Origin of the sequence: Buchnera aphidicola (Microlophium carnosum) (assembly GCA_011752475.1) — a bacterium.
In the GTDB taxonomy this organism is placed as follows: Bacteria; Pseudomonadota; Gammaproteobacteria; order Enterobacterales; family Enterobacteriaceae; genus Buchnera; species Buchnera aphidicola_BG.
The window spans coordinates 230,686-288,356 of sequence record CP048747.1 but is presented as its reverse complement, the minus strand read 5'-3'; the positions used below and the strand labels follow the sequence as shown (position 1 = coordinate 288,356).

Genomic DNA, 57,671 nt, shown 5'->3' with positions numbered 1-57,671 from the left:
GGTGTAACTGCAATCACAGGTGAATCAAATAATATTTTTATATATCTATTGTTTAGAGATTCTATTTTACATGCAACATCTTTTTGACGATATCTTGTTTTTGCCATACAAGAAAGAGGGAAAGATAGTTTATTATTAATCCAATTAATATTTTTAGCAATTAAACCTATAGACATAAGATGTTGATTATAAGAACCTTGAGCAACAATTAATGTATTTTTTTCGATATTTTTTTCCACAACATACCATGGTATATTATATCGCCCCTTTATTCCACCAATACCTAAACCTTTTCTTTGACCCAGGGTATAATGAAAAATTCCATTGTGTTTTCCAATAACTTGTCCAAAAATTGTAACTATATCACCTTTTTTTTCAGGAAGATAAAGACTTAAAAAATTTTTTATTTTTTTAGGACCAATAAAGCAAATTCCGGTAGAATCTTTTTTTTCAGCAATTTTTAAATCTATTTTTTTAGCAATATTCCTGACTTGATTTTTTTCTAAATATCCAATAGGAAATAAAATTTTTTTCAGTTGAATACTATTTAAAGTATATAAAAAATAACTTTGATCTTTATTTCGATCAATTCCTTTTAAAAGCAGATATTTTCCATTTATTTTTTTTATACGAGCATAATGACCTGTTGCAATATAGTCTGCTTTGAGTTCTTGAATAGAATACTTTAAAAACATATTAAATTTAATTTCTTTATTACATAATATATCAGGATTTGGTGTTTTTCCTTTTTGATATTCATTTAAAAAATTTTTAAATACATATTCCCAATATTCTAAAGAAAAGTTTATTTTATGAAGACATATATCTAATTTTTGACATACCTGTTCAGCATCAAATAAATCTTGAGCAGAATTACAGTATCCCTCTAGATCGTCTTCTTCCCAATTTTTCATAAATAAACCTTCTACTTGATATTGTCTTTTTTTTAAAATCCATGCTGAAACAGATGAATCGACACCTCCAGACATAGCAATAATTACTTTTTTATTTTTTTTTATATTCATATTAAACAATATTAATTTTTATGTTTTGTTGTGGATATTTTATAATATATTTAATATTACATTATATATTATAAACAATAATAATAAATAAATTATATTATAATATTTTTTAAAAAATATCATCTTATTAAAAAAATTATAAAAATAATAAAAAATATTTTTTACTGCATGTTAAAATATATAAAAAATAAATATGGTATAAAAAATATGAAAAATATAAGAAATTTTTCTATTATAGCTCATATTGATCATGGAAAATCAACTCTATCTGATCGATTGATACAAATATGTGGTGGTTTATCTGAAAGAGAAATGTCAAATCAAGTATTAGATTCAATGGATTTAGAAAAAGAACGGGGTATTACTATCAAAGCTCAAAGTGTTATGATTGATTATAAAAATAAATTAGGTAATATTTTTAATTTAAATTTTATTGATACTCCAGGTCATGTAGATTTTTCCTATGAAGTATCTCGATCATTAGCTGCATGTGAAGGTGCATTATTAGTTGTAGATTCTACTCAAGGAGTTGAAGCGCAGACTTTAGCTAATTGCTATATTGCATTAGAGATGAATTTAGAAATCGTTCCAGTATTAAATAAAATAGATCTTCCGAATTCAAATGTAGAAAAAGTAGCTAAGGAAATAGAAGACATAATAGGAATACCTGCATTAGATGCCATCAGGTGTTCAGCTAAAACAGGAGAAGGTATTGAAGAGCTTATAGAACGTATCATTGATGATATTCCTTATCCTAAAGGTTCAATAGATTCCCCCCTCCAAGCTCTAATTATCGATTCCTGGTTTGATAATTATTTAGGTATAGTATCTTTAATAAGAATTAAAAATGGAATTTTATTTGAAAAAGATAAAATTCAAATAATGAGTACAGGAAAAAGTTATTTCGTTGAACAATTAGGAATTTTTACACCAAAAAAATTAAATAGAAATCACTTAAAATGTGGTGAAGTAGGATGGATTATTTGTGGTATAAAAAATATTATTGCTGCTCCTGTCGGAGATACCTTAACAACCGTAAAAAATCCAGCAAAAAAAATGGTAGTAGGATTTAAAAAAATTAAACCTCAAATATACGCTGGTCTATTTCCTGTTTCATCAGAACAATATGAAACATTTAGGGATGCATTAGGAAAGCTTAGTTTAAATGATTCTTCTTTGTTTTATGAATCAGAAAATTCTACAGCGCTTGGTTTTGGATTCAGATGTGGATTTTTAGGTTTATTACATATGGAAATTATTCAGGAACGTTTAGAAAGAGAATATTCAATTAATTTAATTTCAACAGCACCTACGGTAATTTATGAAATAGAACTAATTAACGGAAAAACAATTTATTTAGATGCTCCTGCTAATTTTCCTAATACACATGATATTAAAAAAATTAAAGAACCTATCGTAGAATGTAGTATTCTATTACCTCCTCAATTTCTTGGTTCAGTAATAAAATTATGCATTGAAAAAAGAGGTATTCAAATAAATATGATTTATCATACACATCAGGTATTATTAAAATATAATATACCTATGAACGAAGTGGTGTTAAATTTTGTTGATGAACTAAAATCTGTTTCTAGTGGATATGCTTCATTAGAATATGATTTTAAATGTTTTCAAACTGCACAAATAGTACGAATAGATATCTTAATTAATTCAGAAAAAGTAGATGCATTAACCATGCTATCTTATTATAAAAATGCACAACATCGTTCTCGTGAAATCGTTGACAAAATGAAAACATTAATACCCCGACATCAATTTGATATTTCTATTCAAGCCATGATTAACAATTCTATTGTAGCACGATCAACTATTAAACAATTAAGAAAAAATGTATTAGCAAAATGCTATGGTGGTGATATTAGTAGAAAGAAAAAATTATTAAAAAAACAAAAAGATGGAAAAAAAAGAATGAAAAAAATAGGTAATATTAATATGCCCAAAACAGTTTTTCTTTCAATTTTAAATGCTAGAAAAGTTTAATATAAGGAAAATAAAATGGCTAATACATTAACTATTTTTTTATTAATTAGTACATTAATAACTGGAATATTTTGGATTTTTTACCGCATTAAGAATATTAAAAATTATTTAGTTAATAAAAAAACCATTAAAAATAATCATTCATACCAAAAAAATACAGTAAAATTAAAAAGAATAAAATATTTTTTTGAATCCATAGCATCATTTTTTCCAATTTTTTTAATTATATTTATTATACGTTCATTTATTTATGAACCTTTTCAAATTCCTTCAGGTTCTATGATGCCTACTCTTTTAATAGGTGATTTCATTTTAGTAGAAAAGTTTTCATATGGTATTAAAGAACCAATTACACATAAAACATTAATATATACAAAACATCCTAAACGTGGTGATATTGTAGTTTTTAGACATCCTAAAGATTATAATATAAATTATATTAAACGTGTAATAGGATTACCTGGAGATAAAATTAAATATAATCTCAATAATAAACATATATATATATGTACAGATTATTTTAATAAAAAACAATGTGAAAAAAAAATATCAATTAATTATTCACAATCTAAACCAAGTAATTTTACTCAAAAAATATACTTTTTAGATGATAAAAATAAAACAAAAGAAGAAAAAACATACAACTCATTATACTTTGATATCGTTGAAGAAAATATTAATAATATTAAACATAATATATTGTTATTGAATGATATTAAAAATCCAAAAAAAGATTATTTTCAACAAGAGAATATGCCTGAATTAACTTGGATTGTACCTAAAGGTGAATATTTTATGATGGGAGATAATCGTGACAATAGTTTAGATAGTCGTTATTGGGGTTTTGTACCTGAGAAAAACTTAGTGGGAAAAGCCATTAAAATATGGATGAGTTTTGATAAAAATGAAAATGAATGGCCTACTGGTATACGTATAAACAGAATTGGAAATATATATTAGAAATTAATAATTAATATAGTAGTAAAAATATAATGAAAATTATATATTTGTATTGACGTACATTTTCAATTTTATCAAATTTTCTATTTTTCCTGTTATATATATAATCAATTAAAATATCATTGAAATCGGTATAACATGAATCATATCGTTACAAAAAAAATACAGAAAGTACTGGGATATACTTTTACTCATAAAGATCTTCTAAAACAAGCATTAACACATCGCAGTGCAAGTAGTAAACATAATGAACGACTAGAGTTTTTAGGTGATTCTATTTTAAGTTTTGTAATTGCTAATGCTTTATACCAACATTTTCCATACATTGATGAAGGTGATATGAGTCGCATGAGAGCCACTTTAGTTCGTGGGAATACCTTGGCAGAAATTGCATATGAATTTGATTTAGGAGAATATTTAAAATTAGGACAGGGAGAATTAAAAAGTGGAGGATTTCGTCGTGAATCCATTTTAGCTAATACTGTTGAAGCTTTAATTGGTAGTATTTATTTAGATAGTAATATTAAAACAGTAGAAGAATTAATATTAAAATGGTATGAAAAACGTTTAGAAAATATTAGTCCTGGAGATACACAAAAAGATCCTAAAACACGACTACAAGAATATTTGCAGTCAAAACATTTATCTTTACCTGTATATTTTATAGTTGAAGTATATGGTGAAGCCCATAATCAATTATTTACTATTCATTGCAAAATCAGTATTATTTCAGAGTATTTAATTGGCACTGGTTCTAGTAGAAGAAAAGCTGAACAAGATGCAGCACAGAAAGCATTAATTCAATTAGGTGTAGAGTGAAAATACAACAAAAACATTGTGGGTATATAACTATTGTTGGAAAAACAAATGTTGGAAAATCAACATTACTAAATAAAATCATTGGAAAAAAAATTTCAATCGTATCAAGAAAAAAAAATACAACACAAAATAACATTACTGGTATTAAAACTCAGGATAATTATCAATCTATTTACATAGATACACCTGGAATCATTTTTAATGAAAAAAATAATACAATTAGATATCAAAAAAATAATTTTTATAAAATAAAAAATGTTTTAACACTAGTTATTTTTATTATTGATCGAGTTTTTTGGACAGAACATGATGATGTAATTTTAAATAGACTAAAAAAAAATAAGATACCAATCATTATTCTAATTAATAAAATCGATAAAATAACTAATAGAATTATATTATTACCTTTTATTGCTTTTCTCAAAAAAAAATTTGATTTTATAGAAATCATTCCTATTTCTGCTAAAAAATTAGAAAATATAGCATTATTAAATAATATAATTAAATCTTATTTACCCAAGAAACCTCATGTATATCCCGAGTTTTATATTACAACAAACTCTCAATTTTTTACAATATCTGAAATTATTCGAGAACAATTAATATTTTTTTTAGGAGATGAATTACCTTCTATCATAAAAGTAGAAATCGAATCTTTTCGCAAACAAGAAAATATTTCATTTCATATAAAAGCCATAATTTGGGTTGAAAATATTAGACATAAAGGAATTGTAATTGGTCAAAAAGGAAAAACAATAAAGAAAATTAGTATGATTTCAAGAAATAATATAGAAAAAGAATTACACATTAAAACTCATCTTCTCCTGTGGGTTAAATATAAAACTTAAAAGTAAAAACACAAGAATATCAATAATCTTTTAAAATTAGTTAAAAGTAAAAATATTTTAACTAATTTTAAAAAAACATATCTGTTAATAAAATAAAAAAGGACATACTTTAACAATGTCAATTATAGGTGTAGGAATAGACTTCATAGAAATATTACGGATTAGAAATATAGTTTTTAACTACGGAAACAGTTTTGCTAAAAGAATTTTATCTAGAGAAGAATGGGAAAAATATATTATCAGCAAAAATAACATTCATTTTCTTGCAAAAAAATTTGTTGCTAAAGAAGCAGCTTCTAAAGCATTAGGTACAGGTATAAATTATGGAATAGAATTTAATCAGTTAGAATTTTATAATAATAAATTAGGAAAACCAAAATTACGTTTTTTAGAAAACGCCTTAAAAAAATCTCAAGAAATACAATGTAAATCCGTATATGTAAGTATATCTGATCAAAAACTATATGCTCACGCTTTGGTTATTTTAGAAAATTGATTTAAATTATTTAAAAATATCAATTTTATTTTTTCTTTTTTTTTGGAAAAAATTTATTAAAAGATTAGAGCATTCACGTTCCATAACATTTTTTTTAATATCTAATTTATAATCTTTTTGTGAATGTAAAAAAATATTTTTTAAAGAACATTTTTTATCTGATTTTTTACAATTTGCACCGAATACTAAACGTGTAATACGACTATGTATAATTGCTCCACAGCACATAATACAGGGTTGTAACGTAACATATAATGTAGTATTTAATAATCGATAATTTTTTATTTTTTTTCCTGCATGTCGTAACGCTATAATTTCAGCATGTGCGGTTGGATCATTTTTGATAATAGAACTATTCCATCCTATTCCAATGATACGTTCTTTAAATACTAATATTGCACCTATAGGAATTTCACCTTTTTTTTTAGCATAATATGCATATTTTAAGGCAATTTTCATCCAATTTTCATCTTTTTTATATTTCATAACACGTTTTAATATATTGATTTTGTTTTTTTAAGTATTTTCAATCTTTCTTTGTTCCATTCTCTTGTTTTTAAATTTGTTCGTTTATCGTGTACAGTTTTACCTTTTGCTAATCCGAATTCTAGTTTACACCACGATTTTTTCCAAAATAGAGACAATGAAACCATAGTACATCCTATATTTTTTTTTTGAAAAGATAAAAAATTGATTTCATCTTTATGTAATAATAATTTTCTTCTCCTTATTGGATTGCAAATAATATGATTTGAAGACATAGGTAAAGGTTGAATTAAAGAATTACAAAGATACATTTCATTAAGATGACTTATTATATAACTATCTGAAATATTTACTTTACCTGATCTAATAGATTTAATTTCCCAACCTTCCAAGACTAACCCGGAATGAAAAACTTTTTCTATAAAATAATTATGATATGCTTTTTTATTAACTACAATTTTAGATGATTTTTTATCATATTTTTTTTTATGTAACATAATTAAATTTATTCCAAAAGTAAAATAAGTTAAAATAAATGTAATCTTTATATAAAATTAATAAAATTAATAATAAAAAATGAATATTATTCAAGTAACAGTTGTTTATGCTTTACCAAAAATTCAATATATTTATAAAGTTAATGCTCCATTAGGATCTACTGTAAAAGATATTATCTTGATATCAAATTTATTAAATTTAATAAAAAATTTTTCATTATATAATAATCGTATAGGAATATATAATAAAGTAGTACATTTAAAATCAAAAGTCAAAGATGGAGATAGAATTGAAATTTATAGAAATTTAATAATAGATCCAAAAGAATGGAGAAGAAAAAACATTTTTTTATCAAAAAAAATATACTAATTTTTTAAAAAAAATTTAGATTTAATAACAGTAAAAAATTCAACAATATTATTAAATCTAAAAGATACAATATTTTTATGTTTTTTTCTTTGAAACTATAACCATAGCAGGACGTAATAAACGAGATTCATGAAGAATGTAACCAGGTTGCATAACTGTAACTATTTGATTAGATTCGATTTCATTGGTATACTGCACTGACATAGCTTGATGGACATCTGGATTAAATGATACATTTATATCATCTATCTTTTTAATATTAAATAATATAAAAGCTTTCTTTAATAAATTACAAATAAATTTTAACTTATTTAAAACTTCCATATAATTCTCTTTTGATTTGCTTGTTTCGGTTAAGTTTAATGCACGTTCAATATTATCTACAACAGGAAGAAAATCTATAATTAATTTTTCTAAAGAAAATTTTATAGTTTTTTCAACTTCTTTATTTAATCTATTATAGACTGATATAATTTCTTTTTCAGTCATAGTTTCTATTTCGATTATTTTTTCTTTAGATTCTTTTAATTGCATTTCTAAAAATTTGATTAAATTTTTTTTTATTAGAGTATCACTTTCATATTTTTCATCATTGATTTTTAGATCATCATTGTTTTCTATTTTTTTTTCTTCTTTGTTTAGCATAAAAACATCCTTTTTAGTATGTATTTATTTTGAAAAATTTTTAATTTTATTTATTTCAAATTTTTATATAAAAAATTTCGTAGGAAAAACAATATGATTGTTTGAGATGTTTTATTTGATTTTATATTTTTGAATAAGAGGAGGAATATAAGAAATTGACATATCCCATGGTTGCTCGATCCATACATTCTGGGGAACGTCTATAATATAATCATCAACTAATAGACGACCCATTGGTTTCGCAAAAATAGTTACAAAATATGCTTTTGGATATAAATTTCGAATAATTTTTGCAGTGCCACCAGTATCTACTAGATCATCTATTACAATAATTTGTTCTCCATCACCTTCTGCTTTTTTAATGATTTTTCTATTTTTATTTAAGCAATCATAATTATAACTTTCAATACATATAGTATCGACGCATCGAACGCCCAATTCTCTTGCTAGTAAAGCTGATGGAACAAGACCACCCCGGCTTACAGCAATGATTCCATTCCAGGAATATATTTTTTTAAGTAATCGATTAGCTAGTTTTCTAGTGTGAATTTGAAGCATATCCCAGGTAACAATGTATTTCTCACTCATAAAAAAAAATTCCAAAACTATAAAATAGTATTTATTAGAAAGTGGAAATAACTTGAATTATTATAGGATTTTAATGTGATGAAAAAAAAATTATTTCTTTTGCATTTCTTTTTCAATAATTAATATTAATATATGAATAATTTTAATATGTATTTCTTGTATTCGATCTGAATATCCATGATAAGGAATACAAATTTCTATATCAGATAATTTTTTAATTTTACCTCCATTGTTTCCTGTTAAAACAATTACCTTCATTTGTTTTTTCTTTGCTTCTTCTATGGCTTTTATTATATTTATAGAATTTCCGGAAGTGGAAATAGCTAATAGTACATCTCCTAAACATCCAACGCTTTCAATAAAACGTGAAAATACTTGATCATATCCAAAATCATTACCTACTGCAGAAATATAACTGCTATCAGAAATAGATATTGCAGGATATCCAGATCTTTTTTTTCTATATACACTAGTTAATTCTTCTGAAAAATGTAATGCATCGCAATGTGATCCTCCATTTCCACATGATATTACTTTTTTACCATTTTTAAATGATTGAGAAATTAAGATAGCTGAATTTTGAATATTTTGTATTTGATTATCGTCTTCTAGAAATTTTTTTAATATTTTTAATGCAGAATCAAGTTCAGAAACAATTATTTTTTTATACATGATTTTAAATTAGTAATATTTTAAAGGAAAAAAATTAAATATTTTATCTCAAATAATCAATTTATATATATTTATATTTTTTCGGTGCGGACGGGACTCGAACCCGCGACCCCCGGCGTGACAGGCCGGTATTCTAACCGACTGAACTACCGCACCTTGTTAGTATTTTTATATTGTACATATTTTAAAAAAATCAGTCAATGATCTTTTTTATATTTATTTAAGCATTAACACCATAAACATGTACTATTATCTTTCATATATTGTAAATATTTCTTATGTAAATCTATTTCTTTTAATGTAGGATATAGTATTCTTAAAGAAGAATTTGTTCTCTTAATTTTTTTTCTTAATTGTTTATGATTTTTTTTATAGTTAATTGCATTATCAGTAAACATAGACTCTTGACCACCAGTCATTAAAAGATATAATTTACCTAAAAGACAAGCGTCTATCATTGCACTATGTAGATTTCTATGAGATTTATTTATTTTATAACGTGCACATAAAGCATCTAATGTATTTTTTTTTCCAGGAAATAATGTCCGCGCTATTTTTAATGTATCAACAATAGCACAAATCGTATTAATATTTTTTATTTCTTCATCTAATATTTCTAATTCTTGATTTATAAAACCTAAATCAAATGAAGCGTTATGAATGACGACGATAGAATTTTTAATATAATTTAAAAACTGATTAGCAATATCTTTAAAAACAGGTTTACCTAATAAAAAATCATTAGTAATACCATGAACTTTTAATGCTCCAGATTCTATCAACCTGTTAGGTTGAATATAAACATGAAAATTATTGCCTGTAAAATGACGTCCAATAATTTCTACAGCTCCAATTTCTATAATTCTATGATTTATATGGGGGAGACTAGTTTGATTTATACCTGTTGTTTCAGTATCTAATATAATTACTCTTTGTTTATTCATAATGTTTTTAAATCATATAAATATAATTAAAATGATTCTGGATAACTATCACTATGTTAAAAATGGTTAAAATGTTTACGGATGGATCTTGTTTGGGAAATCCTGGTGCAGGAGGATACAGTGTAATACTACGTTATAAAACACATGAAAAAATATTAACTTCTGGATTTCATTTGACTACTAATAACAGAATGGAATTAATGGCTGTCATATCAGGATTAGAGTTTCTTAATCAATCATGCTTTGTTGAAATTACAACAGATAGTTTATATGTAAAAAAAGGAATTGTTGATTGGATGCCTATATGGAAAAAAAAAAAATGGAAAACCAATAAAAAAAAACTTGTAAAAAATATAGATTTATGGCTACGTATTAATACAGTTCTAAAAAAACATTATGTAAATTGGTTTTGGATTAAAGCTCATATTGGTCACTTAGAAAATGACAGATGTGATATAATAGCACGTCAATCTGCTAAAAATCCTTCATTCAAAGATATTTACTATGAAAATAATAAATAATGAATAATGAAAATAATTCTTTCATAAAAAATGTAATAATAACAAACTATGATTTTAAAAAAAATACCTATATTGCTTGATAACTATGTTTGGATTCTATATGATATTCGCGGTTTTTGCATCATTATAGATCCTGGTTTATCTAAACCTATAATACAAGAAATAAAGAAAAAAAAATGGTTTCCCGTAGCTATTTTATTAACTCATGATCATATTGATCATACAGGAGGAGTGAAGAAAATTATTGAATATTTTCCCAAAATAACTGTTTTTGGACCTAATGAAACAAGACGACATGGTGTTGATAAAATTGTAACTGAAGGAGATAAACTTTTAATTTTAGATAAAACCTTTTATGTTTTTTTTACTCCTGGACATACCCAAGGTCATGTTGCTTATTATAGTAATCCATATATTTTTTGTGGAGATACTCTTTTTTCAGGAGGTTGTGGACGTGTTTATAATAATAAATATTTAGAGATGTACAATTCTATAAAAATTATTTCTTCTCTTCCAGACAATACTCTTTTATGTTGTTCTCATGAATATACTTTATCAAATTTAAAATTTTCTATGTTTTTTTTACCTAATGACAACTTCATTAAGTTATATTTTGAACAAATTAAAATACACTTAAAACTTGGAAGATCTAGTTTACCTTCTTCTATTTTTTTTGAAAAAAGAATTAATTTATTTTTGAGAACGAATGAAGATCGCATCAAAAAAGCTATGAGATTAAAGAGCAGTTGTACTGCTTTTGAAGTATTTGTTAGATTGAGGTTAAAGAAAGATTGTTGGAGCTAAGCGGGATTGAACCGCTGACCTCCTGCGTGCAAGGCAGGCGCTCTCCCAGCTGAGCTATAGCCCCAGATGATTTTTTATGGTAGGCCTGAGTGGAATTGAACCACCGACCTCACCCTTATCAGGGGTGCGCTCTAACCATCTGAGCTACAAGCCTTCTAATTTTTTATTAGATAATTTGTGTGGGCACTTTCAAAAAAGTATATATTTTTAAGGAGGTGATCCAACCGCAGGTTCCCCTACGGTTACCTTGTTACGACTTCACCCCAGTCATGAATCACAAAGTGGTAAGCGCCTTCCTTTTAAGGGGTTAGGATACCTGCTTCTTTTGCAACCCACTCCCATGGTGTGACGGGCGGTGTGTACAAGGCCCGGGAACGTATTCACCGTGGCATTCTGATCCACGATTACTAGCGATTCCGACTTCGTGGAGTCGAGTTGCAGACTCCAGTCCGGACTACGATTTACTTTATGAGGTTTGCTTGTCTTTACAGATTTGCTTCTCTTTGTATAAACCATTGTAGCACGTGTGTAGCCCTGGTCGTAAGGGCCATGATGACTTGACGTCGTCCCCACCTTCCTCCGGTTTATAACCGGCAGTCTCCTCTGAGTTCCCGGCCGAACCGCTGGCAACAGAGAATAAGGGTTGCGCTCGTTGCGGGACTTAACCCAACATTTCACAACACGAGCTGACGACAGCCATGCAGCACCTGTCTCATAGTTCCCGAAGGCACTTTTTTATTTCTAAAAAATTCTATGGATGTCAAGACCAGGTAAGGTTTTTCGCGTTGCATCGAATTAAACCACATGCTCCACCGCTTGTGCGGGCCCCCGTCAATTCATTTGAGTTTTAGCCTTGCGGCCGTACTCCCCAGGCGGTCGACTTAATGCGTTAGCTTCGGAAGTCACTTCTCTTGGAAACAACCTCCAAGTCGACATCGTTTACGGCATGGACTACCAGGGTATCTAATCCTGTTTGCTCCCCACGCTTTCGCGCCTCAGTGTCAGTATTCGTTTAGGAGGCCGCTTTCGCCACGGGTATTCCTCCAGATATCTACGCATTTCACCGCTACACCTAGAATTCTACCTCCCTCTACGATACTCTAGTTTTTCAGTTTCAAATGCAGTTCCTAGGTTGAGCCTAGGGATTTCACACCTGACTTAAAAAACCACCTACGCGCTCTTTACGCCCAGTAATTCTGATTAACGCTTGCACCCTCCGTATTACCGCGGCTGCTGGCACGGAGTTAGCCGGTGCTTCTTCTGCGGGTAACGTCACAAAATAAAATTATTAGTTTTATTTTTTTCCTCCCCGCTGAAAGTACTTTACAACCCTAAGGCCTTCTTCATACACGCGGCATAGCTGCATCAGGCTTTCGCCCATTGTGCAATATTCCCCACTGCTGCCTCCCGTAGGAGTCTGGACCGTGTCTCAGTTCCAGTGTGGCTGGTTATCCTCTCAGACCAGCTAGAGATCGTTGCCTTGGTAGGCTATTACTCTACCAACAAGCTAATCTCGTCTGGGTTCATCCAAAAGCATGAGGCCAAAAAGGTCCCCCACTTTGGTTTTTCAACATTATGCGGTATTAGCTACCATTTCTAGTAGTTATCCCCCTCTTTTGGGCAGATCCCCAGATATTACTCACCCGTTTGCCGCTTGCCGACAAGAGAGCAAGCTCTCTTTCGCTGCCGCTCGACTTGCATGTGTTAGGCTTGCCGCCAGCGTTCAATCTGAGCCATGATCAAACTCTTCAATTGAAAAATCTTTTTCTAAAGAAATAAATCTTTAGAATATTTTTAAATAACAAAAAATAAAATTTTGTACTTAATTGTCTGTGCCCACACAGATTATCTAATATATTTTTAAAGAGCGTTGTTTATGTTTGAAACTTTAGATTAAGAGATTACATTTTTTTTAATCTGTTGTCAACCTTTTTATAAAAAATTTTTAGTTTTTATTCTTGTTTTTACAAAAAAATAATTTTTCTATTTCTTGATATAAAAAATAGTGAAAAATGATATTGAATAAAAAATTATAATTTACTTTTATATAAAGTATCATAAAATATATATTTTTGTTAGTCTTTTAAAGATAATTAAACTTTTAATATTACGTAGTATAACGAAGGATTTTATAATGAATTTAAAAAATATCATAAAACAAGATATTAAAAATGTTTTAATTAACATTAGCAAGATGAATTATGATCCTATTATAATATTAAACAAAAAAACAAAATTAGGTCATTATCAACTCAATAATTTAATAAAAATCGCTAATATATTAAATTTAAAGCCATATGAACTATCTAAAATAATAATATTTAATATTAAAAAAAAATATATGTATAAAGAAGTAACATTTTCTGAACCAGGTTTTATTAATATTTTTATTAATCAACACTGGCTCTCTGAACAATTAGAAAAAATTTTTATTTCATCTCGTCTTGGTATTAATCGTTCTGAATCGAAAAATATTGTAATAGATTATTCTTCTCCAAATATTGCCAAGGAAATGCATATTGGACATTTACGTTCAACAATTATTGGAGATGTTATAGCAAGAATCTTAGATTTCTTAGGACATAACGTAATTAGAGCAAATCATATCGGTGATTGTGGAACACAATTTGGCATGTTAATTGCATATTTAGAAGATAAAAAAATAAAATATTACAATTTATCTCTTATGCAATTAGAAGAATTTTATTGTAAAGCAAAAAAAAAATATGACATTGATCAATTATTCGCAGAAAAATCTAGAGAATACGTAGTAAAGTTACAAAATAGAGACAAATATTGTCACTCTATTTGGAAAAAATTAGTATCTATTACAATGTCAGAAAATTATAGAATATATAAAAGACTAAATGTCACTTTAAAAGAAAGTCATACTATGGGAGAAAGTGTATACAATAAAATGCTTCCTGATATTATTCACGATCTTATAAATAAAAAAATAGCAATTAAAAAAAACGGCTCTATAATTGTTTTTTTAAAAGAATTCAAGAATAGATTAGGAGAATCTATGGGTGTTGTCATTCAAAAAAAAGACAAAGCATTTTTATATTCTAGTACTGATATTGCTTGTTTTAAATATAGATATCAAGTATTACATGCTAATCGTATTATTTATTATACTGATGCTCGTCAACATCAGCATTTAATGCAAGCATGGACTATTGCTAAAAAAGCTAAATATATATCTCAAGATCTACTGTTAGAACATCATACATTTGGAATGATGTTATCAAAAAATAAGCGTCCATTTAAAACTCGTGATGGTAATACCATAAAACTTTCTGCACTTCTTAATGAAGCTACAGAAAGAGCGATATCTTTGATTAAAAACAAAAAACCTAATTTATCTAAAAAAAAACTAACCCAATTAGCTAATATAATAGGTATTAGCGCAGTAAAATATTCAGATTTATCTAAAAATAGAAATACAAATTATATATTTGATTGGGACGAAATGCTAAATTTTGAAGGCAATACAGCGCCCTATATTCAATATGCTTATACAAGAATCATTTCCATTTTAAATAAATCTATTATCCCTATAAAGAAATTAAAAGAAAAAATAATTCTAACAAAAGAAAGCGAAATTAATTTAGCCATTAAAATATTAGAATTTGAAGAAATTATCCTACTCATTTCTCAAAAGGGAACACCTCATATCTTATGTAAATATCTTTATCAGCTTGCAACAAGTTTTTCTAATTTTTATGAAAATTGTTCTATACTTTTTTCTAAAAAAATAAAAATTTGTAAAAGTAGGATTAAATTATCTATTTTAACAGCTAAAACGTTGAAAAAAGGACTTAATATGCTTGGTATCAAAACAGTTAAGAAAATGTAAAATATAATTTATTATTATTATTATTAATTTTAAAAAATTAGCAAGGTGAGGAAATAATATAGTACGAAAAAATACTACTTACTACCACACCAGCCTATATTAAAATACGGATAAAATAATTTTATTTATATTAAGAACCAATGATATTAGTCATTTTTATTTTTTTTATATCTATAATCTCAAATTGAGATAAAACAGTTAATTCTGGAAAACTTTGACGTAAAAATCGAGATAAAAAATATCTAATAGGATGACTGACTAATAACACAAGAGGAGAACCTATTGATAATTGTTTTTTAATAGCTTCTTTTGTTTTTATTAATAAACTTTCAGACAAAGTAGGCTCTAGAGTATTAGTTCCTGATTGTAAACTATTTAATAACAATTGTTCTAAATTTGATTCTAATCCTATTATTTCGATAATGCTATTATGACCAAATAATTTTTGCATTAAAACTTTTTTTAAGGAAATACGCACAATACTAGTTAATTCATTTGGATCTTTTTGAGTATCTGCACATTCTGACAACGTTTCTAAAATAGTTCTCATATCACGTATTGGAACATGTTCTAACAATAAATTTTTCAGAACTTTATGAAGAACTGTTAAATTAATTACATTTGGAATTAAATCCTCAGTTAATTTAGGCATTTCTATGCTAACACGTTCTAATAATTGTTGGGTTTCTTGACGACCAAATAATTCATCAATATGATTAGTAATCAAAAAATTTAAATGCGTGGAAATTACGACACTAGATTCTATAACAGAATAACCTTTTTTTTGAGCAGTATTTTTAAATTCTTCATCAATCCAATAACCAGATAAACCAAAAGTAGGTTCATAGATTTTTTCAAAAGGCAAGGGTTCGATTGCTCTTCCTGAATGAATAGCCATAAAACGTTCATAAAAGCATTTTCCTTGACCTACTTCTACTCCTTTAATAAAAATACGATAAATATTTCCTGATAAATTCATATTATTTTTTACACGTATTAATGGAGGCAAAAATCCAATTTCTTGAGCTATTTTTTTACGAACTACACGAATTCTATCTAATAAATCACCTTTTTGATTGACATCAGTCATAGGTGTTAATTTATAACCTATTTCTATTCTAATCGGATCTTCTAATTCAACATCGTTCCAAGATGCTTCTGAAATAGAATCATGTATTACTTTATATTTTTTATCAGAACTTAAAAAATTATTATCCAAGTCATATTTTTTTTCATATAACCACCAAGAAAGAATAAACAATAAAATTGTAAATACTAAAAATATAATATTTGGCATACCTGGAACTAAACCAAAAACACCTAATACTATTGCACTTAATAAAATAACTTGAGGATTATAAAATAATTGACTAACCATTTGTTCTCCAACATTTTGATTGCTACTAACACGCGTTACAATAACACCTGCCGCAGTAGAAATAACTAAAGCTGGAATTTGTGCTACTAAACCATCTCCAATAGTTAATAATGTATAGACTTCTACAGCTTTATTTAACAACATATGATGTTGTATCAGACCAATAATTAAACCTCCAACAATATTAATTATCATGATTAAAATTCCAGCAATTGCATCTCCTCGTACAAACTTGCTAGCACCATCCATAGAACCGTAAAAATCAGCTTCTTGTGTTATATTTATACGACGTTTTTTAGCTTTTTCTTCACCAATTAAACCTGCATTTAAATCTGCATCAATTGCCATTTGTTTTCCTGGCATAGCATCTAATATAAATCGTGCACCAACTTCTGCAATTCTACTAGCACCTTTTGTAATCACAATAAAATTAATAATAACTAAAATTACAAATACAACTATCCCGATAGCAAAATTTCCACCAACTAAAAAATGACCAAATGATTCAATAACTCTTCCTGCTGAATCAGTTCCAGTATGACCTCTTAAAAAAATAATACGTGTAGAAGCTACGTTTAATGCCAAACGTAATAGTGTAGAGAAGAGCAAAATTGTTGGAAAAGCAGTAAACTCTAAAGTATGACGAGTAAACATAGAAACAAGTAAAATAATTATTGATAAAGCAATATTAAAAGTAAAAAAAATATCCAAGACGAAGGGTGCTAATGGCAAAACCATCATTGATAAAATCATTAAAATAAGTACTGGACCAGCAAGTATTTGCCATTGCGTTGTTTTCAAACTTTTTACGATACGAAAAAAAGAAGATAAATTAATCATTAGGTTTCTGTTCTCCTGTAAAAGTTAATTCTGATGGAACTAATATATTTCTAGGTTTTTCAGGGAAAATTCCCCCTTCTTTTTTCCATTTTCGCACCTTCCAAACCCATGCTAAAACCTCTGCAACAGCTTTGTAAAGAGGACCAGGAATATATTGTCCTATTTCAGAATAACGGTATAATGAACGAGCTAATGATGGTGCAGAAATAATAGAGATATTATTTTTGATAGCTAAATTTTGTATTTTAATAGCTATTTCACCTATACCTTTAGCTATTACCTTAGGTGCATTCATTTTATTTACATCATATTTCAGTGCAACTGAATAATGTATAGGATTAGTTATCACTACATCGGCTTTAGGAATATCAGAAATCATTCTTCTACGCATAGCAGCTTTCATTTCTTGACGAATCCGTATTTTAATATTTGGATTTCCTTCTTTTTCTCTTAATTCATCTTTAATTTCTTGACGAGTCATTTTTAATTTTTTATAGTAGTTAAATTGTTGCCAAATAACATCAAAAAACACGATAGGAACTAGTCCTAGTATGACTAAAAAACAACAAACAGCAATTATATTACATCCACCTAATAATGAAGATATGTAATTCTTATTATTCAAAAATAATATTTTAGAAAAAGAAACCCATAAATACCAAAAAGATATACCGCTAACTATAAATAATTTTAATATAATTTTTAACAACTCTATTATTATTTGAAAAGAAAATATTCTTTTGAAACCCTCAAGAGGATTTAATTTTATAAAATTGAATTTTAATGATTTAAAATTCAATTTAATACCACTAAACAATATAGGAGGTATCGTGCTTACAATTAACAAAGATATTAAAAATGGAAAAAAAACAAATAATATATTTTTTAAATATAAAAATATATTTAATAAAATATTATTTTGATTTAGAAGATCAATTTTATCAAAACAAAAACTATTCGACATCACTGTAGTCAAATTAAAAATAATTAAATCTCTATACCACCATAAATTTATAAATCCAACTAATAAAATTAATAAAGAATTAAGTTCTCTAGAATATTTTGTTTGTCCTTTTTTTCGAAATTTTCTAATACGATGCTCGGTGGGATTTTCTGTCTTTTCTTCATTCATATTCTGATTCATTATAAATATTTTTAACCACTATTTTTATACGTAAAAAGTTCATTAAACCTCTGTATTTAAAAAAAAACAAGCTAATTTTATTTATGATATAAATAGATCATATCTATTTTTTTCAAAATCAATATAATATATATTTATATTTAATCTTCAAATGTATATAATGTTTTAAATTCATATTACAATTATCTATGTTTTTAATTTTAAAATATATAAATTTAAAATAAACTATTTAAAATATAATGTTATTATATAATAAAATTACATCCACTGTTAAAAATAAATTTTTCCCAACAAAACCACTCTATTTTTCATAAAAAATTTTATTTTTGAGACCTTAATAAATGCTTATAAGTCAATATTTATTATCAACTTTAAAAAATATACCCTCTGACGCAAAAATTATTAGCCATCAACTAATGTTGCGAAGTGGTATGATTAGAAAAACATCTTCAGGTTTATATATCTGGCTTCCAACTGGGATTAGAGTACTAAAAAAAATAAAAAAAATTATTAAAAAAGAGATGGAAAAAATCAATGCATTAGAAATATCAATGCCTATTATCCAACCTGAATATTTATGGAAAGAAAGCGAACGATTAAGTGTATATGGAGAAGAATTATTAAAATTCTCCGATCGTCGTAAAAATCAGTTTATTTTAGGACCTACTAATGAAGAAGTTGTTACTAATTTTATCAGTTCTGAGATACATTCATATAAAGAACTACCATTAATAGTATATCAAATACAAACAAAATTTAGAGATGAAATACGACCTCGTTTTGGAATAATTAGAACGCGCGAATTTACTATGAAAGATGCTTACTCTTTTCATATAAATCAAGATTGTCTGGAAAATACTTATAATAAATTCCATAATAGTTATATAAATATATTTAAAAAAATGAAGTTAGATTTTTGTGTAGTAAAAGCTGATTCAGGTTCGATGGGAGGAAATATTTCTCATGAATTTCAAGCGTTTTCTGAAAATGGAGAAGATGAAATAGTTTTTTCTAACGATAGATCATATTCTTCAAATATAAATATGGCTAAATCTATCGAAACAATTAATTTTTTTAAAAAAAAAGATTCATACAAGATTCTTCAAAAAAAAACAAAAACAAAAAAGTCTATAGTAATTTCTGAAAAATTAAATACACCATTAGAAAATCAAATTAAAACTTTTTTAGTTCAGATAAAAACAGATAATATTACTTCAATAGCTGCATTATTAATACGAGGCGATCATGAATTAAATTTATTTAAAATAGAAAAAATTGAAATTTTAAAAAAACCTTTAGTATTTCTTAGTGAAAAAGAAATTATTTTATTGATAGGAGTGAAAAAAAAATTCTTAGGTCCTTTAGGATTAAAAATTCCTGTTATTGCTGATATTTCTACTTACAAAATGAAAGATTTTACTATTGGTTCAAACATTAATAAACATTTTTTTATTAATGTAAACTGGAATATTGATTTACCTATTCCAATAATTAAAGATATTAGAAAAGTAACAAAAAATGATTTAAGTCCTAATGGAACAGGCCATTTAAATATTAAAAAAAGTATTGAAATTGGTCATATATTTCAACTTGAACAAAAATATTCTAGAATAATGAATAAGTCTATCAAAACAAAAAATGGTCATCAAGAAAATTTATATATGGGATGTTATGGAATAGGAATAACACGTATTGCAGCAGCTATTATTGAACAAAATCATGACAGTAATGGTATTATTTGGCCAAATTCTATTGCACCTTTTGAAGTAGTTATTTTGCCTGTAAATATGAATAAAGATAATGAAATTAAAAAAATAGCACACGTTTTATATCAAAATTTTAAAAAAATAGGAGTGGATGTGATCTTATATGATCGAAATGAACGACCAGGAGTCATGTTTAACGAAATGGATTTAATTGGTATTCCTCATCAAATTATTATTAGTACACGCTCTATTAATAATAATAATGTTGAATATTGCGCAAGAAAAAACAAGAAAAATATTCTAGTCAATATACAAGATATAACAAAATTTATTGTGAAAAAACTTATAAACTAAAATTATTAATTACAATGTTATTTATAAAGATCAATATCTTTCTAAATATAGTCTAATTTTATTTTTTCTGATCCTACTAATAATTTTAATTCATTTAATAAATCATCACTAATTGTAACAAACCATTTTTTATTTAATGACAAATTTAAATATGAGCTTTTTTTATAGTAAGAAATACAAACAGGAATATTTCCTTTAGATTGTTTATCTAAACATTCATACAATTTATTTAAAAAAAACATCTCAGTTTTTTCTTCATTTAATATAATTATTAATCTGTATATATGTTTTTTTCTCATGATGCTTAAATCTATAAGATCATAAGCTGTCATTTTAATATTTTTACTAACAAAACTAAGGTTTAAAACTCCTCTTACAAATAATAGTGTATTGATTTTTAAAATAGATTCATGTAAATCTAATAAAACTGTAAAAATTATAACTTCTAAACGACTAGTATTATCATCTAATATTAAAATAGCTATACGGTTTTTACTTTTAGTTATTTTAATTTTAATGGAAACTATAATTCCTGCGACTAAAACTTTTCTATTTTTTTCAAAAAATTTTAATTGTGATAATTTTATTCCATTAACATAGTGTTTTAATTCTTGTTTATATTGATCAATAGGATGTCCTGTAAGATAAAATCCTAGTACTTGATATTCGTTTTCTAATTTATTTTTTTCAGAATAAATTAATTTATTAAAATTATTTTTTTTTACTTGTTTTAACTCATTTTTAAAAACACCGAAAAGACTTTCCTGTTGAAAAAATTTTGTTCTAAGAGATTCTTTTGATGCATTTATAGCATCATCAATCGATTTAAGTAAGTAATTTCTACTTTGATTAAAACAATCGCAACTTCCAGACATTATCAATTTTTCTAGTACTCTACGAGTTATCTTATTAGAATCAATTCTCATACAAAGATCAAACAAATCGTAAAAAAATCCATTTTTTTCACGTTCTTCAATAAGATTTCGTACTGAATTTTCTCCTATACCCTTAATAGCACCAATACCATAAACTATATTATTTAAATCATTTACATAAAATTCATATTTACTTAAATTAATATTTGGAGGTATAATTTTTAATCCTATATTTAACGATTCATTAACTAAAACAATAATTTTTTCTGTATTGTCTATATCAGATGTCATAGCTGCAGCCATAAATTCAGCAGGATAGTGTGATTTTAACCATAAAGTTTGATAAGAGACTAAAGCATAAGCTACAGAATGAGATTTATTAAATCCATATCCTGCAAATTTTTCTAATAAATCAAAAATTTTTACTGATAATTTTTTATTAATGCCATTTTTTAAAGCTCCTGCTTCAAATATAGCACGTTGTTTTGACATATCTTTTAAATTTTTTTTACTCATTGCTCGTCTTAAAATATCTGCACTTCCTAGTGTATAACCTGCTAAAACTTGTGCTATCTGCATTACTTGTTCTTGATATAATATGATTCCATATGTTGATTCCAATATAGGTTTTAATAGTATATGTTGCCATTTATGATCAGGGTATGAAATTTTCTCACGTCCATGTTTTCGATTAATAAAGTTATCGACCATACCAGATTGTAAGGGACCAGGTCTAAATAGTGCTACTAAAGCAATTATATCTTCAAAACAATCAGGTTGTAATCTTTTAATTAAATCTTTCATACCATAAGATTCTAATTGGAATACACCAGTAGTTTCAGATTTTTTTAATACATTAAAACATTTTATATCATCAAGAGGGATCGAATTAATATTTATTAATTTCTTTTTATGAAACTTAAGTTTCATATTAATCATTTCTACTGTATAATTAATAATAGTTAATGTACGTAAACCAAGAAAATCAAACTTTACTAATCCGATATATTCTATATCATTTTTATCAAATTGCGTTACTGGATTATTCCCTTTTTCATCACAATATAATGGACAAAAATCAGTAATTTTAGTAGGTGAAATAACTACTCCTCCTGCATGTTTTCCAACATTTCTATTGATTCCTTCTAATTTTTTAGCAATATCAATTATTTTTTTTACGTCTTCATTGTTTTTATAAAGATTAGATAGTTCAGATTCTTTAGAAAAAGCTTCGTTCAAAGTTATTCCGGGGTCTAAAGGTACTAACTTAGATAATTTATTAATAAATCCATATGGATATCCTAAAACACGACCTACGTCTCTAATAACAGCTTTTGCTGTTAATGTTCCAAAAGTAATAATTTGTGCTACTGCGTTTCTACCATATATATTTGAAACATGATCAATTACTTTATCACGTTTTTCCATGCAAAAATCAATATCAAAATCAGGCATTGAAACACGTTCTGGATTTAAAAATCTTTCAAATAAAAGATCAAAAGATAATGGATTCACTTCCGTAATATTTAAAGCATATGCTACAAGAGAACCGGCGCCAGAACCTCGTCCTGGACCTACTGGTATATTATTATCTTTTGACCATTGTATAAATTCCATAACGATTAAAAAATATCCAGGAAAACCCATTTTATTAATGACATTTAGTTCCATATCTAAACGATTTTTATATTGATTATAAATATGTTTATATTTTTTATTATTGACATCCAAAAGACTTAAACGGTTTTTTATACCTTTATATGCTTGTGTAATTAAGTAATTTTCAACACTGATTTTTCCAGTTGAAAACTGAGGTAAAAAATATCTTCCAGAATGTATAAAAACATTACAACGTTTTGCAATTTCTACACTATTTATAAGCGCTTCTGGAATATCTGAAAAAAGATCAGACATTTCTTTTTCAGTTTTTAAAAACTGTTGATCACTATAATTATTTTGAATTTTTGAATTCTGTAATATTTCACCTTCATTAATAGCAATTCTAATTTTATGAATTTTAAAATCTTCTTCATTTAAAAAACACACATCATTAGTAGCAACAACAGGAACACCTGTAGATAAAGATAAATCTATAGCCAAGTGTAAATATGTTTCTTCATTATCTCGATTTGTACGAAATAATTCTAAATAGTAAGAATCAGGAAAATATTTCTGATAAAATGATAAACAAGTAGATATCAATGATGTTTGACCATTAAGTAAAATTTTTCCTAGTTCACCTTGAGAACCACCAGAAAGTAGTATTAATCCCTTATTAATTTCTAATAACCATTTTTTTTCAATAGTGACATCACTATTATTAGTGTATCCTTTTTGATAAGAGCGAGAAATTAATAAGATTAAATTTTTATATCCTTCTTGAGTAGAAGCTAATAAAGTTAATTTTGTTAGTTTATTATTTATTAAATTAGAAAAAAATTGTACTGTCACACCAATAATAGGTTTCAAACCTAACTTATGAGCCATATTATAAAATTTAATTACACCGTGTAAATTGTTGTAATCAGTTATAGCAATAGCTGGCATATTTAACAATGCCGCTTTTTTAACTAATTCCTCAGGTTTTGATAATCCATCAATAATTGAGTAATCGCTATGTACATGAAGATGAATAAATTTTGGTTCATTCATATATTTTCCGAAATTTATTAGATAAATACATATTTTTAAGATAAATATTTTTTAGCAAAAATAATATTAGATTTACAAATGATATTATTGTTTACTACAGCTATATTTTTAAAAACTAAAATATTTTTATTGGATTTTAAAATAGTTACTTCTATAAACATTTGATCCCCAGGAATAACTGTTTTTTTAAAACGAGTATTATCTATTCCTACAAAATGATATAATTTATTGATGTTTAATTCACCTGTACTAATATATATTAAAATACTTGCTGCTTGAGCCATAGCTTCAACAATTAATACACCAGGAAAAATTGGTTCATTTAAAAAATGTCCTTGAAAATACGGTTCATTTATAGTGCAGTTTTTGATTGCTTGTAAAGATTTAAATATTTCAAAATTTAAAACTCGATCAATTAGTAAAAAAGGATAGCGATGAGGTAAAATTTGTAAAATTTTTTTGATATGTAATATATTATTTATCAAATTCAAAATATTTACCTTATTTTAAATGTTTTATTAAAATCAATATCATATTTTAAAATATAGATTAAAGAAAGATTGTATTGCTTATGTAATTTTAACAAATGAAATATTTTTATATTTTCATAATTATATACATCAAATAATTTTTTCTTAATTTATATTATAGTTACCAATTTTTGCCAATGTTAAATTGAAATGGTTCCAATTGATAATTTTTATTTTTTGTAATAGGAATTGCATAAGAAAAAACTAATGGACCAATTGGGGAAAACCATTGTAACGAACAACCAACTGATGAATAAACATCATCTAATATATTATCTTTTACAAATGAAAAAAAATTAACATTTCTAGGATTCTTGTATTGTATATCCCAAATATTACCAACATCTAAAAATAAAGACGCACGAAGAAATTTAGAGTATTTTTGATCTATCAAGGGAAAAGGTACAATAAGCTCTAAATTAGAAGAAAAGGTTAAATTTCCACCGATAGAATCAATGGATTCACAGAAATTATTATTTTCATATCCAATACAGTCTTCTGAATTAGTATTTTCATACGTTGATTTAGGACCGATAGTGTTTATACGAAAACCACGAATATTATTCACACTACTAGTATAGAAATTCTCATAAAAAGGCAATTTTTCTTTATTAAAAATGTTTCCTACTCCCATATAGATGTGACTTAAAAATATAAAACTCTTCTCTTTATCTAATGGAATAAAGTTCTCACTATCCAACATTATTTTATAAAAACTATTATCGGAACCAGGAAGAGTATTTTTTCCACTAATATGTATTTGATTTCCAGAGACAGGAAAATAAAGATATTCTAAATTAGAATATATCCACGAATAATTTATAGTAAAATCATCTACAAAATCATTTTTTAGAAATATGGTATTTAACGATTTTTTAATTAATAGAGAAGAATCAATCTTTTTTTCTTGATTATTAATACCATTATGGGTAAATCCAAATCCAAAGTTTAGTTTATTAGTATCATTAATTGAAAAACCTAAATTACTTTCAAAACCATAAGTTTTTTTTAGAAGATTTGAGATATTATTAAAATGATATTTCAAATCATTATAAAAAACTCTGGTGTTTAAATCTATACTGTTAGAAAAAAAATATGGATAACTCATTGATATATCAGCATATTTTTGATTTTCATTTTTAATAATATTAGCTTTTAAAGAATTTCCAGAACCAAATATATTTTCTTGAGAAAAAGACATATTAAAGCTTATGCCACTATCTACTCCATATCCCAGACCAAAATTTATAGAACCAGTAGGTTGTTCTTTTACTTTATACGTAATATCAACTTGATTAGATTTATGAGGATTTATTTTTGTAATTATTTCAACGTCACTAAAATAATGAGTTTTTTCTAACAATGTTTTACCTAATTCTAGTAATTTTATATTAAAATATTTACCTTCTACTTGTTTGATTTCACGACGTAAAACTTTATCTTGAGTTACTTCATTCCCTGAAAAATGAATTCTGTTGACAAAAAAACGTTGTTTAATATCAATATCAAAGTCTAGTACTATTGTTTTTTTTTCATGATTAACTTTTGGAATAACTATAACCTGAGCATTAATATATCCGTTTTCATGTAAAAATCTTCTTATCTTATTTACTATAATGTCAATTTTTTCCTGATTGTAAAGTTCATAATGATTAATGTTGATAAAATTTGAAATTACATCTTGATATGGAAATACATTTCCATTAATAAAAAAATTTGAAATATTATATTTTTTACCTTCAGAAATATTTATTGTGATATTTATCTTATTTTGATCTTGAATAAAATCTATTTTTTTAGAATTTACATGAAAATAAAAATATCCATGACTCAAATAGAAATATTTTAAACGTTCTAAATCATTGTTTAATTCTTTTGAAGAATAAATACATTTACTTAAAATATTCCACCAAGAATGATGATCTTTTGATTTTAACAATGAAAAAATTTCTTCTTTAGAAAAATTTTGAATGCCAAGTATATTAATACTATTAATTTTTATAGGTATACCTTCATTAATTAATATTTTTAAATTAACAGTATTACTTTCAGAAAAAATTTTTAATATTTTTACATTTGATTTATATCTTCCGAAATCATGATAAGCATCTCCTATTTCTTTAACAAATATATCAGTGAAAAAATCATTAAATGGCTTGCTTTTTTCAATATTTAATTGTGCTAAATATTTATCTAAAATAGAATTATTAATAATATGATTACCAGAAATAGCAACATTAGAAATAATGGGTCTTTCTCTCACATTAAAGATCACAGTTTTGTCTGAAAGAACTACTTTAATATCTTCAAATTTTCCTGTTTTAAATAAAGATTTAATGCTATTTTGTACATCATATTGAGATATTTGATTTCCGATGCTAAAAACAATACTTTTTAAGGCTTCATTTTGTGAAAAATTTTTCAATCCTTTAAACTGAATATCTTTAACAAGGAATGTATTTTTTGCACAAACTATTAGGCTAAAAAACATTAAAAAAGCTATAAAAAAATTTTTAATGAACATTATTATTATAATTTTTCCTACAATAGATTTCTTCTTTCGTAAAATTTATTAAAAAAATTTAAATTTATTAGAAATTATGAAGTAAAAAAAAATTTAAAAGACACTTTTTTTATATTTTCATGTCATTACTCATCAAAAAATATTTTTTTAAAAAAAATTAAAAGCGTCATTATTTAATATGAATACAAATTTGATTTTCCTAAGAACTTTAATGATATAAAAATATACTATTTCTCATATATTTTAAATCCTCCAAAACGACGTTCACGAGATATAAAAGAATCTATAGCATGCTGAAAAACACATTGATTAAAATCAGGCCACAAAACATCAGTAAAATATAACTCAGAATAAGCTATTTGCCATAATAAAAAATTACTAATTCTTTTTTCTCCTCCTGTCCTAATAACGAGATCTACTGGAAGCAGTTGACTAGTAGATAAATATTGAGAAAAAGTGTTTTCTTTAATGTCATTTATATTTAAAACGCCTTGTTGAACTTTATTAATAATTTTCTTGATACCTTGAATGATATCCCATCTTCCACCATAATTTGCAGCTATATTTAATATTAAACCACTATTCTGTAAACTTATTTTTTCTGCATTATAAATACTACTTTGTAATTTTTTATTAAAATATGTTATGTCGCCGATAACCTTTAATCTAATATTATATTTTTTTAAATTTTTGATTTCACTATCTAATGCATAAGAAAATAATTCCATTAATGATTTAATTTCAGATAACGGACGATTCCAATTCTCACTACTAAAAGCGTATAATGTTAATATTTTTAAATTATTTATAATAGAAAATCTTATTGCTCTCTTAACTGCTTTAAAACCTTCTTTATGCCCTAAAATACGCATTTTACCTTGTTTATTAGCCCAACGTCCATTTCCATCCATAATAATTGCGACATGACGAGGATTGTGTTTATGATGTTTTTCGTTATGTTCTAATAAATATTTATACTGCATAGAATATATATATTTCTCTTGAAAAATAGAATTTTATTAAAATATTCTAAATTAAATGATTAATACATTAAAAAAATGTATTGTTAAAAAATCAAAGACAACACTTTATTTTTAGCCAATATTCTAGCTTGTCTATCAATCTCTAAAACATCTTCAATACAATCAGGTTCTGAAAAACAGGAAAACGTTAGTGTTTCACTATTTATTTCATAAATTTTAGTAAAAGAAATTTTAGAATCAAGAAAAGCTGACACGGCAATTTCATTGGCAGCATTTAAAACAATCATAGCGGATTGACCTTGAGAGAAAGAATCAATTGCTAATTTTAAGCATGGAAATTGAATGAAGTTCGGTTCAAAAAACGATAGGTTATTTATTTTAGAAAAATTTACACAATTAACTCCTGAATAAATACGATCGGGCCAAGACATAGCATATGAAATAGAAATTCTAATATCAGGAACTGATAATTGTGCTAATAAAGCACCATCAGAATATTGGACCATAGAATGAATGATTGATTCAGGATGAATCAAAATTTGAATTTCCGATTCTAATGCATTAAATAACCATCTTGCTTCAGCATATTCTAAACCTTTATTCATCATAGTAGCTGAATCTACAGAAATTTTTCGTCCCATTAACCAATTTGGATGAGAACATGCTTGATTCGGAGTTACACTAGATAAATCAGATGAAGAAAATTTATAAAACGGTCCTCCTGAACCAGTTAAAACAAGATGCTTAATATTATTTCTTTTTAAATTAGACATACCTAAATTTTTTTGAACTTCTAAAGGTAGAACTTGAAAAATAGCGTTGTGTTCACTATCAATAGGAAGAATTTTGGCACCACTTGAAGCAAGTGCTTTCATGAATAAAGAACCACATGTAATTAAAGATTCTTTATTAGCTAATAACACTGTTTTTCCAGCATATATTGCGGATAATGTTGGTAATAAACCTGCTATTCCAACAATTGCAGATATTACTTGATCTATTTCTTGTAATGAAGCTAATCTACAAATATCTTTTTCTTTAAAAAGAACTTCAGTTCTTATTTTTTTACGTTTTAATTTTTTTCTTAATATATTTGCAGATTTTTCATCTCTCATTGCTGCCCAATCAGGAGAAAATAACTCACATTGCTGTAACATAGTAGTAATATTTGTATTAGCTACTAAAGCAATTACTTTAAATAAATTCGGATTTTTTTTAATAATCGATAATGCGCTAATGCCAACAGAACCAGTTGATCCTAAAATAGTGATTTTTTTCATAAATGTTCTTACATTATAAAAAATTAATAATTTTTTTACATAAATTTTTTTAATTTATACTTTATTATATGATATATGTTTTAACAATAAAAACCTTAAAACTTCATTAGTTCTATTTCTTTTTCAGATAAAATAGAATCTATTTTTTTAATACATTCATCTGTCATAATTTGTATCTTAATTTGAGAAGCACGTTCGGCATCTTCACTAATAATTTTATTTTTAAGAAGTCTCTTAACTTTATCATTTGAATCTCTACGAATATTACGAATAATAACACGACTACTTTCGGCTTCACTACGAATGAATTTAATTAATCTCTTTCTTCTTTCTTCTGTTAATGGAGGGATTGGTATTAATATATCTTTCCCTTGTAAAATTGGATTTAAATCAAGATTGGAATTTAAAATAGCTTTTCTAATTAAAGATGTAATAGAATTATCAAAAACATTAATTTTAAGAGTATGGGCATCTTCAAGAATTATACTAGATACTTGACGTAGAGAAGTTTTAGAGCCAAAATATTCAATATAAATACTATGAAGTAATGTTGGTGAGGCGCGACCAGTTTTAATGTTATTAATATTTTTATGAAACATTTGAATACATGTCTCCATGCGCTCACGAGTTTTTATATTAATCTGATTAATCACATGATTACCTATACAATATATTCTTAATGGAATAAAATACTTTTTTTATGTAATAAATATTATTAAATTTGTTAAACGTCTATTCAGTAATAAGAGTACCTTCGTTGTTTCCTATCATAATACGATATAAAGACCCAGGATTGTTTATGTTAAAAACTCGGATAGGTAAATGATAATCTCGAGCAAGTGTAAAAGCAGCTAAATCCATTACTTTTAATTCTTTTTTAAGAACGTCTTTATATGTTAATGTTCTATACAGAACAGCACGATGATCTTTTTTTGGATCTTTTGAATATACTCCATCAACTTTAGTACCTTTTAAAATGATATCAGATTCTGTCTCAATACCACGTAAACAAGCAGCTGAATCAGTTGTAAAAAAAGGATTACCTGTTCCAGCAGCAAAAATAATAATAAAATGATTAGACAATAAATTTATTGCTCGTTCGCAACTATATATTTCACAAATACCATTTAATGGTATTGCAGACATTAAACACGTTTTCGCAGAAGAAATTGAATTAATTGTATCTCTCATAGCCAAACTATTAATAACTGTTGATAATATGCCAATATGATCAGCAGCTACTCGATTAAGACCTAACTTTGATAATTTTGCACCACGAAATAAATTACCACTTCCAATAACTAACCCTACTTGAATACCAATTTTTACTATAGAATCAATTTCTTTTGCTATTCTTTTTAAAGAATTTATATCAATACCAAATTTGTTAGCTCCTTGTAATACTTCTCCACTTATTTTCAATAAAATACGTCGATATATAAATTGCTTATTTGTAGACATATTTCTCAACCTAAATATATTTTATATTAACATGTTTTTAAATTTATAATTTATTCAAATATAGTCTCACCTAGTTCAAATCTAATAAATGATTTAATATATGAATCATTTTCATATAAAATATCTCCTACTGTTTTTGTCGGGTCTATAACAAAACTCTGACCTATTAAAGAGATACTATTAATAAATTTATTCATTTTTCCATCTATGATTTTTTTTAATAAATTCGCTGGTTTTTTAAGATGACTTGTTAAGTCTAATTGTATTGCATATTCCCTTTCAAAAACTTTACTAGATACATTTCTTGGATGTAAATATGTTGGTTTACTTGCAGCTATATGCATTGCAATATTTTTTAATATTGTTTTATCTAAGGAACCTGCACTAACTAAAACCCCAATTCGAATTCCATGAAGATAGGAGCAAATATTTTCACCTTCGAGAAAATGAAAACGACGTATATTAATATTTTCACCTACTTTTAACACTAAATCTGTTCTCTTTGATTCAAAAATTTCTTTTAATTGATTGATATCTTTTATTTTTTTTTCCAATGCTTCTAGTAAAATATCTTCTCCTAAAGAAATAAATGAATTATCTTTAGATACAAAATCAGTTTCACAGTTTAATTCAAGCATCACACCAATATTATTTTTAATTTTTGAAAAAATCATACCTTGATTAGTAATATTATTTATTTTTCTTTCGGCAATTAGCTCTCCTGACTTTCGTAAATTATCAATTGCTGACTCAATATCTCCATTTTCTTCTAATAATGCTCGTTTACATTCTAAAAAACCTACGCCTGTACGCGATCTTAATTCTTTAATAAGACAAGTATTAATAATGTTAGTATTTATCACATTAGTTTCCTTTTTATAAATTATTTCAATGAAGTTTCTACAAAATTTTTAGTGAATATTTTCTATTCAATATTTAAATTCTTTTTAGAATCGCTTAAAATCTTATCTAGCAAATTTTTTTTATTTGTTTTAGAAATAATAAGAACTACAGATTTTAAGTATAAGTTTACTGATCGAATAGCATCATCGTTACCAGGTATAATGTAATCTACACCATCAGGATTGGAATTAGTATCAACGATAGCAAATACTGGGATGCCTAAATTATTAGCTTCTTTTATTGCAATATTTTCATGTGCAGCATCAATGACAAATAAACAATCAGGCAATCCTCCCATATTTTTAATACCGCCTAAACTATTTTCTAACTTACATAATTCCCGTGTTCTTATTAAAGCTTCTTTTTTAGTTAACTTAGAAAATGTGCCATCTTTAGATTCTATCTCTAAATCTTTTAAGCGTTTTATAGATTGTCTAACCGTTTTCCAATTTGTTAGCATCCCACCTAACCAACGATGATTGACATAAAATTGTTCGCAATTAATAGCCGCTTCTTTGATTCCTTTACTTGCAGCTTTTTTCGTACCTACAAATAATATCTTACCTTTTCGTAATGAGATTTTTTTTAATTCAGAAAGAGCAAAATTAAACATTGGAAGCGTCTTTTCTAAATTAATAATATGCACTCTATTACGGGTTCCAAAAATAAAAGATTTCATTTTTGGATTCCAATAACGTGTTTGGTGACCAAAATGAACTCCTGCTTTTAACATATCACGCATTGATACTATTTCCATGATTACCTCTGACTTTAAAAGATTAAATACGTTATAAGTATTATATTAAACAAAAATAAAGATTAATATATTAATTTTTATTTTTTATTTTATATACTAAATATAAAACATATATCATATTTTTATTATTAATAAACGAATAATTATTCATATTTTTATATAATTTTAAAAAAAAATATATATTTTACAGTATAATTTAAATATATCTTAAATTACGAAAATTGATATAAAAAATGGCTAAATATTATGAGTTGTATAATTAAAACAGAATCAGAAATTAAAAAAATGCGAATGTCTGGAAAATTAGCGGCTGAAGTACTAGAAATGATAGAAAAATACCTTCATCCAAAAATAAGTACAGAAGATATTAACCAAATTTGTCATGAGTATATTGTTTACGAAAAAAAAGCGATTGCCGCATGTTTGGGATATCATGGATTTCCAAAATCGATCTGTATTTCTATCAATGATGTAGTATGTCACGGAATTCCAAATAAAAATCAATTACTTAAAGAAGGAGATATAGTCAATATAGATGTTGCAATCATGAAAGATAACTATCATGGTGATACTTCAAAAATGTTTTTTATAGGTAAAACTAGTATTTTATCTCAACGTTTATGTCAAGTCGCACAAGAAAGCCTTTATCTATCTTTAAAACTAGTTAAACCAGGTATTCATTTATATAAAATTGGCGAAATCATTCAAAATTATGTTGAAAGTAATAATTTTTCTGTTGTAAAAGAATATTGTGGTCATGGAATTGGTCGTAATTTTCATGAAGAACCACATGTATTACATTATAAAAACCAAGAAAATAATATTATTTTAAAACAAGGAATGATTTTTACTATTGAACCCATGATTAACTCTGGAAACCCTGAAGTAAAGTGTATGAAAGATGGCTGGACTGTAAAAACTAGAGATCATTCTTTATCAGCTCAATATGAACATACTGTATTAGTAACAGAGTATGGATGTGATATTTTAACATGGCAAAAAGATGAAAAAATTCCTCCAAAATTATTTAATAAAAATTAAATTTTCTTTAAATTTTTTAAAATAAAAATTTTTTTTATTCATTAATCATAAATTAGGTTAAATAAAAAATATGCAAGAATTAAAAAAAATAGTTGAAGAAGCTTATGAAAATAAGAATATGATTAACATCAGTAATGTTAATGATGATACTATTAAAACTGTTTTTCATGTTATTAAATTATTAAATAATGGCGTTATTAGAATTTCAGAAAAAAAAGACGATATTTGGATTACACATGAATGGTTAAAAAAAGCGGTTCTACTATATATATACATCAGAAAAAATAGTTTAACAAAAGGTAATTATACTAATTATTACGACAAAATTCCATTAAAATATAAAAAATATGATGAAAAAAAATTTAAAAAAGAAAAAGTACGAATAGTCCCTCCGGCAACAATAAGATATGGTGCATTTATTAATTACAACACAGTTATCATGCCCTCTTATATAAATATAGGCGCATATATTGATGAAGGAACTATGGTAGATACTTGGGCGACCGTAGGATCTTGTGCTCAAATCGGTAAAAATGTACATATATCTGGAGGTGTAGGTATTGGAGGTGTTCTAGAACCTCTACAAAATAATCCTACAATTATTGAAGATGATTGTTTTATTGGTGCTCGTTCCGAAGTTGTAGAAGGAGTTATAATAGAAAAAGGATGCGTAATTTCTATGGGTGTTTTTATTGGACAAAGCACTAAAATCTATGATAGAGAAAATGGAAAAATTTTTTATGGAAGAGTACCAGCTCATTCTGTCGTAGTGTCTGGAAGTTTGCCATCTAAAAATGGAAATTATAATCTTTATGCCGCTATTATTGTAAAAAAAGTTGATTTAAAAACATTGAAAAAAACAGAGATTAATCAATTATTAAGAAATATAATATGATGAAAAAATAAAAATCCGCCCGTATTTTTTCGGGCGGAACCGTATAACAATTATTCACTTACTAGATATATGCTATCATTACCTCTTTTTACACTAAACACTAATATTTTAGGTTTGGCATCTAAAATGTTTTTTAATTCTTCTAAGTTGCTTATTGATTTTTGATTAACTCCAGTAATAATATCATCTTTTTTAAAACCAATTTTAGATGCAGGAGTATTCAATTTTACATTTTCTACTTTTACACCTTTTTGTTGAGTAGATACATCATCACTTAAATCTACACCTTCAATTCCTATATAAATATTCTCTGAATTTAAATTGTTTTTTGTAGAATGTTTTAATTCAACAGTGACGTTGTGTATTTTTCCTTCTCGGAATATTCCTAATTCCATTTTAGTAGTAACTGGAAGAGAACCTATTTCAGCACGCAATGCTGAAAAACTAGAAATAGGTTTTTTATTTAAAGAAATTATAATATCACCAGCCTTAATTCCTGCTTCAAATGCAGAAGAATTCGGTAAAACTCGACTAACAAAGGTTCCTTTTTGTGCGTTTATCTTCATGATTTGTGCTAAATCTGAATTTAATTCTATTCCTATTATTCCTAACTCTCCACGTCTTACTTGTCCAAATTGGACCATTTGTGCAGTTAAATTTTTTACCATGTTTCCAGGAATTGCAAATCCTATTCCAATGTTTCCACCATCTGGTGCTAAAATAGCAGTATTAATACCTATTAATTCACCATTTAAATTAACTAATGCTCCACCAGAATTACCTCTATTAATCGCTGCATCAGTTTGAATAAAATTTTCATAATGCTCGATGTTTAAACCACTTCGTCCTAAAGCAGAAATAATACCTGAAGTGACAGTTTCTCCAAGACCATACGGATTTCCAATAGCTACAGTATAATCTCCTACTCGTAAAGCATCAGAATCAGCAATCTTTATAGCACTTAAATTTTTTGCATTTTTTAATTGTATTAAAGCAATATCAGAACGAGAATCCTTTCCAATTATCTGAGCTTCATAACGACGTCCATCACTTAATTGCACTTGAATTTTATTTGCATTTTCAACAACATGATTATTTGTTACTGCGTATCCTTTATCAGCATTAATAATTACACCAGAACCTAACGCACGAAATTTTTTATTTGTACTATCAGAATCAGGATTAACTCGACAAAAAGGAGAATTTCGAAATGGCGAATTACCCTGACAAAAAGGCGAATTGTCACCAAAAAATGGTTGAAATTGATGAGGTAAACGAGAAGTACGTACACTAGTACTTCCTTCAATATTAATACTAATTACTGAGGGCATAACTTTTTCTAACATGGGTGCTAAACTAGGAGATACTTCTCTCGAAACAGTATTGTCTTTAATAACAGGAGCAACATCGTTCCAAGACATTCCAAAATTTAGTAATAGCGTTAAAATAAGTATTGCTTCGCTTAATACTATGGCTAACTTTTTCATTATTTCTTTCTCATAATTACAATCTAATCTCTAAATAAAAACATTATTATAATCGATTACAAAATGGAATAAATGTTTATTATACACTCGATCGATATTTAACTCCATTGCTCATTAATATCTATAATATAAAAATTGATACTAATATAACAATTATAAAAAAGACTACAAAATAGTAAATTTTCATATTCGAAAAATAAAAAAATAATAACTAATAATTATTATCTAAAAAAATATTTATAATATTATTTTTTTAATTTTATTGCTAAAATTTATTTAAATTAATTAGGAGAACAATATTCTTTATGTTTTTTAATATCATTTGTAGTATTTTTATTTGTATTATATTTATAATAGTCAATTTTTATAGTAAACCTTCAAAAAAAGAAAAACAAAACATTATAATGTTAACAGGAAAAACTATGGGAACATATTGGCAAGTTAAGGTTCCTAATTTAAAAAATAAAGCATATATAAAAAATTTAATACAAAAATATTTAGATCAAGATGAAACAATGCTTTCATCTTGGAAAAAAAATTCCATAGTGTCTGAATTTAATAAACGAAAAAAAAACCAACTGCAAAAAATTAATAAAGATTTTTTTAACATTATTTCAATAGCTTTAAAGATAAACAAAAAAACTCATGGAAAATTAGATATCACAATTAGTCCATTAATTAATATATGGGGATTTGGTACTAAAAAAAAACCAACTACCTATCCTTCTAAAAAAAAAATAAAGGAAAAAATTCATCTTTCGGGTAGTCAACACTTAAAACTGATTAAAAATTCTTTTGGTATGTTTTTAGAAAAAGATATGAATGGAATCGAGATTAATCTTTCTACTCTTGGTGAAGGATTTGCCGTAGATCATTTAGCATATATACTAAAAAAAAAAGACTAAAAAATTACACTATCTCAGTTGGCGGAACTGTATTAGTTCAAACAGAAAACCATAAAAAAAATTCTAAAATTATTGCTATTCAAAAACCAATTGATGAAAAAAAATCAATACATTTATTAGTACATCTAAAAAACAGCTCAATTAGTACAGCAGGTAGTTATCGTAATTACTATTACCTTCAAGGAAAATATATTTCACACTTAATTGATCCTACTAGCGGAAAACCTGTAAATCATAATTTAATTTCAGTTAGTGTTATTTCTTCAACAGCTTTAGAAGCTGATAGTTGGGATACAGGATTATTAATATTAGGCTTTAAGAAAGCTAAAAAATTAGCATTAAAAGAACAATTAGCAGTCTGTCTTATTACTAAAAAAAGAAATATTTTTTCAACTTGGCTATCTCCTAAATTCAAAAAATTTTTAGTAAAAAAAAAATAATTTCTATTAATTTGACATATAAAAAATAAATCATATTAATTATACTTAATACTTTCTATTAATTGATAATCTCTGATATATTTGTAATAATAAAAATCAACATAAATTCTTTATTTAAGATCAATGCGAGAATTAAATTATTTTTTAAACAATTTATGTTTTTATCAACAAAAATTAATGATTAAAAAAACAAACTTTTCAAACTAAATAGCGCTAATTTTATATAGATAAACTACAGGATAAACTGATAAATAGCGAACTAGGAAATAAAACCTAATAAATTAGTTTCCTGGAGGAAAAAATGGAAATGTTATCAGGAGCTGAAATGGTCGTTCGATCATTAATTGATCAGGGAATACAGCATATATTTGGTTATCCTGGTGGTGCTGTACTAGATATTTATGATGCCCTAAAAACTGTTGGCGGAATTGAACACATTTTAGTAAGACACGAACAAGCTGCAACTCATATGGCTGATGGATATTCTCGTTCCACCGGAAAAATAGGAGTGGTCTTAGTTACTTCCGGACCAGGTGCAACTAATGCTATTACTGGTATTGCTACAGCATATATGGACTCTATTCCTATGGTGGTGATATCGGGTCAAGTTGCTTCTTCGCTAATCGGTTACGATGCTTTTCAAGAATGCGATATGATTGGTATTTCTCGCCCAGTAGTAAAATATAGTTTTTTAGTCAAAAAGACTGAAGACATACCAATTATCTTTAAAAAAGCTTTTTGGTTAGCATCAAGTGGACGTCCAGGACCCGTAGTAATTGATTTGCCAAAAGATATTTTAAAAAAAGAAAATAAATTTTGTTATAAATGGCCAGATAATATTAATATACGCTCATATAATCCAACAACTAAAGGTCATATAGGACAAATTCAAAAAGCACTAGATACATTATTAAAATCTAAAAGACCTGTCATTTATGCAGGCGGTGGAATAATTAGCTCAAACAGCAGCGAAGAATTACGAATTTTTGCAGAAAAAATCAACTGTCCAGTTACCACGTCTTTAATGGGATTAGGTGCGTTTCCAGGTACTCATGATCAAAACATTTCTATGTTAGGAATGCATGGTACTTATGAAGCTAACATGACAATGCATCACGCTGATGTAATTTTTGCAATCGGAGTTAGATTTGATGATCGAACAACAAATAACTTAAATAAATACTGTCCAAACGCTATCATTTTACATATTGACATTGATCCTACTTCTATTTCTAAAACTGTTCCAGCCAATATCCCAATTGTTGGAGATGCAAAACATGTCTTACAAAAAATGATAGAATTACTAAAAAAAAGAAAGAAAATTTTATTTTTAGAGGATTGGTGGAATACCATTAAAAAATGGAAGAAAGTTAATAGTCTTGAATATAATAAAATAGGTGATAAGATAAAACCCCAAACAGTTATTGAAACCCTGTTTAAACTTACAGCAGGTACATCTTATATTGCTTCAGACGTTGGACAACATCAAATGTTTACTGCGTTATATTATCCATTTAATAAACCTAGACATTGGATCAACTCAGGCGGTCTAGGCACTATGGGATTTGGACTACCTGCAGCGTTAGGAGTTAAATTAGCTTTACCTAAAGAAACTGTCATCTGTATCACTGGAGATGGTAGTATTCAAATGAACATTCAAGAATTATCTACAGCACGACAATATAACTTAGCAATTTTAATATTAAATCTTAACAATTCTTCTTTAGGAATGGTTAAGCAGTGGCAAGACATGATTTATTCTGGACGACATTCTCATTCTTATATGGATTCACTTCCAGATTTTGTAAAATTGTCAGAATCTTATGGACACTTTGGTATAAAAATTACTAATCCTATAGAATTAGAAGAAAAATTAAAGCTAGCGTTGAAAAAATTATCTCATGGTCATTTAGTATTTGTAGACGTCCAAATAGATAATTCCGAGCACGTTTATCCTATGCAAATTCAAGGTGGAGGCATGAACGAAATGTGGTTAAGGAAAAAAGAGGTTTCCTAAAATATGCGAAGAATTTTATCTATTTTATTAGAAAACGAATCAGGTGCGTTATCACGAGTAATAGGACTATTTTCACAAAGAGGATATAATATAGAAACTGTTACATTAGCACCTACTGAAGATCCTACTTTATCAAAAATGACTATACAAACAGTAGGGAATGAAAAAGCAATTGAACAAATTGAAAAACAACTTCATAAATTAATAGATGTGTTAAGAGTTGTACAAATTAAACAATCTTCTCATATAGAACGTGAAATTATATTATTAAAAGTGCAGATAAATAACTATAGAAGAGATGATATTAAACATATTACTGAAATATTTCGAGGACAAATTGTAGATATAACATCTACAACATATATATTACAGTTGTCTGGTACTACAAAAAAAATCGATTCTTTTCTAAAAATAATACGTAACATATCAGAAGTTATTGAAGTCACTCGTTCCGGAATTGTTGGTATGTCTCGGGGATGAATTTTTTATATAAAAAAACGGAAAATATTTTATACATCATGATTCGTACTCACTAATAACTTTTAATGTATTTATCAATTTTTTCAATTCGAGTTAATAACATTTTAAATGGTAATTTTTCTAAAAAAATATATCAAACATGGTCATTTTGATTAAAATGACCATGTACCATATTCTTACTTTATATCATACATATTTTATAATGAATCGCACACTTACACATATTCCAGTAATGAAACAAGAATTAATTCATTCTTTAAAAATAAAAAAAAATGGTATTTATATTGACGGTACATTTGGAACAGGTGGACATTCAAATGAAATTTTAAAAAGATTAGGAAAAGATGGAAAATTATATTCTATTGATAGAGATCCAATTGCTGTTTCTATAGGTCATAATATTCAAGATTCACGCTTTCATATAATCAATCAAAATTTTTCAAAATTACTAGATTATGCAAAAAACCAAGAGATTATAGGGAAGGTTAATGGAATTATATTTGATTTAGGAGTATCTTCATTACAAATTGACAACCATGAAAGAGGTTTTTCATTTAAAAAAGATGGTCCTTTAGACATGAGAATGAATCCCAACTATGGTATTTCTGCTTCAGAATGGCTTTTTAAAAGCAATGTCCATGAAATTGCTTTTGTATTAAAAAATTTTGGAGAAGAGCGTTTTTCAAAAAAAATAGCTCATGCAATCAAACACGTCAATCAAATAAAAAAAATAACCCGAACTTTAGAATTAGCTGATATTATTAAAAGAGCTATACCAATAAGAAATAAATTTAAACATCCCGCAAGAAGAAGCTTTCAAGCTATTAGAATTTATATCAATCAAGAATTAGAAGAAATTCAACAAGCTTTGAAAAGTACGCTAAAAATATTAAAACCAGGAGGACGTATATCAGTTCTTAGTTTTCATTCTTTAGAAGATAGAATAGTAAAAAATTTTATGATACAAAACAGTGCAAAAGCAGTTGTTCCATATGGCATGGCTATCACAGAAAAACAATTAAATAATTTAAAAATCTGCAAGTTAAAAATTATCAATCGAATATCACCAACTGCAAGTGAAATAAATAATAATCCTAGAGCTCGTAGCTCTATACTTCGTGTGGCAGAAATACGAGAATAAATATGAAAATTCAACGTTATGATTTACCGACAATAATCAAAAATGATTTTCTTGTATATGGAAAAACTCATTTAATTTTATTAATTTCTATTATATTATCTGCTAGCTTTGTTGTCATAACAGTTCATAAAACCCGATTATTAATTACTCAAGAAGAAAATCTTATTCTAAAAAAAAAGAAAAAAATAACGAATGGAGAAATTTAATAATTGAAAAAAATTCTTTATCTCTTTACTCTACAGTTCAAAAAAAATAATTTTTATTTGATAAAAAAGATGTAAATTGATGGATATCATTTAAAAAATGTACAAAAAAGAAAAAATTAATTTTTTTAAAGAAAAAAATATAAAAAAAATAAACTATATAAATTGGCGATTTTTTATATTATGTAGTTTTATTTTTCTATCCTTAATGACTTTAACATTACGCATAATTTTTTTACAAATAATCAATTCTAATCTACTCATAATAGAAGGAGATCGTAGAACATTAAGAATGCAATCTTTACTTAGTACACGAGGAAATATTAATGATCGAGACGGATATCCGCTAGCAGTGACTGTATCAGTCAACGCTATCTGTGCAGATCCATCAGAAGTTCTTAACAAAAAAAATATTGAACATAATAAACGTTGGGACGCTTTGTCAGAAGTTCTTTCAATCCCATTAAAAAACATATTTTTACATATAAATGCTCATAAGAAATCAAAATTTATTTATTTAGCGCGTCAAATCAATCCTGAGATTGCAAAGTATATTAAAAAATTACAGTTACCTGGTATTTTTTTATTAGAAGAATCAAAAAGATATTATCCTTTTGGAAAAATTGCAGCTCAACTTATAGGTATAACTAACATAGATGGTATCGGAATTGAAGGTGTAGAAAAAAGTTTTAACACACTACTAACAGGAAAACCAGGAAAAAGAAAAATTAGAAAAGATAACAAGGGAGAAATTGTTGAAAATACATCTTTAGTTGAAGAGAGTCCATCTAATAACTTAACACTTAGTATTAATGCTCAATTACAAAGTATTGTATATCATAAATTATACGAAGCAGTAGAGAAAAATAAGGCTGATTCTGGAACTGCAGTTTTAATTGATATTAAAACAGGGGAAGTTTTAGCTATGGCAAACAGTCCTTCATATAATCCTAATAATATGCGACATATCATAAAAAAAAATATTCGTAATAGAGCCATTACAGATATTTTTGAACCAGGTTCAACAGTAAAGCCAATAGTAATTATGGAAGCGTTAAAACTTGGAATTATTCAAGAAAAATCAATAATTGACACTAAACCTTTTTTCATTAAAAGACATCAAATAAAAGATGTTTCTTATCATGATCAACTTACTATAACTGGTATATTGCAAAAATCAAGTAATGTAGGAGTATCAAAAATTGCACTATCTATGCCAATTTTAAAATTACTTGATAGTTATATTAATTTTGGATTAGGACAACCAACTCAACTAGGACTCATTGGTGAAAAAAGCGGTTTTTTCCCTAAAAAAAAAAAATGGGCTGATTTAGATAAAGCTACTTTCTCTTTTGGATATGGTCTCATGGTCACCCCTCTTCAGCTAGCACGATTATATGCTACTATCGGAAGTTATGGAATATATCGTCCACTTTCAATTATAAAAATTAATAGTCCAATAGATGAAAAAAGAATTTTTCCAAAACAATATGTGCAAAAAGTAATTAATATGATGGAAAGTGTTGCCAAACCAGGAGGAGGAGGTATTCAAGCCGCAGTCAAAGGATATCGTGTTGCTATTAAAACAGGAACTGCAAAAAAAGTAGGCATTCATGGACGTTATATTAAAAAATACACAGCGTATACTGCAGGAATCGCTCCAGCTAGCGATCCAAGATTTTCATTAATCATTGTAATCGATAATCCTAAGGGAAAAAAATATTATGGAGGTGCAGTTTCTGCTCCAGTTTTTAGCAGTATAATGACATTAGTATTAAAAAAAATGAATATCAAACCAGATAATTTATTGAATTAAAATACTATTTTACAATCAAATCGACAGAAATTGAATGAATAAAACTTGCTTAAAATATCTGCTTGCACCGTGGATTAAAGATATTCCAAATAAATATATTTTAAATTTAAATATAGATAGTAGAACTGTAAATAAAGGCGATTTATTTATAGCTGTTCCAGGAATAAAACAAGATGGACGTAATTTTGTTTTCGAAGCTATTTATAAAAAATCAGCAGCTATTCTATATGAAACTAAAAAAAAAGAAAATCATGGAACATTTAAATATATTAACAATGTTCTTATAATATATTTTTTTAAACTATCTGAAAATATATCGATGCTAGCCAGTCGTTTCTACAAAGAACCAGGAAACAAATTAAAAATAATTGGCATAACTGGAACTAATGGAAAAACTACCGTAACACAATTAATCAATCAATGGAGTAAAATTTTAGGCGATAAAAATGCAACCATGGGAACTTTAGGAAATGGTTTCTATGACTCTTTACAATCTACGAAAAATACAACATCTTCTGCCATTTTTATTCACTTATTTTTATCTATAGCATTAGAAAAAAAAGCTAAATTAGTTACGATGGAAGTTTCTTCACATGGTTTGATACAGCATCGTGTCAAAGCTGTTCCTTTTTATATTGCAATCTTTACAAATCTAACACAAGATCATCTAGATTATCATCAAAATATGGAAAAATATGAATCAGCAAAATGGTTATTGTTTAGCACACATAAAGTTAAAAAAATTATATTAAATGCTGATGATCCATATGGAAAAATATGGCTAAAAAAACTACTTAATTACTATACAATAGCAGTTACTATTAAAAATTCTGCACAAAAAAAATATGCTACAAAATGGATAAATGCTACTGATATTAAATATGCTAATAATTTTGTTTGTATAGTATTTGAATCAAGTTGGGGGAAAGGTGAAATATTATCTAGTCTCATTGGCCATTTTAACGTAACAAATCTCTTGTTATCATTAGCTTGTCTTTTAGAACTAGGTCATAGTTTATCTAATTTAATTAATACATCTCAAAAAATAATGCCTGTATCTGGTCGAATGGAAACATTTACTCTTATCAAAAAACCAACTTTTATTATTGACTATGCTCATACACCTGATGCATTAAAAAAAACACTAGATGCAATTCGCTTGCACTATCAAAGATATATATGGTGTATATTTGGATGTGGAGGAGAAAGAGATCAAAAAAAACGTCCTATCATGGGTGCTATTGCAGAAAAAATGTCAGATAAAGTTATTATTACTAATGACAATCCAAGAAATGAAAAAGAAAAGAAAATTATTGAAGATATTTTAAATGGTTGTCAAAATAAAAAAAGAATACTAATTATTCCAAACAGAAAACAAGCAATATCTTACGCTTATTTTAAAGCAAAATATAATCATATAATTTTAATATCCGGGAAAGGACATGAAGAAAAACAAATAATTCAAAATAGATATATTAAGTATTCAGATAAAAAAATAGTTTTAAACTTATTGGAAGAAAAAATATGATTTCTTTATCGTTAAAAAAAATTGCTTCTATTACTAATGGAAAGCTACATGGAATAGATCTATTGATAAACGAGATTATTATTGATACGAAAAAAATTATTCCAGGATGTCTTTTTATTGCTTTAATAGGAAAAAATTTTGATGCACATATTTTCATAAACGATGCCATTAAAAAAGGATGTGTTGCTTTTATCACACAAAAAGATATAAATTCTTATGTATCATATATTGTAGTACAAAATACATCTATTGCTTTAGGGCAAATTTCTAGTTGGGTTCGTAAAAAAACAAATGTCAAGGTATTGGCTATTACAGGTTCTTGTGGTAAAACTTCAGTAAAAGAAATGACAGCATCAATACTTAGACAAAATGGAAATACAATATCTACTATTGATAATTCAAATAACAATATTGGTGTAGCAATGACTTTATTGCAAATTACAAAAAAGCATAAATATGCTGTTATTGAATTGGGAGCAAATAAACCAGGTGAAATTTCTTATACCAGTAATATCAGTAAACCAGAAATTGTACTAATTAACAATATTCACTGTGCTCATTTACAAGGATTTAAATCATTATTAGGAGTATCTAAAGCAAAATCAGAAATATTCTCTGGTTTGAAACCTGATGGAATAGTTATTATTAATTTAGATAGTCATCATCTTTCACAATGGAAGAAAGATATACAAAAAAACGATGTTTTATATTTTTCTGTTAAAAAAAAAAATATAGTAATTTTTTTTGTAGCAATATTAAAATCCATCTATATGGCACGTCTTTTACGATGCATACACCATGTGGAAAAATAAATATTTCATTTCCATTTTTAGGTTATCAAAATATATCTAATGCATTAGCAGCCAGTGCTCTTGCTTTTTCAATTAAAATACCTTTAAAAAAAATAAAAGCAGGACTATTACAAACTCCTATTATCTCAAAAAGATTAGAATCTATTATATTAGAACCTAATAAAATTTTAATTGATGATACTTATAATTCTAATGTTTCATCTATGATTTCAGCAATAAAAGTATTAGAAAAAATGCCTGGTTATAAAATATTAGTTACTGGAGATATGGCAGAATTGGGAGAGAAAAGTATTTTGTATCACAAAATGATAGGAAATACTGCTAATTTATCTAAAATTAATAAAATTTTTAGCATTGGTAATATAAGTAAAGAAATTACCCAAATTTTTAATAATGGAAAACATTTTTACAATAAAAACAACTTAATTGAGCATTTAAAAAATTTTTTTTTAAAGAAAAAAAAAATAACAATATTAGTGAAAGGATCTCGTAGTACAAAAATGGAAGAAGTAGTAGAAAAACTTGTCAAAGAGAGTAAAAAAAATGTTAATTTTTTGCAATAAATACTTCAATTGTAATTTAAATACTATTTCTTATATTCCGTATCGTGCAATATTGAGTTTATTAACTTCTTTTTTTATTAATTTATATATTGGCCCATATTTTATATATTACCTTAAAAAATTACAAAAATATCAAATAATACGAAAAAATGGACCAAGAACACACCATTTAAAAAATAATATACCTACTATGGGTGGAATTTTTATAATTTTTTCTATATTTGTTTCAACAATTTTATATTGTAATTTATCTAATATTTATATTTGGTATGTTATTAGTGTTTTAATAGGATATGGTGGAATAGGTATAATAGATGACTACAAAAAAATTAAATATAAAAATTCTAAAGGATTAACATTAAAATGGAAATATTTTTGGTTATCTATTCTTGCTTTTGGACTTATTTATTTAATAAATATTTATAATAAAAATATTATTTCTACTGAATTAATTATTCCTTTTTATATAAAAAATTCTTTTGAAATAAATTATCTATATATATTTCTTGCTTATTTTGTAATAGTTGGTACCAGTAATGCAGTTAATCTAACAGATGGATTAGATGGTTTATCGATTATGCCTGTTATTTTTTTAACTATTGGTTTTACATTAATATCTTTATTTAGTGGAAATATAAACAGTTCTAATTTTCTACATGTTCATTATGTAGAAAATTCAGGAGAGCTAGCTATATTATGTATGGCAATTATTGGTTCAGGATTAGGTTTTTTATGGTTTAATAGCTATCCAGCTAAGGTGTTTATGGGAGATGTTGGTTCCCTTTCACTAGGTGGAGCTTTAGGAACTATAGCAATATTATTGCATCAAGAGTTATTGCTAATTATTATGGGTGGTATTTTTGTTTTTGAAACAATATCTGTTATTTTACAAATTATATCATTTAAAATTAGAAAAAAAAGAATTTTAAAAATGGCGCCAATTCATCACCATTATGAACTTAAAGGAATACTAGAACCTTTAATTGTTATAAGGTTCTGGATTGTATCATTAATATTACTATTAATAGGTCTTATTTCTTTACAGGTATGTTAATGTCATATAATTATTTTGGTAAAAAAATATTAATCTTGGGTATGGGGTTAACAGGAATATCGTGTCTTAATTTCTTTTTAAAAAAAGGCATTAGACCTAAAATCATTGATGAGTCTAAATATCCTATACATTTGATACAAATTCCTAAAAACATTGAATATAGTTTAGGAAGTTTAGAACATACATGGATTTTAGAATCAGATTTAATTATAATAAGCCCAGGAATTTCTTCATTTCGACCTATTTTAATTAAGGCACGTTTACTAGGAATTGAAATTATTAGCGATATTGAATTATTTGCTAGAGAAGTAACTTCTCCGGTTATTTCAATTACAGGAACTAATGGAAAAAGCACTGTAGCTACAATGATTGCAAAAATTGCAAAAAATGCAGGTTATAAAATTTCTTTAGGTGGAAACATTGGTTTTCCTGTATTAAAAATGCTTGATAAACAATCTGATTTATACATCATAGAACTATCTAGTTTTCAACTAGAAAATACTTTTACTTTAAAATCAAAAATAGCGGTTATTCTTAATATTAGTGAAGATCATATTAATCGATATCCACAAGGATTCCAACAGTATAAAAAAACTAAAACATCTATATATAGTCAAGCAGAAATTTGCATAATCAATTCAAAAGATAAATTAAACAACACTATTCATAATAAAGGACAAAATTGGATTAGTTTTGGCACAAAAAAAAGTGATTATTATATTTCTTCTAAAAATAACGATACTATTTTGTGTTATAAAAATAACAAAATATTAAATACTAATGAAATATTGTTATCTGGTAATCATAATTATAACAATATATTAGTCTCGATCGCTATTTCGGATGCAATGAAATTTTCTAGAAATGACTCAATAAATACACTGAAAAACTTTTCAAACTTACCACATCGATGTCAAATAATAACAAGCAAAAAAGGGATAGATTGGATAAATGATTCTAAATCTACAAATGTAAATAGTACCAAAGCGGCTTTGAATTCTATAAAAACGACCGGGACAATACGATTATTACTAGGTGGAGATAGCAAATCTGCAAATTTTAATATGTTGAAAATATATTTTCATAAGCTCAAAATAAAAATTTACTGTTTTGGAAAAGATGGAATTAAATTATCAAAAATATGTAGAAAAAAATCTATTTATGTTAAAGATTTAAAAAGAGCAATGATATTGATTGCAAAACAAGTTAAGTCAGGTGATACAGTACTTTTATCTCCTGGTTGTAGTAGTTTAGATCAGTTTTCTAACTTTGAGGAGAGGGGTGATCTTTTTATAAGATTAACCAAAAAAATCACTTGATATATTTAGAAAAAAAACATGTAAAAAACAAAAACAATATAGAAATAGTCGATGATAAAAAAGATTCTTTTTTTATATTGTATGATCGTATATTAGTATGGTTAACTTTAAGTTTATTTTCTATTGGTTTAATTATGGTTATATCTGCATCAATTCCTATAAGTCAAAATATATATCATAATCCATTTTTTTTTATAAAAAGAGAAATTTTTTATTTTTTTTTAATATTTTTATTATCTTTTATTTTTTTACGTACACCAATTATTTTTTGGGAAAAAAACAGTAATATAATATTAATAGTTTCAATTGCGTTATTAATTTTTGTATTGCTAGTAGGTCATTCAATACATGGATCTTTTCGATGGATCAATATAGGTTTCTTACATATACAACCTTCTGAAATATGTAAAATTTCTTCTTTTTGTTATATATCTAGTTATTTATCACGAAAATTTAATGAAGTACGTAATAATTTCTGGGGTTTTTTTAAACCTATGAGTATTATTATAATACAATCAATACTTCTATTAGCAGAACCTGATTTAGGAAGTGTTGTTGTTCTATTTTTTACTACATTATCAATTTTATTTCTTTCTGGTGCTAAAATAGGTCAATTTTTTATAATTATTACTGTTAGCTTATTAATAGTAATTTTATTAATATTATTAGAACCTTATCGTATGAAAAGAGTCTTATCTTTTTGGAATCCTTGGGAAGATCCATTTGGGAATGGATATCAATTAACACAATCATTAATGGCATTAGGTCGTGGAAATTTTCTAGGACAGGGATTAGGTAATTCAATACAAAAACTAAATTATTTACCTGACGCACATAGTGATTTTATATTTTCTATTATAGGCGAAGAGTTAGGTTATCTTGGTTCTTTTTTAATATTATTAATAATTTTCACGCTTTCTTTGCGTGCTATGTATATTGGACAGAAAGCATTAGAACAAAAACAAATTTTTCCAGGATTTTTAGCATGTTCTATTGGTATTTGGTTTAGCTTTCAAACATTAATTAATGTGGGTGCTGTTACTGGTATTTTACCAACTAAAGGATTAACTTTACCATTTATTAGTTATGGTGGATCAAGTTTGATTATAAATTCAATAGCTATTTTTTTTTTATTAAGAATCGATTTTGAAACAAGATTAAGAACATATCAAGCATTTCCTAGAGGACCTAAATGATTCCTAAAAAAATAATAATTATGGCCGGAGGAAGTGGTGGCCATGTTTTTCCAGGACTAACTATAGCACGTTATTTAATTCAAAAAGGATGGCGTGTTAATTGGATAGGAATAAAAAATAGCATAGAATCTAAAATTATACCTAAATCTGGTATTAAAATTCATTATATAAAAATTAAAGGATTACGTAATGCTAGCTTAAAAAATATAATTATTGCACCAATATATATATTACGTGCTTATTACGATGTTAAAAAAATAATAAAAAAATGGTCTCCAGACATCATATTAGGAATGGGAGGATATGTATCTGGTCCAGGAGGAATCGCTGCTTGGAGTTGTAAAATTCCATTTATTTTACATGAACAAAATAAAATTGCAGGAATAACCAATCAATGGTTATCTAAAATATCTATAAAAAATATGCAAGCGTATCCTGGTGTTTTAAAAAATGCAGAAGTAGTTGGAAATCCAGTTTGTAAAAGTATTATCAACATTCCTCCTCCTGTTGATCGTTTTGCAAATAGAGAAGGTCTTTTACGAGTATTAGTTATTGGTGGCAGTCAAGGATCTTCAATTTTAAATTGTATATTACCTGAAGTAGCTTTTTTATTAAAAGAAAAAATTATTCTCTGGCATCAAACAGGGAGTTATGAATTAGAAAAAACAAAAAAAAAATATCAAGAATTCCAATTAAATAAATGCATAACTACTTGCTTTATAAAAAATATCGCTGCTGCATATGAATGGGCCGATATAATTATTTGTCGTTCTGGAGCGTTGACTGTAAGTGAAATATCTATTGTAGGAATAGCTGCTATCTTTATACCATATCCACATAAAGATAAACAGCAACATCGAAATGCAGAAGATTTAGAATTAATTGGTGCTGCAAAAATAATTGATCAATCAAATTTTAATACTACATTAATAGTTAATATACTTGATTCCCTAAATAGAGATCAACTTTTAATTATGGCAGAAAAAGCGTTTACTCTCGGTACTCGTAATGCAATGTTAAACGTTTTTAATGTTATCAATAAGATTGTTAAAAAAATATAAATATCACATATTTAAATAAATTAAGATAAAAAGTATGAATATAAAAGATATAAAAAAAATTAATTTTTTTATTTCAGAAAAAAAAAATAAAAACATCCATCTTATTGGAATCGGTGGTTCCGGGATGGTAGGGATTGCTTTAATTCTATTAAAATTAGGATATAAAATCAGCGGATCTGATTTGTTAGAAAGTGTAATTACAAAAAAATTAATTAGTTTAGGCGCAATTATATATTTTCAACATTCTACAAAAAACATTAAAAATGTTGATTTTATTATTAAATCTAGTTCTATCTCATCAAAAAATAAAGAAATTATTGCTGCTAAAAAATATAATATTCCTATATTATTAAGAGCAGAAATGCTTGCAATATTGATGAGTTTTAAATTTGGAATAGCAATTTCTGGTACACATGGAAAAACTACTACTACATCAATGATTTCAGATATTTTTATCGAAAGTGGTCTACGGCCGACTTTAATTAATGGAGGATTAATAAAATCAATTGATTCTTATGCACAATTAGGCTCTTCTGATTATTTTATTGTAGAAGCAGATGAAAGTGATGCTTCTTTTTTATATTTAAATCCCAAGATAGTGATTGTAACTAATATTGAACCTGATCATATGGATTATTATAATAATGATTTTAAACAATTGAAATGCACTTTTCTAGTTTTTTTGAATAAAATTCCATTGCATGGAACTGCTATAGTATGTATAGATAATAGCGCTATTTGTAATATTTTACCTAATATAAAATGTAAGGTAATTACATATGGCTTTAATAAAAATGCTGATGTCCGAATTTTTTGCTACGAACAAAATTATTTTTTTGGGAATTTTCAAATAATTGTTAAAAATAAAAAAAAATTAAATATAACATTAAATATACCTGGTAAACATAATGCATTAAATGCAGCTGCAGCTATTGCCCTTGCAATAAACCAGGGTGTAAAAAATCATAATATTATTTTATCATTAGAAAAATTTCAGGGCACTTGTAGAAGATTTGAATTTCTTGGATTTCTTTCAATGGAGAAACATATTAATAATAGTATAAATTGTATGTTAATAGACGATTATGGGCATCATCCTACAGCATTATATGAAACTATTCACACAGTACGAATTAGTTGGCCACATAAAAACTTAATCATGATATTTCAGCCACATCGATATACAAGAACATATAATTTATATCATGATTTTATTCAAATTTTGTCTCAGGTTGATCTTCTCTTAATATTAAATGTATACTCTGCAAACGAACAATTTATTGTTGGAGCAGATAGTCTTTCACTTTTTAATGATATAAAAAAATTAGGAAAAACTGATGTAATTTTAATTTCTGATCATAATACAATATTAGAAACTATTGTGTCTAAATTAAATGGAAATGATATTATTTTAATACAAGGAGCTGGAAATATAGATACGATCATACATGAAACATTAATTAAAAAAATAAAAAAGTGACAGTATGAATAAAAAAATAGCAGTTTTATTAGGTGGGATATCTTCTGAAAGAAAAATTTCAATAAAATCAGGATATGCTGTTCTTAAAAGTCTATTAAAATCTGGACTTAATGCATATCCAATTGATACACGTGATTATTCTATAACACAATTACGACAAGAAGATTTTGATAAAGCATACATTTCATTACATGGGAAGGGTGGTGAAGACGGTAGTATTCAAGGAGTTCTTGAATATTTAAATATTCCTTACACAGGTAGTGGAATTATGGCTTCTTCAATCTCCATAGATAAATTTAGAACTAAACTATTATGGAAATCTTGCGGTCTGTTAACAGCACCTGATTTTTATATTTCAAAAAAAAAAACATTGCATTTTTATATAACATTATAGAAAAAAAAACATTAAAATTAGGATTTCCTGTTTTAGTCAAGCCAAATAATCAAGGATCAAGTATAGGTATAACAATCGTATCTCATCTTGATCAACTTAAGAATGCTATAAATATAGCTTTTAATTACGATAATAATATTCTGATTGAAAAATTTATACAAGGAAAAGAATATACAGTATCTATTCTAGGTAAAAAAGTACTCCCTTCTATTTATATTGATACAAAGAATAATTTTTATGATTATAATGCTAAATATATATCTTCTTCTACTAAATACTTGTGTCCTAGTGGATTAAATACAATCCAAGAAACAAAACTAAAAAAAATAGCAAAATTAGCATGGAATATACTGGGATGCAGTGGATGTGGAAGAATTGATGTTATATTAGATAAAGAGAATAAATTTTGGTTATTAGAAGTAAATACTATACCTGGAATGACAAATAGAAGTTTGGTGCCCATATCTGCAAAAGAAATAGGAATATCATTTGATGAACTAGTATTATTGAATTTAAACATGAATAATTAAAATTTATTTGAATCTAATATCAAATAGAATTTTCTATATTTTTTTAAAAATATTAATATTGTTTGATGTATTGTTTACAGATAAAAAATAGAACAATAGATTTTTTAAATTAAATTTTATTGTAACATAAATGTAACAAAATCAAAAATTAGTTTATCGAAAAAAAAGAAATAACCAAAGAAATAAAGTACAGGCTAAAAAATAAATGATCATATCGAAAGACAGAAAATTAGTAGTAGGATTAGAAATTGGTACTACTAAAGTTGTAACTTTGGTAGGAGAAGTACTAATAGATGATACGATTAAAATTATTGGATTCGGAACCTGTTCGTCTAGAGGAATAGATAGAGGAAGAATTAATGATTTAGAATCTATAGTGTCATGCATACGAGAGTCTATCAATCAAGCTGAAATTATGGCAGATTGTCAAATTACTTCTGTATATTTATCTTTATCTAATAAATATATCAATTGTCAAAATGAAATAGGTATGATTCCAATTTCTGAAGATGAAGTGACCAAAGAAGATCTAGAAAACGCAATACACATTGCACAATCCGTTCAAATTCCTAATGAACATCATATTATACATGTAATACCTCAAGAGTACTCAATTGATCAACAATCTGGTATAAAAAACCCTATAGGTTTATCTGGAGTACGTATGCAAGTAAAAGTACATTTAATTACTTGTCATCAAAATATGGCTAAAAATATTATTAAGGCTGTAGAAAAATGTAATATACAAGTTGATCAAGTTATTTTCTCAGGTCTTGCTTCAAGTAAAGCAGTTTTAACTGAAGATGAATGTAATCTTGGTGTGTGTATGATAGATATAGGAGGAGGGACAATAGACTTTACTATTTATATTAATGGATCTATACAATATAGCCAAGTTATACCATATGCTGGAAACATTGTAACTAGTGATATCTCATATGCTTTTAGTACTTCTCACCATGATGCAGAAAATATGAAAATTAAATATGGTTCTACTAAAAAACCATCTTTGGGAACATCAAAGAATATTGATTTTTCTGATACAAGCAATCATTTTCAAAAAACTTTACAACAAGATGCATTAATAGAAGTAATTGAATCAAGATATATTGAATTATTATCTTTAGTACAAGATAAAATTATTCAGATGCAAAAAAAACTTTATAAAAAAGGAGAGAAATATGAATTATTAAGTGGCATAGTGCTTACTGGAGGTGGAGCAAATATTGCCGATCTAACTGACTGTGCGGAAAAAGTCTTCCATCAAAAAATACGGATTGCTAAACCTTTCAACATTTCTGGATTAATAGAAAAAATAACTGAACCATATTACTCAACAGTAATTGGTTTGTTATATTATGGAAAAGAATCTGATGTAAATATCGATAAGAAAAAAAAAGAAAATTTTTTTCTCGAAAAAATTTTTAAACGAATTAATAATTGGTTTAAAACAGAGTTTTAAAAACATATTGCACTTAAAAATTTAAAAAATATAGATATATAATGGAAATTAATCATGTTTGAACCTGCAGAGTTGAGTAATAACGCAATAATTAAAGTCATTGGTGTCGGAGGTGGAGGTGGAAATGCGGTAGAACATATGGTACGAGAACGTATTGAAGGTGTTGAATTTTTTGCAATTAATACTGATGCTCAAGCTCTAAGAAAAATAGAAGTAGGACAAACTATACAAATAGGAAACAATATAACAAAAGGATTAGGTGCAGGAGCTAATCCAGAAATTGGACGCACTTCAGCAGAAGAAGATAAAGAACTATTAAAATCTGCACTAGACGGTTCCGATATGGTTTTTATAGCAGCTGGAATGGGGGGAGGAACTGGAACTGGAGCTGCTCCTGTAGTAGCAGAGATTGCAAAAGAATTAAGTATTCTAACTGTCGCCGTAGTAACAAAGCCCTTCAATTTTGAAGGAAAGAAAAGAATGATTGTAGCAGAGCAGGGTATCATTGAACTATCAAAATATGTAGACTCCTTGATTACAATCCCCAATGATAAATTATTGAAAGTTCTGAGTCGGGGTATTTCTTTACTTGATGCTTTTAGTGCTGCTAACAATGTTCTAAAAGGAGCTGTACAAGGTATTGCTGAATTGATCACAAGACCTGGTTTGATGAACGTAGATTTTGCTGATGTACGTACTGTGATGGTAGAAATGGGATATGCAATGATGGGTACTGGGATCTCTTCTGGAGAAAATCGTGCAGAAGAAGCTGCAGAAATAGCTATATCTAGTCCTTTACTAGAAGATATAGATTTATCTGGTGCACGCGGTGTATTAGTCAATATTACTGCTGGTTTTGATTTAAAATTAGATGAATTTGAAACAGTCGGAAATACTATTAGATCTTTTGCTTCAGATAATGCAACAGTTGTCATCGGTACTTCTTTAGATCCTGATATGAACGATTCTCTTCGTGTAACAGTTGTTGCTACTGGAATAGGAATGGAAAAAGATTTAGATATTAATTCAACAAAAAATAAATCTTCTAGAGAAACATTAATGGATTATCGTTATCAATATTTAAATACATCTCCAACAAAAATAAATAAACAAATTACAAAAAAAGAAATAAAGAATTCTAAAGAGAAAATTAACAAAGAACCAGAATATTTAGATATTCCATCTTTTCTGCGTAAAAGAGCGGATTAATTTTTGTAAGATTATATATGTCTCTCTAAAAATATCTAAATTAAATACTGATTAATAATATTATTATTTTTTAATAACCTGCGCCAATAATGAATAAATTCTCTATCGGCGCATGGACGTGTTTTAAATTAAAAACACATATATAAAATATTTAAAAAATATTTATTTGTGATAAAATCATAATAAAATACTTATGCAAAATATATAAATTTAAGAAATTGTGAGAATAAAATAAAAATGGAAAAATCTTATAAAGATTATCTTACATTTACTGAAAAAGCAATAAAAAAAATAAAACATCTTATTGAAATACAAAACAATCATAATACAAAATTAAGGATTTATATAAACGGTGGTGGATGTAGTGGTTTTCAGTATCAGTTTGTTTTTGATACGGCAATAAATAAAGATGATATTATCATTGTTCAATCAAATATATCATTAATTATTGATCCTATTAGTTTACAGTATTTATATGGTGGTCAAATAGATTATCTAGAAAATTTAGAAGGTTCTAAGTTTGTAGTTTCTAATCCAAATGCAAAAAATACATGTGGATGCGGTTCATCGTTCAGCATTTAAAAACAACAATAAGATATATTTATTATCTTGTATAATTTTCAATGATTAAACATATATTATATTAAAATGAAAATCGGAATAATAGCTGCTATTAGTCAAGAAACTAAAATACTACAAAAAATTATATATCCATATATAAAAAAAATAATTGGAAATTGTAAAATTTATATAGGAACATTTAAAAATAACGATGTTTTTTTAATAAAATCAGGAATAGGAAAAGTGTCTGCTAGCATTTCCACTATGATTCTGATTAATTTATGTCAACCAGATATTATTATTAATAGTGGTTCTGCTGGAAGTTTACATTCATTATTAAAAATTGGCGACATTATTATTCCTGAACAAACATGTTATTATGACGTAGACTTAACAAATTTTGGATATACTCGAGGACAAATACCTAAGTATCCAAAAACATTTATAATTAACAAAACAATATATAATTTTTGTAAAAAAAATTCTGCCCGGTATCAATTAAAATTTATACAAGGACTTATTATTAGTGGTGATTCATTTATTCGAGATAACTCATATATAAAAATTTTAAAAAATCAATTTCCTTCTGCAATAGCTGTTGAAATGGAATCCACTGCAATAGCTCAAGTTTGTTATAAATTTAATATTCCTCTTATTGTGATAAAATCTATTTCTGATTTATCTGATAATCATGCTACTGTTAGTTTTAAAGAAAATATTTCACTTGCATCTTTTAAGTTTTCTGAATTTGTAAAAATTATTTTAGAAAATTTAGTCAATATATAAATATCATGTGATCTATTTAATAAACAATAGCATTCTTATATTATTTTTGATAACCTCTATTAAGATAATTTTTTCATAATTTTTATTTTTGTAAAAAATTTTAATATAAATGATAAAATTATTTTTAAAAAGCAAGTTATTTTTGTAAGAATTATTATCCTTCTTTTAAAAATTCCGAAAATAAAATCTACTATTTCATAGTACTCGTAATTGTTTATTAACCTCAAAATAATCTATAACATTACATTTTATAGGATATATAAATATAACTATGGATCAAAACAAAATATGGCATGAAAAACTTTATTGTCATTTTGGACAATATTTTTCAATTGAAAAATTGCTATATAAAAAAAAAACTCCTCATCA

At 26.3% G+C, this 57,671-nt stretch carries 48 protein-coding genes, 3 tRNA genes, 1 rRNA gene and 3 pseudogenes (2 of these 55 only partly in view); 32 read left to right on the top strand and 23 right to left on the bottom strand.

Going from position 1 to position 57,671, the window contains the following annotated elements; translation table 11 throughout:
* Positions 1-1,025, bottom strand: the 5' portion of a protein-coding gene (gene mnmA / locus G4A98_01305) for a tRNA 2-thiouridine(34) synthase MnmA (GenBank protein QIQ41849.1). Its footprint begins 79 nt before the window's first position; only the first 1,025 of its 1,104 coding nucleotides appear in the window; it begins with the start codon at positions 1,023-1,025; the stop codon falls past the left edge of the window.
* Between the two features lie 207 nt (positions 1,026-1,232).
* On the opposite strand from mnmA, the gene lepA reads away from it, so the two are divergent.
* From lepA to G4A98_01280, 5 genes are all read left to right on the top strand, one after another.
* The gene (lepA, locus tag G4A98_01300) at positions 1,233-3,026 is read left to right on the top strand and encodes an elongation factor 4 (GenBank protein QIQ41848.1); all 1,794 of its coding nucleotides are present in this window, start codon (positions 1,233-1,235) and stop codon (positions 3,024-3,026) included.
* Positions 3,027-3,041: 15 nt separating this feature from the next.
* Positions 3,042-3,986, top strand: a complete 945-nt coding sequence (lepB, locus tag G4A98_01295) for a signal peptidase I (protein QIQ41847.1) — start codon at positions 3,042-3,044, stop codon at positions 3,984-3,986.
* A gap of 138 nt (positions 3,987-4,124) precedes the next feature.
* A complete protein-coding gene (gene rnc / locus G4A98_01290) occupies positions 4,125-4,805 on the top strand; it encodes a ribonuclease III (GenBank protein ID QIQ41846.1) in 681 nt (226 codons plus the stop codon).
* A complete protein-coding gene (locus G4A98_01285) occupies positions 4,802-5,653 on the top strand; it encodes a GTPase Era (GenBank protein QIQ41845.1) in 852 nt (283 codons plus the stop codon). Before rnc ends, G4A98_01285 begins: the two co-directional genes overlap by 4 nt.
* A gap of 115 nt (positions 5,654-5,768) precedes the next feature.
* On the top strand, positions 5,769-6,149 hold the full coding sequence (locus tag G4A98_01280; GenBank protein ID QIQ41844.1) for a holo-ACP synthase: 381 nt from the start codon (positions 5,769-5,771) through the stop codon (positions 6,147-6,149).
* Between the two features lie 6 nt (positions 6,150-6,155).
* On the opposite strand, the gene tadA is transcribed toward G4A98_01280, so the two are convergent.
* Both tadA and smpB read right to left on the bottom strand, forming a co-directional pair.
* Positions 6,156-6,635: a tRNA adenosine(34) deaminase TadA gene (tadA, locus tag G4A98_01275; GenBank protein QIQ41843.1), complete on the bottom strand. Its 480-nt coding sequence runs from the start codon at positions 6,633-6,635 to the stop codon at positions 6,156-6,158.
* Positions 6,636-6,643: 8 nt separating this feature from the next.
* The gene (gene smpB / locus G4A98_01270) at positions 6,644-7,132 is read right to left on the bottom strand and encodes an SsrA-binding protein SmpB (protein ID QIQ41842.1); all 489 of its coding nucleotides are present in this window, start codon (positions 7,130-7,132) and stop codon (positions 6,644-6,646) included.
* Between the two features lie 79 nt (positions 7,133-7,211).
* Here smpB and G4A98_01265 point away from each other — a divergent pair, with 79 nt between their 5' ends.
* The gene (locus G4A98_01265; protein QIQ41841.1) at positions 7,212-7,502 is read left to right on the top strand and encodes an RnfH family protein; all 291 of its coding nucleotides are present in this window, start codon (positions 7,212-7,214) and stop codon (positions 7,500-7,502) included.
* A 75-nt stretch (positions 7,503-7,577) separates the two neighbouring features.
* Here the strand turns inward: G4A98_01265 and grpE are convergent, their stop codons facing one another.
* The 5 genes from grpE to dnaQ all read right to left on the bottom strand — a co-directional run bounded on the left by grpE (position 7,578) and on the right by dnaQ (position 10,351).
* Complete coding sequence (gene grpE, locus G4A98_01260; protein QIQ41840.1) at positions 7,578-8,147, bottom strand: nucleotide exchange factor GrpE; 570 nt, start codon at positions 8,145-8,147, stop codon at positions 7,578-7,580.
* A 111-nt stretch (positions 8,148-8,258) separates the two neighbouring features.
* Positions 8,259-8,735: a xanthine phosphoribosyltransferase gene (gene gpt / locus G4A98_01255; GenBank protein QIQ41839.1), complete on the bottom strand. Its 477-nt coding sequence runs from the start codon at positions 8,733-8,735 to the stop codon at positions 8,259-8,261.
* 90 nt (positions 8,736-8,825) lie between these two features.
* Positions 8,826-9,407 carry a D-sedoheptulose 7-phosphate isomerase gene (gene lpcA / locus G4A98_01250; protein QIQ41838.1) on the bottom strand — a complete coding sequence of 194 codons (582 nt, stop codon included), beginning with the start codon at positions 9,405-9,407 and terminating at the stop codon, positions 8,826-8,828.
* 82 nt (positions 9,408-9,489) lie between these two features.
* A tRNA-Asp gene (locus tag G4A98_01245) sits at positions 9,490-9,563 on the bottom strand.
* 71 nt (positions 9,564-9,634) lie between these two features.
* A complete protein-coding gene (dnaQ, locus tag G4A98_01240; protein ID QIQ41837.1) occupies positions 9,635-10,351 on the bottom strand; it encodes a DNA polymerase III subunit epsilon in 717 nt (238 codons plus the stop codon).
* Positions 10,352-10,404: 53 nt separating this feature from the next.
* Between dnaQ and rnhA the strand changes: the two genes are divergently transcribed.
* Positions 10,405-10,872, top strand: coding sequence for a ribonuclease HI (gene rnhA / locus G4A98_01235; protein QIQ41836.1), 468 nt, complete (start codon positions 10,405-10,407; stop codon positions 10,870-10,872).
* A 48-nt stretch (positions 10,873-10,920) separates the two neighbouring features.
* Positions 10,921-11,676 (top strand): hydroxyacylglutathione hydrolase, encoded by a 756-nt coding sequence (gloB, locus tag G4A98_01230; protein QIQ41835.1) that lies wholly within the window; start codon positions 10,921-10,923, stop codon positions 11,674-11,676.
* Here gloB and G4A98_01225 read toward each other — a convergent pair.
* The 3 genes from G4A98_01225 to G4A98_01215 form a co-directional block, all read right to left on the bottom strand.
* Positions 11,668-11,740 (bottom strand) — tRNA-Ala (locus G4A98_01225). The genes gloB and G4A98_01225 overlap by 9 nt on opposite strands.
* Before the next feature lie 13 nt (positions 11,741-11,753).
* Positions 11,754-11,830: transfer RNA gene (locus tag G4A98_01220), tRNA-Ile, on the bottom strand.
* A gap of 54 nt (positions 11,831-11,884) precedes the next feature.
* Positions 11,885-13,430, bottom strand: a 16S ribosomal RNA gene (locus G4A98_01215).
* Between the two features lie 380 nt (positions 13,431-13,810).
* Between G4A98_01215 and argS the strand changes: the two genes are divergently transcribed.
* On the top strand, positions 13,811-15,535 hold the full coding sequence (gene argS, locus G4A98_01210; GenBank protein ID QIQ41834.1) for an arginine--tRNA ligase: 1,725 nt from the start codon (positions 13,811-13,813) through the stop codon (positions 15,533-15,535).
* A gap of 130 nt (positions 15,536-15,665) precedes the next feature.
* Here the strand turns inward: argS and flhA are convergent, their stop codons facing one another.
* Positions 15,666-17,753: a flagellar biosynthesis protein FlhA gene (gene flhA, locus G4A98_01205; protein ID QIQ41833.1), complete on the bottom strand. Its 2,088-nt coding sequence runs from the start codon at positions 17,751-17,753 to the stop codon at positions 15,666-15,668.
* Positions 17,746-18,897 carry a flagellar type III secretion system protein FlhB gene (gene flhB, locus G4A98_01200; protein ID QIQ41832.1) on the bottom strand — a complete coding sequence of 384 codons (1,152 nt, stop codon included), beginning with the start codon at positions 18,895-18,897 and terminating at the stop codon, positions 17,746-17,748. Before flhB ends, flhA begins: the two co-directional genes overlap by 8 nt.
* 341 nt (positions 18,898-19,238) lie before the next feature.
* Between flhB and G4A98_01195 the strand changes: the two genes are divergently transcribed.
* A complete protein-coding gene (locus G4A98_01195) occupies positions 19,239-20,957 on the top strand; it encodes a proline--tRNA ligase (protein QIQ41831.1) in 1,719 nt (572 codons plus the stop codon).
* A 41-nt stretch (positions 20,958-20,998) separates the two neighbouring features.
* Here G4A98_01195 and dnaE read toward each other — a convergent pair whose 3' ends face one another.
* The 9 genes from dnaE to rpsB form a co-directional block, all read right to left on the bottom strand.
* Positions 20,999-24,484 carry a DNA polymerase III subunit alpha gene (dnaE, locus tag G4A98_01190; protein ID QIQ41830.1) on the bottom strand — a complete coding sequence of 1,162 codons (3,486 nt, stop codon included), beginning with the start codon at positions 24,482-24,484 and terminating at the stop codon, positions 20,999-21,001.
* A gap of 35 nt (positions 24,485-24,519) precedes the next feature.
* Positions 24,520-24,975 carry a 3-hydroxyacyl-ACP dehydratase FabZ gene (fabZ, locus tag G4A98_01185; protein QIQ41829.1) on the bottom strand — a complete coding sequence of 152 codons (456 nt, stop codon included), beginning with the start codon at positions 24,973-24,975 and terminating at the stop codon, positions 24,520-24,522.
* 160 nt (positions 24,976-25,135) lie between these two features.
* Positions 25,136-27,538 carry an outer membrane protein assembly factor BamA gene (bamA, locus tag G4A98_01180; protein QIQ41828.1) on the bottom strand — a complete coding sequence of 801 codons (2,403 nt, stop codon included), beginning with the start codon at positions 27,536-27,538 and terminating at the stop codon, positions 25,136-25,138.
* A gap of 227 nt (positions 27,539-27,765) precedes the next feature.
* Positions 27,766-28,521 carry a di-trans,poly-cis-decaprenylcistransferase gene (uppS, locus tag G4A98_01175; protein ID QIQ41827.1) on the bottom strand — a complete coding sequence of 252 codons (756 nt, stop codon included), beginning with the start codon at positions 28,519-28,521 and terminating at the stop codon, positions 27,766-27,768.
* 83 nt (positions 28,522-28,604) lie between these two features.
* On the bottom strand, positions 28,605-29,801 hold the full coding sequence (gene ispC, locus G4A98_01170; GenBank protein QIQ41826.1) for a 1-deoxy-D-xylulose-5-phosphate reductoisomerase: 1,197 nt from the start codon (positions 29,799-29,801) through the stop codon (positions 28,605-28,607).
* A gap of 95 nt (positions 29,802-29,896) precedes the next feature.
* On the bottom strand, positions 29,897-30,454 hold the full coding sequence (frr, locus tag G4A98_01165; protein ID QIQ41825.1) for a ribosome recycling factor: 558 nt from the start codon (positions 30,452-30,454) through the stop codon (positions 29,897-29,899).
* A gap of 79 nt (positions 30,455-30,533) precedes the next feature.
* Positions 30,534-31,262 (bottom strand): UMP kinase, encoded by a 729-nt coding sequence (pyrH, locus tag G4A98_01160; GenBank protein QIQ41824.1) that lies wholly within the window; start codon positions 31,260-31,262, stop codon positions 30,534-30,536.
* 50 nt (positions 31,263-31,312) lie between these two features.
* On the bottom strand, positions 31,313-32,122 hold the full coding sequence (gene tsf, locus G4A98_01155; protein ID QIQ42169.1) for an elongation factor Ts: 810 nt from the start codon (positions 32,120-32,122) through the stop codon (positions 31,313-31,315).
* A gap of 65 nt (positions 32,123-32,187) precedes the next feature.
* Entirely contained in the window at positions 32,188-32,922 is a 735-nt protein-coding gene (gene rpsB, locus G4A98_01150; GenBank protein QIQ41823.1) for a 30S ribosomal protein S2, read from the bottom strand.
* Positions 32,923-33,168: 246 nt separating this feature from the next.
* On the opposite strand from rpsB, the gene map reads away from it, so the two are divergent.
* On the top strand, positions 33,169-33,963 hold the full coding sequence (gene map, locus G4A98_01145) for a type I methionyl aminopeptidase (protein QIQ41822.1): 795 nt from the start codon (positions 33,169-33,171) through the stop codon (positions 33,961-33,963).
* 70 nt (positions 33,964-34,033) lie between these two features.
* Complete coding sequence (dapD, locus tag G4A98_01140) at positions 34,034-34,858, top strand: 2,3,4,5-tetrahydropyridine-2,6-dicarboxylate N-succinyltransferase (protein ID QIQ41821.1); 825 nt, start codon at positions 34,034-34,036, stop codon at positions 34,856-34,858.
* A 50-nt stretch (positions 34,859-34,908) separates the two neighbouring features.
* On the opposite strand, the gene degP is transcribed toward dapD, so the two are convergent.
* Positions 34,909-36,345, bottom strand: a complete 1,437-nt coding sequence (gene degP / locus G4A98_01135) for a serine endoprotease DegP (protein ID QIQ41820.1) — start codon at positions 36,343-36,345, stop codon at positions 34,909-34,911.
* A 305-nt stretch (positions 36,346-36,650) separates the two neighbouring features.
* Here degP and G4A98_01130 point away from each other — a divergent pair, with 305 nt between their 5' ends.
* The 20 genes and pseudogenes from G4A98_01130 to speE form a co-directional block, all read left to right on the top strand.
* Complete coding sequence (locus G4A98_01130) at positions 36,651-37,250, top strand: thiamine biosynthesis protein ApbE (GenBank protein QIQ41819.1); 600 nt, start codon at positions 36,651-36,653, stop codon at positions 37,248-37,250.
* Positions 37,205-37,690 (top strand): hypothetical protein, encoded by a 486-nt coding sequence (locus G4A98_01125; protein QIQ42168.1) that lies wholly within the window; start codon positions 37,205-37,207, stop codon positions 37,688-37,690. Before G4A98_01130 ends, G4A98_01125 begins: the two co-directional genes overlap by 46 nt.
* A 301-nt stretch (positions 37,691-37,991) precedes the next feature.
* A complete protein-coding gene (locus tag G4A98_01120; GenBank protein ID QIQ41818.1) occupies positions 37,992-39,707 on the top strand; it encodes an acetolactate synthase 3 large subunit in 1,716 nt (571 codons plus the stop codon).
* Positions 39,708-39,710: 3 nt separating this feature from the next.
* Positions 39,711-40,187, top strand: coding sequence for an acetolactate synthase small subunit (gene ilvN / locus G4A98_01115; GenBank protein ID QIQ41817.1), 477 nt, complete (start codon positions 39,711-39,713; stop codon positions 40,185-40,187).
* A gap of 202 nt (positions 40,188-40,389) precedes the next feature.
* A complete protein-coding gene (rsmH, locus tag G4A98_01110; GenBank protein ID QIQ42167.1) occupies positions 40,390-41,328 on the top strand; it encodes a 16S rRNA (cytosine(1402)-N(4))-methyltransferase RsmH in 939 nt (312 codons plus the stop codon).
* Between the two features lie 2 nt (positions 41,329-41,330).
* Positions 41,331-41,584 (top strand): annotated as a pseudogene (gene ftsL / locus G4A98_01105) (cell division protein FtsL).
* A gap of 47 nt (positions 41,585-41,631) precedes the next feature.
* A complete protein-coding gene (gene ftsI, locus G4A98_01100) occupies positions 41,632-43,347 on the top strand; it encodes a peptidoglycan glycosyltransferase FtsI (GenBank protein ID QIQ41816.1) in 1,716 nt (571 codons plus the stop codon).
* A gap of 34 nt (positions 43,348-43,381) precedes the next feature.
* Entirely contained in the window at positions 43,382-44,875 is a 1,494-nt protein-coding gene (murE, locus tag G4A98_01095; protein QIQ41815.1) for a UDP-N-acetylmuramoyl-L-alanyl-D-glutamate--2,6-diaminopimelate ligase, read from the top strand.
* A pseudogene (gene murF / locus G4A98_01090) lies at positions 44,872-46,250 on the top strand (UDP-N-acetylmuramoyl-tripeptide--D-alanyl-D-alanine ligase). Before murE ends, murF begins: the two are co-directional and overlap by 4 nt.
* Positions 46,231-47,304, top strand: a complete 1,074-nt coding sequence (locus tag G4A98_01085) for a phospho-N-acetylmuramoyl-pentapeptide-transferase (protein QIQ41814.1) — start codon at positions 46,231-46,233, stop codon at positions 47,302-47,304. Before murF ends, G4A98_01085 begins: the two are co-directional and overlap by 20 nt.
* Positions 47,304-48,623, top strand: a complete 1,320-nt coding sequence (murD, locus tag G4A98_01080; protein ID QIQ41813.1) for a UDP-N-acetylmuramoyl-L-alanine--D-glutamate ligase — start codon at positions 47,304-47,306, stop codon at positions 48,621-48,623. The genes G4A98_01085 and murD overlap by 1 nt, the downstream gene beginning before the upstream one ends.
* Positions 48,620-49,819, top strand: a complete 1,200-nt coding sequence (ftsW, locus tag G4A98_01075) for a cell division protein FtsW (protein QIQ41812.1) — start codon at positions 48,620-48,622, stop codon at positions 49,817-49,819. Before murD ends, ftsW begins: the two co-directional genes overlap by 4 nt.
* Positions 49,816-50,880 carry an undecaprenyldiphospho-muramoylpentapeptide beta-N-acetylglucosaminyltransferase gene (gene murG, locus G4A98_01070; protein ID QIQ41811.1) on the top strand — a complete coding sequence of 355 codons (1,065 nt, stop codon included), beginning with the start codon at positions 49,816-49,818 and terminating at the stop codon, positions 50,878-50,880. The genes ftsW and murG overlap by 4 nt, the downstream gene beginning before the upstream one ends.
* Before the next feature lie 34 nt (positions 50,881-50,914).
* Positions 50,915-52,360, top strand: coding sequence for a UDP-N-acetylmuramate--L-alanine ligase (locus G4A98_01065; protein QIQ41810.1), 1,446 nt, complete (start codon positions 50,915-50,917; stop codon positions 52,358-52,360).
* Between the two features lie 4 nt (positions 52,361-52,364).
* Positions 52,365-53,284 (top strand): annotated as a pseudogene (locus G4A98_01060) (D-alanine--D-alanine ligase).
* 205 nt (positions 53,285-53,489) lie between these two features.
* Complete coding sequence (gene ftsA, locus G4A98_01055) at positions 53,490-54,746, top strand: cell division protein FtsA (GenBank protein ID QIQ41809.1); 1,257 nt, start codon at positions 53,490-53,492, stop codon at positions 54,744-54,746.
* Positions 54,747-54,800: 54 nt separating this feature from the next.
* Positions 54,801-55,955 carry a cell division protein FtsZ gene (gene ftsZ / locus G4A98_01050; GenBank protein ID QIQ41808.1) on the top strand — a complete coding sequence of 385 codons (1,155 nt, stop codon included), beginning with the start codon at positions 54,801-54,803 and terminating at the stop codon, positions 55,953-55,955.
* 237 nt (positions 55,956-56,192) lie between these two features.
* On the top strand, positions 56,193-56,537 hold the full coding sequence (gene erpA / locus G4A98_01045; GenBank protein ID QIQ41807.1) for an iron-sulfur cluster insertion protein ErpA: 345 nt from the start codon (positions 56,193-56,195) through the stop codon (positions 56,535-56,537).
* A 66-nt stretch (positions 56,538-56,603) separates the two neighbouring features.
* Positions 56,604-57,302, top strand: coding sequence for a 5'-methylthioadenosine/adenosylhomocysteine nucleosidase (locus G4A98_01040; protein ID QIQ41806.1), 699 nt, complete (start codon positions 56,604-56,606; stop codon positions 57,300-57,302).
* 271 nt (positions 57,303-57,573) lie between these two features.
* A protein-coding gene (speE, locus tag G4A98_01035; GenBank protein QIQ41805.1) for a polyamine aminopropyltransferase crosses the window boundary here: on the top strand, positions 57,574-57,671 show its 5' portion. The gene runs 763 nt beyond the window's last position; only the first 98 of its 861 coding nucleotides appear in the window; it begins with the start codon at positions 57,574-57,576; its stop codon lies off the right edge, out of view.

Bases quoted from the DNA above. Each gene is read 5' to 3' on its own strand.
- dnaE (QIQ41830.1), bottom strand. From the start codon at position 24,484: ATGAATGAACCAAAATTTATTCATCTTCATGTACATAGCGATTACTCA.
- flhB (QIQ41832.1), bottom strand. From the start codon at position 18,897: ATGAATCAGAATATGAATGAAGAAAAGACAGAAAATCCCACCGAGCAT.
- G4A98_01265 (QIQ41841.1), top strand. From the start codon at position 7,212: ATGAATATTATTCAAGTAACAGTTGTTTATGCTTTACCAAAAATTCAA.
- dnaQ (QIQ41837.1), bottom strand. From the start codon at position 10,351: ATGAATAAACAAAGAGTAATTATATTAGATACTGAAACAACAGGTATA.
- erpA (QIQ41807.1), top strand. From the start codon at position 56,193: ATGGAAAAATCTTATAAAGATTATCTTACATTTACTGAAAAAGCAATA.
- lepB (QIQ41847.1), top strand. From the start codon at position 3,042: ATGGCTAATACATTAACTATTTTTTTATTAATTAGTACATTAATAACT.
- degP (QIQ41820.1), bottom strand. From the start codon at position 36,345: ATGAAAAAGTTAGCCATAGTATTAAGCGAAGCAATACTTATTTTAACG.
- G4A98_01120 (QIQ41818.1), top strand. From the start codon at position 37,992: ATGGAAATGTTATCAGGAGCTGAAATGGTCGTTCGATCATTAATTGAT.
- bamA (QIQ41828.1), bottom strand. From the start codon at position 27,538: ATGTTCATTAAAAATTTTTTTATAGCTTTTTTAATGTTTTTTAGCCTA.
- gloB (QIQ41835.1), top strand. From the start codon at position 10,921: ATGATTTTAAAAAAAATACCTATATTGCTTGATAACTATGTTTGGATT.
- murE (QIQ41815.1), top strand. From the start codon at position 43,382: ATGAATAAAACTTGCTTAAAATATCTGCTTGCACCGTGGATTAAAGAT.
- rnhA (QIQ41836.1), top strand. From the start codon at position 10,405: ATGTTAAAAATGGTTAAAATGTTTACGGATGGATCTTGTTTGGGAAAT.
- dapD (QIQ41821.1), top strand. From the start codon at position 34,034: ATGCAAGAATTAAAAAAAATAGTTGAAGAAGCTTATGAAAATAAGAAT.
- ilvN (QIQ41817.1), top strand. From the start codon at position 39,711: ATGCGAAGAATTTTATCTATTTTATTAGAAAACGAATCAGGTGCGTTA.
- G4A98_01040 (QIQ41806.1), top strand. From the start codon at position 56,604: ATGAAAATCGGAATAATAGCTGCTATTAGTCAAGAAACTAAAATACTA.
- rpsB (QIQ41823.1), bottom strand. From the start codon at position 32,922: ATGGAAATAGTATCAATGCGTGATATGTTAAAAGCAGGAGTTCATTTT.
- gpt (QIQ41839.1), bottom strand. From the start codon at position 8,735: ATGAGTGAGAAATACATTGTTACCTGGGATATGCTTCAAATTCACACT.
- flhA (QIQ41833.1), bottom strand. From the start codon at position 17,753: ATGATTAATTTATCTTCTTTTTTTCGTATCGTAAAAAGTTTGAAAACA.
- argS (QIQ41834.1), top strand. From the start codon at position 13,811: ATGAATTTAAAAAATATCATAAAACAAGATATTAAAAATGTTTTAATT.
- lpcA (QIQ41838.1), bottom strand. From the start codon at position 9,407: ATGTATAAAAAAATAATTGTTTCTGAACTTGATTCTGCATTAAAAATA.
- G4A98_01085 (QIQ41814.1), top strand. From the start codon at position 46,231: ATGTTAATTTTTTGCAATAAATACTTCAATTGTAATTTAAATACTATT.
- ftsA (QIQ41809.1), top strand. From the start codon at position 53,490: ATGATCATATCGAAAGACAGAAAATTAGTAGTAGGATTAGAAATTGGT.
- G4A98_01195 (QIQ41831.1), top strand. From the start codon at position 19,239: ATGCTTATAAGTCAATATTTATTATCAACTTTAAAAAATATACCCTCT.
- ispC (QIQ41826.1), bottom strand. From the start codon at position 29,801: ATGAAAAAAATCACTATTTTAGGATCAACTGGTTCTGTTGGCATTAGC.
- ftsI (QIQ41816.1), top strand. From the start codon at position 41,632: ATGTACAAAAAAGAAAAAATTAATTTTTTTAAAGAAAAAAATATAAAA.
- uppS (QIQ41827.1), bottom strand. From the start codon at position 28,521: ATGCAGTATAAATATTTATTAGAACATAACGAAAAACATCATAAACAC.
- lepA (QIQ41848.1), top strand. From the start codon at position 1,233: ATGAAAAATATAAGAAATTTTTCTATTATAGCTCATATTGATCATGGA.
- rnc (QIQ41846.1), top strand. From the start codon at position 4,125: ATGAATCATATCGTTACAAAAAAAATACAGAAAGTACTGGGATATACT.
- murD (QIQ41813.1), top strand. From the start codon at position 47,304: ATGTCATATAATTATTTTGGTAAAAAAATATTAATCTTGGGTATGGGG.
- murG (QIQ41811.1), top strand. From the start codon at position 49,816: ATGATTCCTAAAAAAATAATAATTATGGCCGGAGGAAGTGGTGGCCAT.
- grpE (QIQ41840.1), bottom strand. From the start codon at position 8,147: ATGCTAAACAAAGAAGAAAAAAAAATAGAAAACAATGATGATCTAAAA.
- map (QIQ41822.1), top strand. From the start codon at position 33,169: ATGAGTTGTATAATTAAAACAGAATCAGAAATTAAAAAAATGCGAATG.
- ftsZ (QIQ41808.1), top strand. From the start codon at position 54,801: ATGTTTGAACCTGCAGAGTTGAGTAATAACGCAATAATTAAAGTCATT.
- G4A98_01280 (QIQ41844.1), top strand. From the start codon at position 5,769: ATGTCAATTATAGGTGTAGGAATAGACTTCATAGAAATATTACGGATT.
- G4A98_01065 (QIQ41810.1), top strand. From the start codon at position 50,915: ATGAATATAAAAGATATAAAAAAAATTAATTTTTTTATTTCAGAAAAA.
- G4A98_01130 (QIQ41819.1), top strand. From the start codon at position 36,651: ATGTTTTTTAATATCATTTGTAGTATTTTTATTTGTATTATATTTATA.
- pyrH (QIQ41824.1), bottom strand. From the start codon at position 31,262: ATGTCTACAAATAAGCAATTTATATATCGACGTATTTTATTGAAAATA.
- smpB (QIQ41842.1), bottom strand. From the start codon at position 7,132: ATGTTACATAAAAAAAAATATGATAAAAAATCATCTAAAATTGTAGTT.
- rsmH (QIQ42167.1), top strand. From the start codon at position 40,390: ATGAATCGCACACTTACACATATTCCAGTAATGAAACAAGAATTAATT.
- tadA (QIQ41843.1), bottom strand. From the start codon at position 6,635: ATGAAATATAAAAAAGATGAAAATTGGATGAAAATTGCCTTAAAATAT.